The organism is Ectothiorhodospiraceae bacterium BW-2 (assembly GCA_008375315.1).
Classification (GTDB): domain Bacteria; phylum Pseudomonadota; class Gammaproteobacteria; order Thiohalomonadales; family Thiohalomonadaceae; genus BW-2.
On record CP032507.1, the window covers coordinates 3,277,745 to 3,335,415 of the forward strand.

45 protein-coding genes and 1 other RNA gene (2 of these 46 running past the window's edge) are annotated in these 57,671 nt (G+C 53.6%); 19 read left to right on the forward strand and 27 right to left on the reverse strand.

All coding sequences use genetic code 11. The features are described 5' to 3' along the window. The 9 genes in view from D5085_15515 to D5085_15555 are tightly spaced (at most 44 nt apart) and all read right to left on the reverse strand, a layout consistent with a single transcriptional unit that may run on beyond the window. Window positions 1–608, reverse strand: partial view of an MFS transporter gene (locus D5085_15515; protein QEP44411.1) — the 5' end (the start) only. Its footprint begins 712 nt before the window's first position; the window shows 608 of its 1,320 coding nt (coding positions 1–608); the start codon lies at window positions 606–608; its stop codon lies off the left edge, out of view. A gap of 31 nt (window positions 609–639) precedes the next feature. Beyond that, on the reverse strand, window positions 640–1,077 hold the full coding sequence (locus tag D5085_15520) for a CBS domain-containing protein (GenBank protein ID QEP44412.1): 438 nt from the start codon (window positions 1,075–1,077) through the stop codon (window positions 640–642). 44 nt (window positions 1,078–1,121) lie between these two features. Then, the gene (locus tag D5085_15525) at window positions 1,122–2,315 is read right to left on the reverse strand and encodes a hybrid sensor histidine kinase/response regulator (GenBank protein ID QEP44413.1); all 1,194 of its coding nucleotides are present in this window, start codon (window positions 2,313–2,315) and stop codon (window positions 1,122–1,124) included. Beyond that, a complete protein-coding gene (locus D5085_15530; GenBank protein ID QEP44414.1) occupies window positions 2,308–6,420 on the reverse strand; it encodes a response regulator in 4,113 nt (1,370 codons plus the stop codon). Before D5085_15530 ends, D5085_15525 begins: the two co-directional genes overlap by 8 nt. Beyond that, window positions 6,398–7,438, reverse strand: a complete 1,041-nt coding sequence (locus D5085_15535) for a two-component system response regulator (protein QEP44415.1) — start codon at window positions 7,436–7,438, stop codon at window positions 6,398–6,400. The genes D5085_15530 and D5085_15535 overlap by 23 nt, the downstream gene beginning before the upstream one ends. Next, on the reverse strand, window positions 7,438–9,939 hold the full coding sequence (locus tag D5085_15540; protein QEP44416.1) for a response regulator: 2,502 nt from the start codon (window positions 9,937–9,939) through the stop codon (window positions 7,438–7,440). The genes D5085_15535 and D5085_15540 overlap by 1 nt, the downstream gene beginning before the upstream one ends. A gap of 10 nt (window positions 9,940–9,949) precedes the next feature. Next, window positions 9,950–10,792 carry a phosphate/phosphite/phosphonate ABC transporter substrate-binding protein gene (phnD, locus tag D5085_15545; protein ID QEP44417.1) on the reverse strand — a complete coding sequence of 281 codons (843 nt, stop codon included), beginning with the start codon at window positions 10,790–10,792 and terminating at the stop codon, window positions 9,950–9,952. A gap of 13 nt (window positions 10,793–10,805) precedes the next feature. After that, the gene (locus D5085_15550) at window positions 10,806–12,563 is read right to left on the reverse strand and encodes a lysophospholipid acyltransferase family protein (protein QEP44418.1); all 1,758 of its coding nucleotides are present in this window, start codon (window positions 12,561–12,563) and stop codon (window positions 10,806–10,808) included. After that, window positions 12,553–14,532 carry a methyl-accepting chemotaxis protein gene (locus D5085_15555; GenBank protein QEP44419.1) on the reverse strand — a complete coding sequence of 660 codons (1,980 nt, stop codon included), beginning with the start codon at window positions 14,530–14,532 and terminating at the stop codon, window positions 12,553–12,555. The genes D5085_15550 and D5085_15555 overlap by 11 nt, the downstream gene beginning before the upstream one ends. A gap of 276 nt (window positions 14,533–14,808) precedes the next feature. Between D5085_15555 and D5085_15560 the strand changes: the two genes are divergently transcribed. Both D5085_15560 and D5085_15565 read left to right on the forward strand, forming a co-directional pair. Further along, a complete protein-coding gene (locus D5085_15560) occupies window positions 14,809–15,072 on the forward strand; it encodes a DUF2116 family Zn-ribbon domain-containing protein (protein QEP44420.1) in 264 nt (87 codons plus the stop codon). Between the two features lie 28 nt (window positions 15,073–15,100). Beyond that, a complete protein-coding gene (locus tag D5085_15565; GenBank protein ID QEP44421.1) occupies window positions 15,101–16,795 on the forward strand; it encodes a glycosyl hydrolase family 67 in 1,695 nt (564 codons plus the stop codon). Between the two features lie 49 nt (window positions 16,796–16,844). Here D5085_15565 and D5085_15570 read toward each other — a convergent pair whose 3' ends face one another. From D5085_15570 to D5085_15605, 8 genes are all read right to left on the reverse strand, one after another. Next, window positions 16,845–17,090, reverse strand: a complete 246-nt coding sequence (locus D5085_15570; GenBank protein QEP44422.1) for a YfhL family 4Fe-4S dicluster ferredoxin — start codon at window positions 17,088–17,090, stop codon at window positions 16,845–16,847. A gap of 52 nt (window positions 17,091–17,142) precedes the next feature. Further along, complete coding sequence (locus D5085_15575) at window positions 17,143–17,625, reverse strand: pantetheine-phosphate adenylyltransferase (GenBank protein QEP44423.1); 483 nt, start codon at window positions 17,623–17,625, stop codon at window positions 17,143–17,145. A 12-nt stretch (window positions 17,626–17,637) separates the two neighbouring features. After that, the gene (locus D5085_15580; GenBank protein QEP44424.1) at window positions 17,638–18,687 is read right to left on the reverse strand and encodes an LPS O-antigen length regulator; all 1,050 of its coding nucleotides are present in this window, start codon (window positions 18,685–18,687) and stop codon (window positions 17,638–17,640) included. 2 nt (window positions 18,688–18,689) lie between these two features. Next, entirely contained in the window at window positions 18,690–21,764 is a 3,075-nt protein-coding gene (locus tag D5085_15585; protein ID QEP44425.1) for a hypothetical protein, read from the reverse strand. Between the two features lie 69 nt (window positions 21,765–21,833). Further along, window positions 21,834–22,844 carry a metalloprotease gene (locus D5085_15590; protein QEP44426.1) on the reverse strand — a complete coding sequence of 337 codons (1,011 nt, stop codon included), beginning with the start codon at window positions 22,842–22,844 and terminating at the stop codon, window positions 21,834–21,836. Window positions 22,845–22,848: 4 nt separating this feature from the next. Next, on the reverse strand, window positions 22,849–23,277 hold the full coding sequence (locus D5085_15595) for a hypothetical protein (protein ID QEP44427.1): 429 nt from the start codon (window positions 23,275–23,277) through the stop codon (window positions 22,849–22,851). 40 nt (window positions 23,278–23,317) lie between these two features. Then, window positions 23,318–23,662: RNase P RNA component class A (rnpB, locus tag D5085_15600), an RNA gene on the reverse strand. Between the two features lie 23 nt (window positions 23,663–23,685). Continuing rightward, entirely contained in the window at window positions 23,686–25,311 is a 1,626-nt protein-coding gene (locus D5085_15605) for a methyl-accepting chemotaxis protein (protein QEP44428.1), read from the reverse strand. 113 nt (window positions 25,312–25,424) lie between these two features. Here D5085_15605 and D5085_15610 point away from each other — a divergent pair, with 113 nt between their 5' ends. Beyond that, window positions 25,425–26,348 (forward strand): hypothetical protein, encoded by a 924-nt coding sequence (locus D5085_15610; protein ID QEP44429.1) that lies wholly within the window; start codon window positions 25,425–25,427, stop codon window positions 26,346–26,348. After that, window positions 26,329–26,523: a hypothetical protein gene (locus tag D5085_15615; protein ID QEP44430.1), complete on the forward strand. Its 195-nt coding sequence runs from the start codon at window positions 26,329–26,331 to the stop codon at window positions 26,521–26,523. Before D5085_15610 ends, D5085_15615 begins: the two co-directional genes overlap by 20 nt. A 36-nt stretch (window positions 26,524–26,559) precedes the next feature. Here the strand turns inward: D5085_15615 and D5085_15620 are convergent, their stop codons facing one another. Continuing rightward, window positions 26,560–26,886, reverse strand: coding sequence for a hypothetical protein (locus tag D5085_15620; protein ID QEP44431.1), 327 nt, complete (start codon window positions 26,884–26,886; stop codon window positions 26,560–26,562). Between the two features lie 298 nt (window positions 26,887–27,184). Here D5085_15620 and D5085_15625 point away from each other — a divergent pair, with 298 nt between their 5' ends. The 10 genes from D5085_15625 to D5085_15670 are packed head-to-tail and all read left to right on the forward strand — an operon-like array spanning window position 27,185 to window position 41,733. Further along, the gene (locus D5085_15625) at window positions 27,185–27,604 is read left to right on the forward strand and encodes an RNA-binding protein (protein ID QEP45189.1); all 420 of its coding nucleotides are present in this window, start codon (window positions 27,185–27,187) and stop codon (window positions 27,602–27,604) included. 14 nt (window positions 27,605–27,618) lie between these two features. Beyond that, window positions 27,619–28,257, forward strand: coding sequence for a lysogenization regulator HflD (gene hflD / locus D5085_15630; GenBank protein ID QEP44432.1), 639 nt, complete (start codon window positions 27,619–27,621; stop codon window positions 28,255–28,257). Between the two features lie 24 nt (window positions 28,258–28,281). After that, window positions 28,282–29,289, forward strand: a complete 1,008-nt coding sequence (gene glk / locus D5085_15635) for a glucokinase (GenBank protein QEP44433.1) — start codon at window positions 28,282–28,284, stop codon at window positions 29,287–29,289. Between the two features lie 59 nt (window positions 29,290–29,348). Further along, the gene (gene glgC, locus D5085_15640; protein ID QEP45190.1) at window positions 29,349–30,629 is read left to right on the forward strand and encodes a glucose-1-phosphate adenylyltransferase; all 1,281 of its coding nucleotides are present in this window, start codon (window positions 29,349–29,351) and stop codon (window positions 30,627–30,629) included. Between the two features lie 5 nt (window positions 30,630–30,634). Then, window positions 30,635–32,344 carry a glycoside hydrolase gene (locus D5085_15645; protein QEP44434.1) on the forward strand — a complete coding sequence of 570 codons (1,710 nt, stop codon included), beginning with the start codon at window positions 30,635–30,637 and terminating at the stop codon, window positions 32,342–32,344. A gap of 15 nt (window positions 32,345–32,359) precedes the next feature. Continuing rightward, the gene (gene malQ, locus D5085_15650; protein QEP44435.1) at window positions 32,360–33,727 is read left to right on the forward strand and encodes a 4-alpha-glucanotransferase; all 1,368 of its coding nucleotides are present in this window, start codon (window positions 32,360–32,362) and stop codon (window positions 33,725–33,727) included. Window positions 33,728–33,735: 8 nt separating this feature from the next. Beyond that, on the forward strand, window positions 33,736–35,907 hold the full coding sequence (glgB, locus tag D5085_15655) for a 1,4-alpha-glucan branching protein GlgB (protein ID QEP44436.1): 2,172 nt from the start codon (window positions 33,736–33,738) through the stop codon (window positions 35,905–35,907). Window positions 35,908–35,909: 2 nt separating this feature from the next. Next, window positions 35,910–37,382, forward strand: a complete 1,473-nt coding sequence (glgA, locus tag D5085_15660) for a glycogen synthase GlgA (GenBank protein QEP44437.1) — start codon at window positions 35,910–35,912, stop codon at window positions 37,380–37,382. 33 nt (window positions 37,383–37,415) lie between these two features. Next, complete coding sequence (locus D5085_15665; GenBank protein ID QEP44438.1) at window positions 37,416–39,908, forward strand: glycogen/starch/alpha-glucan phosphorylase; 2,493 nt, start codon at window positions 37,416–37,418, stop codon at window positions 39,906–39,908. Between the two features lie 28 nt (window positions 39,909–39,936). Beyond that, on the forward strand, window positions 39,937–41,733 hold the full coding sequence (locus tag D5085_15670; GenBank protein QEP44439.1) for a DHH family phosphoesterase: 1,797 nt from the start codon (window positions 39,937–39,939) through the stop codon (window positions 41,731–41,733). 10 nt (window positions 41,734–41,743) lie between these two features. Here the strand turns inward: D5085_15670 and parE are convergent, their stop codons facing one another. Together parE and grxD are read right to left on the reverse strand one after the other, a co-directional pair. Further along, window positions 41,744–43,639 (reverse strand): DNA topoisomerase IV subunit B, encoded by a 1,896-nt coding sequence (gene parE, locus D5085_15675; protein QEP44440.1) that lies wholly within the window; start codon window positions 43,637–43,639, stop codon window positions 41,744–41,746. 89 nt (window positions 43,640–43,728) lie between these two features. Beyond that, a complete protein-coding gene (gene grxD / locus D5085_15680) occupies window positions 43,729–44,070 on the reverse strand; it encodes a Grx4 family monothiol glutaredoxin (protein QEP44441.1) in 342 nt (113 codons plus the stop codon). A 166-nt stretch (window positions 44,071–44,236) separates the two neighbouring features. Between grxD and D5085_15685 the strand changes: the two genes are divergently transcribed. Then, window positions 44,237–45,532, forward strand: a complete 1,296-nt coding sequence (locus D5085_15685; protein ID QEP44442.1) for an OmpA family protein — start codon at window positions 44,237–44,239, stop codon at window positions 45,530–45,532. A gap of 41 nt (window positions 45,533–45,573) precedes the next feature. Here the strand turns inward: D5085_15685 and purD are convergent, their stop codons facing one another. The 6 genes from purD to D5085_15715 are packed head-to-tail and all read right to left on the reverse strand — an operon-like array spanning window position 45,574 to window position 52,546. Then, window positions 45,574–46,845 carry a phosphoribosylamine--glycine ligase gene (gene purD / locus D5085_15690; GenBank protein ID QEP44443.1) on the reverse strand — a complete coding sequence of 424 codons (1,272 nt, stop codon included), beginning with the start codon at window positions 46,843–46,845 and terminating at the stop codon, window positions 45,574–45,576. A gap of 36 nt (window positions 46,846–46,881) precedes the next feature. Beyond that, the gene (locus D5085_15695; protein QEP44444.1) at window positions 46,882–48,957 is read right to left on the reverse strand and encodes a phosphodiesterase; all 2,076 of its coding nucleotides are present in this window, start codon (window positions 48,955–48,957) and stop codon (window positions 46,882–46,884) included. Window positions 48,958–48,968: 11 nt separating this feature from the next. Next, on the reverse strand, window positions 48,969–49,391 hold the full coding sequence (locus D5085_15700; GenBank protein ID QEP44445.1) for a cobalamin biosynthesis protein CbiX: 423 nt from the start codon (window positions 49,389–49,391) through the stop codon (window positions 48,969–48,971). Beyond that, on the reverse strand, window positions 49,375–49,932 hold the full coding sequence (rsmD, locus tag D5085_15705; GenBank protein QEP44446.1) for a 16S rRNA (guanine(966)-N(2))-methyltransferase RsmD: 558 nt from the start codon (window positions 49,930–49,932) through the stop codon (window positions 49,375–49,377). Before rsmD ends, D5085_15700 begins: the two co-directional genes overlap by 17 nt. 15 nt (window positions 49,933–49,947) lie before the next feature. Next, entirely contained in the window at window positions 49,948–51,273 is a 1,326-nt protein-coding gene (locus D5085_15710) for an insulinase family protein (protein ID QEP44447.1), read from the reverse strand. A gap of 1 nt (window position 51,274) precedes the next feature. Further along, complete coding sequence (locus tag D5085_15715) at window positions 51,275–52,546, reverse strand: insulinase family protein (protein QEP45191.1); 1,272 nt, start codon at window positions 52,544–52,546, stop codon at window positions 51,275–51,277. Window positions 52,547–52,783: 237 nt separating this feature from the next. On the opposite strand from D5085_15715, the gene ftsY reads away from it, so the two are divergent. Next, entirely contained in the window at window positions 52,784–53,782 is a 999-nt protein-coding gene (ftsY, locus tag D5085_15720; protein ID QEP44448.1) for a signal recognition particle-docking protein FtsY, read from the forward strand. Between the two features lie 38 nt (window positions 53,783–53,820). On the opposite strand, the gene D5085_15725 is transcribed toward ftsY, so the two are convergent. Next, window positions 53,821–54,096 (reverse strand): heavy-metal-associated domain-containing protein, encoded by a 276-nt coding sequence (locus D5085_15725; GenBank protein QEP44449.1) that lies wholly within the window; start codon window positions 54,094–54,096, stop codon window positions 53,821–53,823. Between the two features lie 162 nt (window positions 54,097–54,258). Between D5085_15725 and D5085_15730 the strand changes: the two genes are divergently transcribed. The 3 genes from D5085_15730 to D5085_15740 form a co-directional block, all read left to right on the forward strand. Next, on the forward strand, window positions 54,259–54,864 hold the full coding sequence (locus tag D5085_15730) for a hypothetical protein (GenBank protein QEP44450.1): 606 nt from the start codon (window positions 54,259–54,261) through the stop codon (window positions 54,862–54,864). Window positions 54,865–55,046: 182 nt separating this feature from the next. Further along, window positions 55,047–56,774 (forward strand): EAL domain-containing protein, encoded by a 1,728-nt coding sequence (locus tag D5085_15735; protein ID QEP44451.1) that lies wholly within the window; start codon window positions 55,047–55,049, stop codon window positions 56,772–56,774. Further along, window positions 56,775–57,671: the 5' portion of a hypothetical protein gene (locus D5085_15740; protein QEP44452.1), read on the forward strand. The gene runs 1,479 nt beyond the window's last position; only the first 897 of its 2,376 coding nucleotides appear in the window; it begins with the start codon at window positions 56,775–56,777; its stop codon lies off the right edge, out of view.

Consider the following 57,671-nt stretch of genomic DNA (forward strand, 5'->3'; position numbering starts at 1 on the left):
TGGTAACCGGCCGGTCTCCAGCCGTGGGGCGGCATCTTCATCCAGAGGCTACCTAGCAGCACCAACGAGGTAAACAGTACCCCATAGATAATAAAAGTATTAGCCAACCCGACCAGCTCGATTAAATGGCCCCAGTTACCGGCCAATTTGACCCACGCCATCGCCCCAAAGCCGAAACCGGCGACCGCCAACCCAGTAATTAGCCCTTTATGGTCGGGAAACCAGTTCATTCCCACCGCAATCGGCACCACATAGCCTAGCCCGATCCCGATCCCACCAATTAGGCCGACCCCAAAAGCGACCTGCCAAAACCCCTCAGCACCACTCACTCCCGCTAACAGATAGCCCGCGCCAAGGGTAACGGCTGCCACCTTCGCCAGTTTCGCCGGCCCCCACACATTGAGTTTACGCCCGGCAAAGAGCATCGACAGCGAGAACGAGGCTAACCCCACCGCAAAGACAATTTGGGTATCGAGTTTACTCCAGCCACTCTCTAGCAGCGCCGGCGTAAAGACCGACCAAGCATAGATAGCCCCGAGACAGAGCTGAATTAAGATGGCTCCGAATACCACCAACCAACGGTTCATGATCACAGTTTTTTCAGACATACCGACTCCCTTTCCAGACTAACTTTCCAGACTAATGAATCCCATCACGCTCAAGTAGCAGACGCAATGAGAGTTTGACAAAATCCATTGAGGTGACAACGCCGACCACACTCCCCTCCTCCAATACGGGTAGGCAGGCGTGTTTGTGATCCACAAAGAAGCGCCCCGCCTCGATTAGAGTCATCTCTGTCGTCGCGGCTAGCGTAATCGGCTGCATAATCTCCGTCACCGCCGTACGACTCTCTTGTAGATCAAGCTGCTCTAAACCGTAGCGATTGATCAGCTTCAGTGCATGGTTAAGCACCGCCCTATGGGTCAAAATACCCACTATCTGCCCGCCACTATCGACCACCGGCAGATGGCGAATGTCATGCCGCCGCATCCGCTCTCTCGCCTGATGCATATCTGCGCTCTGCTCAATCGTTATCGGATTGGAGGTCATTATATCGGCCACCGTATTCATACTCATCTTCCCTCTCTGATAATCAATATCGATAAAACGGCGATTATCCCCTATTTAACAGCTACCGGCCAAAAGAGTCTGAATTGTGCCCCGTCACCCAAGCTCGATAGCAGCTCAATATGCCCCCCATGTTCATGGACGATGTGATTCACCATCGCCAACCCCATTCCGCTCCCCCCCTCTTTAAAGCGGCTGCTAAAGAAGGGTTGAAAAATTTTGCCCCGCATCTCCTCCGCGATACCGGGACCACTATCGGCTATCTCTAACAGCAGATAGTCGCCGTCAATCGCCTCGTCACAGATCACACAGCGGCTCTCGCCCCCCTGCCAGCGCGTCAATCGAATCCAGATAGTCCCCCTACCGGCCATCGCATTGCGGGCATTAATCACCAAATTCATCACCACCTGCTGTAGCTGCACTCGGCTAAAGTGGCCGTAGGGGAGATCGGGCGCGACCTCAAGCTGGAACTCTACCGATTTTTCGACAATCACCTGCAACAGAGCAAACTGCTCATTGAGTAGCGCTGCCATATCGATAGACTCCCGATCAGAGGAGTGGTCGCGGCCATAGTGGAGCATCCGTTTGACCACCTCGGCCTTATGGTGCAGTAGCAGTTGAATCTTCTGATTATAGTTAGCGACCTTGGCGGCGCTGCACGGCTCACCGCTAGTTAGGTGCTTCTCTATTAACCGAGAGAGGGCTAGAGTACCGTGAATTGCATTTTTAAAGTCGTGCGCCATGCCATGGACAAACTCCCCCACAGAGGCGTTTTGGTTGGCAATGCAGAGCTGTTGGTGGAGTTGGCGGATCTCCTCAACCCGCGCCTCTACCTGCTGCTGTAGCGAGTGGGTGTAGAGCTGGAGCTGAAGATGGGTTGCCACTCGGCTTAACAGCTCCCGCTGGCGAATCGGTTTGGTAATGTAGTCCACCGCTCCAGACTCAAAAGCGGTCACCACACTCTCCTCATCGGTACGGGCGGTCAAGAAGATCACCGGTAGCTGCTCCCAGCGCGACTCCCCCTTAATTTGGCGGCAAAACTCTACCCCACTGACTATCGGCATATTGTAGTCGAGCAGAACGAGTGAAAAGGGTTGTCGCAGTAGCTGCAACCGTCCACTTTCAGCACTGGTGGCGTAGGCGACTCGATACCCCTCGTCGCGCAGTATATGGCCAACTAATTGGATATTGTGTGGGTTATCGTCGATAACCAAAATCGAGTAGTTGTGAGTCATTGTGCTATCCATCCTCAGCGGGCTCCGACTGTAGCCGCTGTAACTGCTGCTGTAGCTGGCCAAACTCTCGCTGCAACCGTTCGATATCAAAGAGCGTAATCGCCTGCTCCACCCGATAGAGTAGCGGTTCGATGACCGCAATCTCCCCTTCGGCACGGAAAAAGACCCCTAAATCGTGGCAAAACTGCTCCGCTTCGTCCATAAATCCACTCTCCATCACCTGTTGTAGTCGAGGCAGAAAGGTTGTCACTAACTGCGTTTTTGCGTCAGTCGAGAGTCGCTGCCGCTCCTGTCCATGATCATCGTCTAATGGCAGCTCCCTCTCGGGCTCAGCGCGGCTATCACTGTCGCTATCGAATAGAGCGTGTTGATGGGGTAGATGGTGGCTCATACTCTCAATCAGATCGGTAAACTGTAGCGGTTTGTGCAGACACTCGGCAAAGTAGATGCGATAGCTCTGTAGCTCATCTTCAGTCACCGAGGCCGTGACCGCAATCACCGGAATCACGGCGGTCGCGGCATCGGCCTGCAGGTGCCGCACAGCGGTGACTCCATCCATCTGTGGCATACGAATATCCATTAAGATGAGATCGGGGTGGTGCTGCCGCGCCTTCTCTAGCGCCTCCTTGCCATTCTCCGCCTCAAGTAGGGTAAAGGGGTAGGCGGAGAGGTATTCGCAAATGAGCTGCCGGTTAAAGGGGATATCATCGGCTATCAAAATGGTTGCCGCCTCAAAGCGGTACTCGGTGTGGGTGTGGGAGAGCGTCTCTAGGTTCGCGTCGGGGCAGATCGGAATGTCGGGCAGGGTGAGGGTAAAGCAGCTCCCCTCCCCGACTCGGCTCACCACGCTAATATCCCCCCCCATCTGCCGCGCTAATTGACGACTGATCGCTAACCCCAACCCGGTTCCGCCATACTTTTTGGTCGATTGCATCTGCTGCTGCTCAAAGGCGGAGAAGAGGCGAGGTAGAAAGTCAGCGTCAATGCCGATACCGGTATCGCAGATCTCACACTGAAGCGCCATTCGCAGCGAATCGGCATCGGCATCGAGCCGAAACGAGACCTTGAGGGTCACCGATCCCTGCTCAGTAAATTTAATCCCGTTATTGATGATATTAATTAAAATCTGCCGTATGCGGTGCTCATCGGCATAGATCACCTGCGGCAGTGCGTCGGGTAGCTCCATCACCAGTGTGAGCCCCTTATCCTGACACTGTAAACTAAATATCTGCTCTAAACTACGAAACAGCTTAGGTAGCGAAAAGATCTCCGGGTTAATTTTTAACTTACCCGCCTCAATTTTCGAGAGATCTAAAATGTCATTAATAATATGCAGCAGACTGCGGGAGCTAACCTGAATCGACTCCAAAAAGGAGCACTGTTTAGAGTTCAAGTCGGTCGCCAAAAGAAGATCGGCAAAGCCGATAATCGCATTCATAGGGGTACGAATCTCATGGCTCATATTGGCTAGAAATTCCGATTTGCTTTGGCTCGCCTTTAGCGCATTTTCGCGCTCCTTAAGGGCCACCTGGCGCGAGTGATCGAGCTGCCGCTCAACCAGTTTACGATGGGTAATCTCCCGCACCAATTTGCGATTCCAGTAGAGAATGGTGAGCAGAATCAGACTAAATAACAAGACGAGCTGGATAAATAGCGTATAGTCAACCGGATGTTTAAGCTCGATTCCGATCCAACGGTTATAGATTTGGCTGCGCAGCTCCGCCGGCATCTGTTTAATCGCCTTATTTAGAATCGACACTAGCTCCGGCCTATCTTGTCTGACGCCAATACTGAGCTCAAACTCCTCATCGGCCTTACCCATAACACGCAGATTGGTTAACCCCTCCTCCTGAATCACCTGATTGACTGTCGGCAACTCCTGAATAAAGTAGTCGATCTCCCCTTTAGAGAGCGCACGCATTCCCTCTCTGACGGTGACAAATCTAAACGGCGTTACCATCGGATAGCGCTGCTGTAGTAGCTCATCCACATAGTAGCCGTTGACCACACCGACCCGCTCCCCGACCAAAGCGCCGATATCGCTCACAAAACGGCTCCTCTCGTGGCCGACGATAATAATCGGAAAACGGATAAAGGGATCGGTAAAGAGCATCTTCTCTCTGCGCTTAGGGGTATTAACCAACGCGCTTAATAGATCGAGCTCCTTACGAGCCAATTTATCGAGCAGGTAGTGCCACTGCTTTGCAGTCGATATCTGGAAATCGAGTTTTAACTCTTTATTAAAGTAGTTGTAGTAGTCGGCAATCATACCGCGATAGGTCTTGCCATCGAACTGCTCAAACGGCGGCCAATCACTATCGATCCCCAGCTTTAGCAACGGATGAGACTGTAGAAACTGCCACTCCTGCTCGGTTAGCAGCTTGCCAGTATCGCTTAACTCATTCAACGACTCGCTGTAAAGACGCCATTTTTCGATAATAAAGTTGCGCTCCCTAGCAGATATCGCTCGCAGGGTCTTATTGAGAATCGACTGCACTAGCGCCGCGTCAGGGTAGTCTTTAAAGATGCCGATATGGAGTCTGTTCTCCTGCTCTGCACTAAAACCGAGCTTGATATGGTTAAAGTGGTAGCGGCGGATAATATTGTTATAGGTGACATACCCTATCGCGGCATCGACCTCCCCGTTTTGCACCATACGCAGCTGTTCAATCGGATTATCGGCATAGATCACCTCAACTCCCGCTTCGGCGCGAATATAGTTCTCGGCGGCGTGGTGCTGCTTGACTACCGCCACCTTTCTTTTGACCAAGTCGGTACGAGATCGACAGGGGTGGGCTACTCTATCGGAGCAAAAGAGCAGCATCGATGCGGCAAAAAGGGGATCGGTTAGCAGAAAATGGGCCTGCGCAAACGGGCTATCGAGCAGAGTACTGTTGCCGATGAGGGTGGGAGAGATCACCTGTGCTTGTGAATAGTTAGCGGGTGCCAACTCGATCGGTTTTAATCGAATCGGGTAGCTCAAAATCTCGGCCATCAACTTAATGATGTCGGGATAGATACCGGTGAGGACACCGTTTTGATGGCGAATAAAGAGCGGCTCCTGATCGCCCAAATCGAGTAGGGCAAGCTCAATCCTCCCCTGCTTCTCTAACCAGTAGTGCTCCTCCATCGAGAGGGTCAGACCAGAGGGCTGTGGCGGAATATTTTGCTGGTCAAAGACGACAGTGTGCAGATTTTTAACCTCGTCAAGATAGCCAAAGCGGACAAAATCGTTGGCTAGTTTGGCGATTTTACCCCGACTGATTTTGCCAAGAGGCACTCTGTCGGCCATAATTAACTGGCGGGTCATCTGCGCCTCATAGTGCAGATGGTCGAGCGAGAGCGGTGACTGGTAGCGCTCTTTAATAATATTAATCGTCTGTTCAGGATGCTCTAACGCATAGTGCCAGCCTCGAATTGAGGCATCGCGAAAACGGCGGGCTCGATCAGGGTAGTTCTCCGCTTCACTACCGGAGGCAAACAGCATATCGCCATAGGAGTCAATGCCATAGGCCATCGGATCGATAATATTGACCTCAATCCCACGACTGCGATAGTAGTAGGGTTGATCGGTCAAATAGGCGGCAATGGCATCCATCTTACCCGAGAGGAGATCGTTCGGATCGTAACTCATATCGAGCTGCTCGTAGTCAGAAACGCCCTCATTTTGCAGCATGGAGTGGAGAAGATAGCCATCTTCATCAAAGTTAAAACCGAGGGTACGGTGCTGAAAATGTTGCGGTTCGCTAATGCCGGAAGAGGCGAGCGTCAGCAATACTAGCGGGTTATTTTGAAATATCGCCGCTAGCGCCACCAGCTCTCTCCCCTTCATACGAGCTAACAGACCGGAGGCGTTTAGGGTTGCGTACTGAACCCGATTTTGCGCCAATAGCTCAACAATCGAGTCGTTGTGCACATCAGGGAGGTAGTCGCGAATCTCAACCTCTAGCCCGACATCGCGATAGAACCCCTGCTCTTGTGCCATATAGTAGCCGGCAAACTGAAACTGGTGCTGCCACTGTAGCTGCAATACCACCGACTCTAGCGCCGACAGCGGCCTAGTCAGTAGCAGTAGCCCTAACAGCGTAAAGAGGTTAAGTCTCATACATAAACGCATCACGAAACTGCTCGCGAATGGCTAAAAAGCGATCTAGGTGGGTAAAAAAGAGGCTCACTAGCTGAGGCTGAAACTGCTGCCCCGACTCCTCTTGTAAGAGGGTGAAGATCTTCTCATCCGGCCAAGCCCGCTTATAGCAGCGATCACTCCCTAAGGCATCGAAGACATCGGCTAAGGCGACAATGCGGCCATAGAGGTGGATATCCTCCCCCGCCAATCCGTTAGGGTACCCTTTGCCGTTCCACTTCTCATGGTGCTGTAGCGCAATCGTGGCCGCCGCCTCCATCACTGGCCGATGGGAGGCCTGTAACATCTCATACCCTAAGCGGGCGTGGGTCATCATAATCTGCCACTCCTCTGGTGTTAGCCGCCCCGGCTTATGTAGTACCGCATCGGGAATCCCCACCTTACCAATATCGTGCATTGGGGAGGCGTCGCGCAGTAGAGCACACTCTGCTTGTGATAACCCTAATAGCTCCCCCATCAGTGCCGAGTACTCCGCGACCCGTTTGACATGGTTGCCGGTCTCTTTTGAACGGGTCTCGGCAATCGCCCCCATGGTAAAGACGACTTCGCGCTGAGTCTGTTCAACCTCCGAGGTTAACGCCTCTACCCGCCGCTCTAAATGGTGCCGATAGTCGTTTAGTTGCAGGTGGGTGCGAATGCGAGCTAACAGCTCAACTTTACTAAAGGGTTTGGTAACATAGTCAACCCCGCCGGCGGCAAACCCCTGCTCGACACTCTCGGCATCGTTACGGGCGGTTAGGAAGATCACCGGAATATCGGCCAGTTCAGCCTGTTGCCGCATCTGACGACAGGCGGTTAAGCCATCCATGTTGGGCATCATGACATCCATAAGCACCATATCTTGCCGCCGCTCCTGCAGCACCTTTAGTGCCCTTACGCCATCGGTCGCATAGGCGATGCGATACCGCTCTTCACGCAGGATGGAGGCTAGGAGCTGAATATTTTTAGGGTTATCATCGACAATAAGAATCGAAAAAATTTCGCTGTCCATTACATGACCTCATCAATATCATAGTTATCTGGTTTTTGATACCGATTCCACTCATCTATTCGAGCGAGATATGACTCAATTTTTTCGATATCAAACAGTTCAACAGCCTCTAATAGCTCGGTCATTAGCGCCGATAATGCTTTAGAACATTGATGGGACGGTAGCTGCAATACAGTGTGGGCAAAGCGGTTAATCTGCTCTAAATCGCCACACTCTCGCGCTTTGGTATAGTCTATCTCAAGCTTTGGCGGCAACTGCAACGATCCTACTAACTCATCCTCTCGGTTTTTGGGCAACGGTTGCGCTAGAGGCCGATTCTCACCCTCTGCCTCCTCCGATAGCGGTAAAAACTGCGCGAGGATGGCTATCATCTCATCGACTCGACACGGTTTGGGGAGAAAACCATCAAATTCGGCCCGATCTAGCTGCTGTTTTTCGTTCTCAGTCACTGAGGCGGTATAGGCGATAATCGGCAGAGAGTGCCAGTGGGGAACGGCTCGTATCTGCCGTGTCAAGGTAACGCCATCGACATCGGGCATCGAAATATCCATTAAAATCAGATTGAAAGTCGTCTGCTGTAACTGCCGCAGTGCCGCCTCTGCCCCGTCAGCTTCGAACACCTCGACCTGTGAGTCGCTCAGCGCCGCCGCCACCATTTGACGATTCTGTTCGATATCATCAACGACTAGTAGCTTAGAGGGGAGAAAGTGCGCCGCTGTGACAAGCCTCTCTGTAGTTAGTGGCCCCTCATCCACCACCGGCTGTGCAACGACCACATGAGGTAGCGCGAGTGTAAATTTTGAGCCGCTACCGAGTACGCTGGTGAGGGTTAAGCTCCCCCCCATTAGCTCAACTAGACGGCGACTAATCGCCAGCCCTAGACCGGTACCGCCATACTGGGCGTGGCTCTGGCCACTCTGTTGGGTAAAGTTCTGAAAGATCGCCTCCTGCTCCTGCTCCTTGACTCCGATACCACTATCGATCACTGCAATAGAGAGATCGATACACCGCTCCTGTGCTGGAGTGGCGGGCGAGGCTGCCGACACGACTAACTCTATCCCCCCCTGTTCGGTAAATTTAATCGCATTGCCTACCAAATTAAACAGCACCTGGCGCAGTCGTGCCTGATCTAGATAGAGATGTTCGGGAAAACTATCTAAGATGGAGACCCTAAAGTAGAGCCCCTTCTCTAGGACTTTAAAAGAGAAGAGCTGCTCTAGTTCGGCTAACAGAGCGGTTAATGAGCAGTGGTGCAGCTCGATATCGAACCTGCCGGCCTCAATTTTGGACAGATCGAGGATATCGTTAATCAGCTTAAGTAGATTAGCGGCTGCCTGGTGGACAGTCTCGGCGTAGTGGCGTTGGCGTGCATTGAGTTCAGTCCGTTTTAGAAGATCGGAGAAGCCTAAAATCGCATTCATCGGGGTACGGATCTCATGGCTCATGGAGGCGAGAAAGTTGCTCTTCGCTACACTCGCCTGCTGCGCCTGCTGCTTTGAGACAATAAGCGCCTGCTGCGTCCTATCTAACTGGTTTAATGCCGCGATGACCGAGTCGATAACCCCCCTTAGCTCATTGTTGGCGGTCGGTATCGCCCTTAACTCAACGATGAGGGGCTCTAGCGGGTGGTCGGTTCTCTCGGCAAAGGCATTTAATACTCCGCTTGCCTGCTGTAGGGGGTAGAGTAGTCGGTAGAGAAATAGCGCTAGTAACGGCGGCAGCAGTACGATTAACCAGCTTAGGGTCGCAATTAAGGCATCAATAAACTGTTTGAGTAGCTCCATGTGTGCATTCTCAAATGAGACCACGATATCGAGCGAAGCCTCACTAGCCGGCAGCAGCGAAATGTGGCTAGTAACGCGTAGCTGATTCGGTTGGAGATCGAGTTCGGTATCGCCCTCTAACAGACGCCAACTGACGCCGCTCTCTAACGACTCGCTCACTTCACTGTTTAACCAACTTCCCATATCACGCACCACAATGATATAACCCAACCTCTCTACTTCGTAACGATAGACCGGTACCATAGCGACCATCTGTACGCTACCGCCCTCATCCTTCCAAAACCCTGCCCGACTCTCAGCGTGCAGTAGCTGACCTAACGGCTGCTGCTGTAGTGAGTCTCCAAACTGAAACTCATTATGACCACGGGCAATGACCACCCCGTCGATAGAGGTAAACAGCATCCGATCCACCAATTTAGAGTCGATAATCAACTTACCCCACTGATAGAGGAGATCGGCATCTTTATTGACAAAGGCGCGTTGAATCTCGCGACTTAGACTGAGCAGAGCGGCGATTTTGTGCAGTTCACTGCTGTGCCGCTGCAGTAGCTGCTGAATCGCCCCCCCCTGCTGGTTTAGCTGCCGCCTGACCTCAAGATGGTACTGCTGTTCAACCTCACTTAGCTGATACTGTAATAACAGCGCAGCCGCTAGCAGCGGAACAGAGAGCCAAACCAGAACCTGAAGGTAGAGCCTGTTTCCTAGCCGAGGTAGCATCACGGCAGTATTACGGTGTCACAAGATTGCGCACCGCCCGTATCGAATCGTAAAAAGCGTCTCCCCGAGCCTGAAACCCCCGAATGAGCGAGCTCTGTTGGAGAAAGGTGGGGTTAGCGGCCGCCTCCTCTAAAATAGAGACGAGCTGCCGCTGCTGCTCTAAATTGAGTGAGGGGCCAGCGGCAACCGCATCTTCTGGAATGGGTAGCGATTTTTTAACAATGTGGAACCTCTTGCCATATTTAGCCTCAGCCTGCGACAGCTCCAATAGATTAGCTCCGCCCACATCAATAGCACCGTTTGCTAGGGCATCATAGATCTTATAGTGCTTCTTTAACAAAAATAGCTGAAAATCCGCCTCGGCACTCAACCCCTCAGCCGCTAACAGATGACGCGGAAATAGAAAACCGGAGGTCGAGTCTGGATCGGTCAATCCCAACTTGCTACCCTTTAACTGCTGTAGTGGTAGTGCCGAATCCTCCTGCCGTACAATTAGGGCGCTATGATAGTAGGCATCGGGCTGCATCACAGTCACTAGATAACGCACCTGCCTCTGACCATAGTTCGAGACCGCATCGACATAGCCGTTGGGGCCAAAAATGGCGATATCGATCGCTCCTGCGGCTAGACGCTCAGCGAGATCGGCGTAGTCTCGGGAGATATAGAGCTTTACCGGTCGCTGTAGCTGTTCTTGTAAGAGAGACAGGGTCGGCTGGTACATCTGTTGCAATACCGCCTCCGCCCGCCAAGGCACAACGCCCACCCGAAACTCAACCTCGCTCTCAGAGGCGGCAAAGACCGACAGCGACATAAGCGCCAAACACCCCAGCCACCCTCGTAATCGTAACAACATCAACCTCTCCTATTTAACCAACATAGCGCTTGCGTTTTTTCGGTAACACCTTCTCTATCTCAACCCAAATGAGACTATCGACACAGTCACCAAAGTTAGCATCAAGGTTAAAATCGACAAAACTGCACCCCCCAGGTTCGCACAGCTCTGAGTACTGTTTGTAGAGTGTCGGCACCTTCACCCCGTAGTGGGTCAGTAACTGATTTAACTGCTTAAAGTTGGTGGTATAGTTGGCTTGATAGAGCTGCTCTGCCTGCTGTTTAATGTCAGGGTGAATCGTGTAGGGGGTTCTGGCTGTCGCTAACTCATGCTGCCCCCCAAACTGATGCTGATAGAAGGCAAGAATCGCCTGTCGCGCCTCATCCGGGTAGGATTGACTTAAACTGACCGGGCCAAATAGGTAGCGAATGTCAGGGTGAGCCTTTAGATAGGCCCCAATGCCATACCAGAGGTAGTCCAGCCCCCGTAACCCCCAGTAGCGCGGCTGGATAAAGCTGCGCCCTAACTCTATCGCATGGGGTAGCTTCGGCACGATCTCAGGCTGCAACTCAAACAGGGTATGGCTGTAGAACCCCTCTAGACTATGGTGCTGTAGCAGCGTCCGCCCCTCACCTAATCGGTAGGCACCGACAATCTCTAGATCGTTCTCATCCCATAAAACAATATGGCGGTAGAGGCTATCGTAGTAGTCCATATCGAGCGCTTTACCCGTCCCCTCCTCGACTGAGCGAAAGGTGAGCTCCCGCAGCCGTGCAATCTCCTGCATAACGGTCGAATCAAAGTGATAGTCGAACAGATAGATCTTTTTGCCATCGGCCGTCTCACCGAGCAGCGTCGATTGGTGCAACTCTTTTTTGAGCGCCTGCCGATTAACCGGATGCTCAATCGTCTCAAAGGTAGTTAAGAGCGGTTTTTTACCCTTTTTAGGTAGCCGTAGCAGATGTTTACGAAACTGTTTTGCCAATTTAGCTAGATCGGATTTTGGCTCGACAATAGCCGCTGCAATCGGCTTTCCCACAAAGAAGGTGATCTCCTGATTCTTCTTATTAAACATCTCATTCACCAACCACAGCGTCCCTAACGGCTTATAGAGCGCCGATAGACTATAAAAGAGCAGTGAATTTTTAGCATCGATATAGACCGGCAGAATCGGTGCGCCACTCTTTTGGGCGAGTCTTAAAAAACCACTCTTCCACTTACCATCTCTAACGCCATTAGGTCGAATACGGGAGACCTCACCGGCTGGAAAGATAATCACCGCCTCATCCTGCTGTAGCGATTGCAGCATCGCTTTATAGGCCGCCTTACCCGCCCCTTTACCCATGTTATCAACCGGTAAAAAGAGCTGCTGTAACGGTTCAACCGAGGCTAAGAGCTCATTGGCCACGATACGCACATCACTCCTAACTGAACGGACTAACTTTAACAGACTCAAGCCATCGAGCGAGCCGATGGGGTGGTTGGCGATAATAATCACCCGCCCCTCAGAGGGGATCCGCTTTAGAGATCGATCGCTCACCCGATAGCTAAACTCAAAGTGCTCTAAAATCTGATTTAAAAAGGCAAAGCCGCGTAGGTGGCGATTTTTATCGATAAACTGATTAATCTCTTGCTGATGCAGCAGCAGCTCCATCAATCGCACTAAGTAGTCGCCCCCCGGCCTCTCTCTAATCGCCGGATAGCGTCTGCCGATAATGTCAGCGATATTCAGGTTACCCGGCAGGCTATATTGGGAGTTAGGTAGTGTCGAATCGCTCTGACTAGGCAGCATAGAGATTAGCTCCATTACGGCTACTATTGTTAGCATGAAAAAGTTCGTTATCGCCCCCGTTACTACCTAAGCCGAGCGATGCGGTAATCATGGCGATATTTTGTACCACTTCGGCATGAATATCGCGCACCATCGTCTCAGTATTACAGGCGTGCTGATCGAGACTGGTGAGAGCCTGATCAAAAGAGCTAATATGCTCTAACTGCTCTTTCACATAGTGATTGCCCTCAAAAGCGACCATCTTAGAGTTACTGCTGTGCCCCTTAACCGAGTTAGTGGTATCGACTAGTGTGCGGGCTACCTCCTCCTGCTGCTGAGTCGCCTGCTCAATCTGCACCACATCTTGAGTTAGATGCTGCGATGAGCTGCGCAGGTGCTGCAAGATAGAGTCGATCTCCTCTAAAAAGCCGTGAGTTCGATTTGAGAGCTCTCGCACCTCAGTAGCCACCACGGCAAACCCCCGCCCCTGATCGCCAGCACGAGCCGCCTCAATACTCGCGTTAATCGCTAACAGGTTGGTCTGATCGACTACATTCATCATTACATCGGTAATTGAGGTGACCCGTCCAACATCGTTACTTAACTCATTGAGTGACTCTACCAGTTTTCGTGTCGCCTCGTAGGTGGCGTTACTCGCATCGATCATCGACTGTACCTGCTGACTACTCATCTCCATCGACTGTTCGGTCTGGTGGGCGTGCTCGGCAACCTGATTAGAGGAGTTATCGACCATGTTAGCCACATGGCGTAGCTGCTCCATTAGCTGCCGCGACTGACTGACATTCTCCCGCGTTTGGGTGGTGTAGTTATTAATCGTCTCGATATTGCCTACCAAATTTTGCAACGCTGTTGAGACTCGCTGTAGGTGATCGCTCTTTTGCTGCGTCTCCTGTTCCATATTGGCTAAGAGCCGATTAAAAAAACGCGTCACCTCTCCCATCTCGCTATCGGGCTGTTTAACTTCAATTTTTTCAATATTACCGGTCTCTAGCAGCATATTTAGCGAGTGGCGCAGCCGTCGTACCGGCTTTAGCACATAGCGCCCTTGGGCGATACGAATCGCCACCACGATCACTAGGACGGCAATCAATACCGCGATAAAGTAGCGTCGCACATCACTATCGATCTGCTGCTGCCACTGCTGCATCTGCTCTTCGCCGGTTTTAATTCGCTGCTCCAGATTACCTACTAAGTTATCGATACTGTTGCGCGCCATTGATACCTCAGTTAATAGCGCCTGTGTCCGCTGAAACTCCTGCGGATAGCGGCTCAATAGGTAGGCCAACTCCTCCCTTATTGGCACCAGTCGCTCTACCTTTTCGCTCTCTTGTTGATCACTCTCTAGCCCCATTAAGGCGCTAAAATCGTCACTCTCACTGCTGCTCTCCTCATAGATCCCAACAGGAGGCAGGTTATTGAGTGACTGGCTCAGCTCAACGAGTTGACTGATGACAAACTCGACCCCATCGCTCGCAGCCCCCGGTGCCTTCGACTCCTCTCGCGCTAGCGATAATCGCTCTAGCTCCATCGCCATACAGGCGCTAATTTGCAACAGCTCTTGGCCCCGAGCCGCATCGATAGTTAGCGCCTCAACACCGTAGTCATAGAGATTACCGATAAAGCCTAACATCTCCCGTTCGGCCTGAATCAGCAGCCCTTGAGATGAACCAGAGAGCTTGCCCGCCCCCCGATAATCGACCAGTAACCCCTGAATTAGCTGCGCTAATGGCTCCTGAATCGATTGTGCTAACGGCGAGGGGAGAGTCTCGACCTGCTCGGCGGCAAGTCTCTTTAAATAGGCCTCCGCTGCGCTCAGCTTAAGAGCATCGCCACTATTGAGATAGTCATTGATATAGCGCCTAGCATCAATTGAGACGCTCTCTTTCAATTGCAAATAGCGCTGTAGGCCATGATAAGGCTCCACCATGCGGTTGAGTCCCTGATAGAGGATCACCCCCATCAACAACATAATCGCCGCTAACGAGTAGGTTGAAATATGGGTAATTGTCGATATTCTCACTATAACATCACCTGCGGATAAGGATAAGAGTTTAGAGCTTCCACCGGCTACTCTACCCGATAGAGATGACAAGAAAGTTAACTCACAATGAAATTATTAGGTGATACTGATGAACAGCAAATCGCTCCCCTTGCTGTAACCAAATTGCTATGTAGTCGTCATAAAATGATCACTCATCCCCCCTACAATAGCCCAAGTTGTTACCACCTCTACAGGAGAGTCTCTATGTACGCTACGGCTATATTTAACGGCAGCACTGATTCGGGATCTGATCCAGCTGATTTAGGATCGCGACAGACAGAGATAGATCTACAGGTCGCCATGTTAAACCACCGCTATCGCGCCAACCGTCTTAGACTGACACCAAAATCGAGCTGCTACTTTTGTGATGAGTCGCTACCCCACCCACAAGCGCTCTTCTGTGATGCCGACTGCCGCGAAGATTACGAAAAGCTACAGCGCCAAAAACGGATATCTGGGCTGATTTAGCGTTAGTCCACAACCACCGCCTACTGTTATGGAGCTATATATCATTGATGCCATTAGCCCCTTCTTTGCTACCCACGCCTCCACCACTATCAATTGGTCTAAAATCCCCTTTAATCGCATTGAGACCGATGGGCGGTTGAAAAAGCGCGACTACAAGGCGATTAAGGAGCGCTTTAAGCGCTATATCGACCAGATAAGTCAAATCGGCTATAACGCCATCTCAATTGACGATCTCTCCCACATGGTGGTCATGAACTACTACTCCCCAACGCTAAAAAAGAAGATCGCCAAATATCAGCGGCGGTTTCGCAAGCTGCTCCAAGGCGTGGCAGAGCACAATCTTGCTATCTATATCACCACGGATGTGATGTTCTATAACGATGATATTCGACAACAGATGGCACAGCAGCACAGCTCGGCTACCGAGCTACTTGCGGGAATACTCACGGCGCTATTTGAGCAGATGCCGCTCGTTAACGGGGTCATTTTGCGCCTAGGTGAGGCCGATGGCGTCGATGTCCGTGGCGACTTCTGCTCTGAGCTGACTATCCAGACCCCCCAAGAGGCCAACCAGCTACTTAAGAGGGTGCTGCCGCTGTTTGAAGCGGAGCAAAAGCGGCTCATCTTCCGTACCTGGACTGTCGGTGCCAGAGAGATCGGGGATATGAACTGGAATCCAACCACCTACCATAAGGTCTTTGCCGACATTGAGAGTCAGGCACTCACCATCTCAATGAAGCCGGGTGAGGGGGACTTTTTTCGCTACCTTGAGCTTAATCGCCACTTTCTTACCGATAGGCGCCACTCAAAGCTACTTGAGCTACAGACCCGCCGCGAATATGAGGGGTTCGGCTCCCTACCCAACTTTGTCGGCTGGGAGCATGAGAGACTGGCTCGACAGCTACGCCTCAACTGCCCGACTCTCATCGGCATTCATGTCTGGTGCCAGACCGGAGGCTGGTCAGCTCGCAAGCATCTCGCCTATCTCGATAACTCCTCATGGTTTACCGAGCTTAACACCCTCGTCACCCTGCGAATCTTTAAACAGCAGCAGTCACCCGAGGAGGTGATCGCCGAGCTGATGAGTCCGAACAAGCGCACCCAGTTACTAGAGTTTCTCCGTTTAGCAGAGGAGCTTATCGACCAGCTACTCTATATAGAGCCCTTTGCCATCCAGACACTCTACCTCCACCGAGTGCGCATCCCGCCCCTACTCTACCTCTTCTGGGATTCGGTCACCCTGACCACGCCGCTACAGGAGCTATTTCGGCGCTACCTCCCCGATCCAGAACGGGCGCTACAGCAGGCAGAGCTCGCCTTTGCCAATATCGAGCGCATGGAGAGTTTGAACAGAAAATTGAAACTCCCCTATGATCAAGCCTTCTATCGCGATACCTGCGAGCTACTGCTGCGCTGTCGCTACTATCTGCTACAGCAGCCAGGGGCCGCAGAGGAGCTACAGCAGCAGTTACACACCTATCGAAGTCGCTATCCGGACGGATTAAAAGTGGTCATTCACCAAGATTCGGCACTCACAAGGGGCGTTATTCGGCAGCTACTACCGCTCTTTATCCGCCACCAACCCCACTATCGTCGGTTAGACAAGCTATTATTTAACCGCTTCACCGCGCCAATCTACCCCCTTTTACTACGCAAAGTGGCAGCCGATCTGCCCGATTTTGCCGATAAACAGGCGATGCCGCTGCATGAGTTATTAGTATAGTCGTATGGGGGGCCGCAGGGGATCCCCCTGCGGAGCTTTACATTTGGCTCTACCCATGCAATTTGTGATACTTCTCCATCAACTGCTCCGGCGTCTCCTCCATCTCGGGATTAAGGGGGATACAGTCAACCGGACAGACCTCAACGCACTGCGGTTCGTCATAGTGGCCGACACACTCGGTACAGAGGTTAGGATCAATGACATAGATCTCATCGCCCTGAGAGATAGCCCCATTCGGGCACTCTGGTTCACAAACATCGCAATTGATGCACTCATCGGTAATCATTAACGCCATGAGGTCACTCCTGAGGGTTGTTATTGGCAAGAAGGATGAAAACGGCACTATTTTAGCCTAAACGCTGCCTAAGTGCATTAGTGACAATGGGGGGAACAAATGAATCGACAACCCCTCCGAGGGCTGCAATCTCCTTAACTAGCGATGATGAGATCATCCCTACCTCCTCAGCTGTCGCCATAAATAGCGTCTCTAGCGAAGGATCGAGGCGACGATTCATCCCCGCTAGCTGAAACTCGTAGTCGAAGTCGGAGACCGCCCGCAAACCGCGAATCACTACCGTTGCGCCGCATTGACGCGCAAAATCGACCAAGAGAGTGTTAAAGGGCTCCACCTCAACTCGGTTAAGCGGCTCGGTCACCTGAGTTAATAGCGCAAGCCGCTCATCTAGGGTAAATAGCGGCGCTTTACCTCGGCTTGCAGCTACCGCCACAACGACTCTATCAAACAGGCCGGCGGAGCGCTGAATAATATCGAGATGGCCATTGGTGACCGGATCAAAACTGCCCGGATAGATAGCGGTTAGGGAGGGCATGGCTAGAGATGCTTAACTGCTTTCGGCGTCGGTGAGAGCCTCTTTGGGTTTGGCTCTTATATTGCGTACCGCATTACGAATAAAGAGGATAAAGAGGGCCGCCATGCCACCTAGCATCGTCCCTAAGACCACGATTAATGATCGTTTAGGTTTGCTCTTTTTCTCCGGAATCACCGCCGGATCGATCACCTGAAAGGCAAAGTTATCGGAAGCTGAGGCGAGCGTTAGGTTCTTAATGTGGCCGCGCATGAGACTAAATAGCATCTGTCGCGACTCCTCAATCGTCGTGCGAGCGAGCTCCTGCTCTAGATAGCTAATATTCTCCCGCGCTCGGGTCATCGTCTCTTCACGCAGCACCTCTCGCAGCTTATCGATTAGGCCATTTGCCCAGACAGCAGTCAGACGCGGATCTTCCCCCTCAACCGCCACTCGAATGAGGCCACTCTTCTTATCTTCATTCACCTGCACCCATTTAGCAAAGATCTCGTAGCTCTGCTGTAGGGTCGGCTCCCCCTCAGCTAGGCTCTCGCTACCGACATTAACCGGCTTAACGCTCTCCTCTCCCATAAGCGCTACTTTCAGTGCCACAATCCCCTGGCCGATAACTCCTGGCTCTTTCACTAACCACTGCTGCTGCTCACTATCCCAGTGTTCGGGAAAGAGGTGTGGCTTTAACTGGTTATCCTCAATAAATTGCACCATAAACTGCCGTGTCTGCAGTACATTGGTCGCATGGGCGCTACCGCCACTACCGCCTAAATCGACGCCGGCTAGGGAGGCGAGCCCCCCAAATTGGCCGGCTAGGGCGGCGAGCCCCCCCCCCTTCTCCTCCTCTACCGGCTCTAGCACCACCTCAGCGCGATAGATATTGGGCAGCTTAATAGCTACTGTGGCAGCGACTATCGTCGCTAGTAGAGTAATAAAGATAATGAACCACTTACCACGCCAAATCACCAGCCACAGCTCATAGAGCGAGATCTCATCCTCATCCGTTGCCACCATATAGGGGGGGGGATAGGGGTAAGGGGGCGGGGTTAGCGCATAGGGAGTCCTCTCTTCCATGGTTAAAAGACTCCAATGGTAGTGAGTGCCGCCGCAGAGACGGCGACATCGGCGAGAATTTGGGAGACATCCTTAGCGATGGCTAACAGAGGCACCCGTTCGACATCAAGCGGCACCACAATCGTATCGCCAACTAGCACAGGGGGATTGGACCAAAAGCCGGCTGTCGATTCAATCGTGCCATCGGCCCGAATAATATAGATGCGTGACTCATCGGCACGATAGGTGGTGCCGCCACTTTTTTGAATATAGTAGCGATAGTCGTGATCGGGGTGGTGGATATGAGAGGTGGCATACTGTATCTCGCCGATCACCGAGACCTCCTGCGGCCGCTTAGGCACAATCAGCCGATCACCATCTTTAAGTCGAATATCCTCCACCTCGCCACTGAGGACACTTTCGAGATTGATAACCACCCGCCCCATCGCCTTCACCGAGCGCAGCTTTAGTAGCAGATCCTGCAAAATCGAGTAGCCCTCCATATTCATGCCACTACCGCCACTGCTCCTCTGCTGGGCGGCGAAGGCGACATCGAGCTCCATGCGCTGTACCATCTGCTCTAGCCGTAGCTGCTCCTTCTCTTTCACCTGTTCGCGCGAGAAGAAGCTCCCCCCCAAAAAGGCCCTATCGCTCAATCCGCCAGCCCGCTCGATTAGTTGCGTCAGGGTCTCTCCCTCCCTAACCACATAGCTCCCCGGAAAGCGGAACTCACCCTCAAGCGAAACAACAGTCTGCTCGAACCACTCTGGCATACGCTTAATTTGCAGTACATCGTAACTTTTAACGACAATCGGCCCCTCGCTACCGCTAGCAAATAGCTGCGCCAGATCGATAGACTGCTGTTCAACTTGGCGCTGTTGGTTATCGACTATCGAATAGCGGGTCAAATCAGCCGCCAACGGGTAGGCCGATTCGGTCAACCCCCCCGCTGCATGAATCATATCCATTAAATCTGCCCCGTCAACTAAGGGGTAACGACCAGGATATTTTACCAGACCATGGATGGTAAAGTGGGGGAGCGCCGCGCTAGGTGGCAGCTTCTCCTGCAACCATAGCAGAATTAGCTCGATATGGTGCCAGCGATCCATCGCCCGCTCCATGGCGCTATCCTGTCGTCGCTCGGCTAGGTCGAGTGAAGGGGGGGCTGCGGCGATACTCTGCTGCTGATTTAAGTCGGCAATCACCTGTAGGCGCCTATCGACCAGCTCTGTAGGCTCCCGTTGCAACAGGGTCGGCTGCTGTGAGAACTTCTCGAGCTCAGACTCCGCCTGCGCCTCCCTCTGCTGCGCTCTGCTGCGGCTTATCGCGCCGCTCTGCTGCTGCGCCACCACCCGCTCCTCTGCCGTTTTAGACTCTCTTCCATCCCACAACTGCTGCTGTGCAGCTAGCTGCCGTTGATAGTACTCCTCTCCCTGAAACGGCGAGTGGTAGAAGATATTGAGTCTATCCTCCGGCTGTAGCACCACATCGGCCGCAGAGCCGGGGCTATTTAACGCCTCCAGAATATTGACCATTATCACACGGCGCTCTTTTCGGTTATCCGATTCGCGCTGAATCAGCGCGTACTCGACATCGGCTTCGGGATTGAGCTGCATCGCCGCCCGCACTAGATAGCTGACCCGCATCTGTGCCTCAAACGGATAGTCGCCCTGATGGGTCACTGCGCCAACCACTGAGACCACCTGCTGTCGCTCCAGACCGCGTCGCTGCTGCTTAATTTGCTCAATCACCGAGTAGAGCTGCTGCCGCCGCTGCTCATCTTGGGCCAGAATAATCACCTCATCGCGGGCTTTTAACAGTAGATCATCGGGGGAGCCGGGCTGTAGAATCGCTTCACGAGGGGAGAAGGAGAGCACCTGAATCGTCCTCTCGCGGCTATTCTCCCGCTTAATTAAACCATAAGTGAGATCTGCCGCAGGTTTTAAATCGTCCAACGAACCGAACAGATCGCTAATTCGCACCCCCTGATACCACTGCGATACCCCTGGGCGCTCTACCATGCCTGAACTCAACACCGCCCCATCTAACTGATCGAGTACCGAGACTAGCTGAACTAGATCGCCATGATGCAACCGCTGCTGACGATCGCGCTGTCGGGTCAGATCGAGGCTGAGAATCTCAATGCGCCCCTGCTTACCGACCCTCTCGATACGGGAGCGATTCGGGTAGGCGTTAGCGGTGTACCCCCCGGCCATCTCGACTAGCCCAGCAACCGTCGTCTGACCAGAGAGCTCATAGATGGCGGGACGAACCACCTCGCCGCTGATGGCGACACTCTCTCCTATCGGTGGGATAAAGATCACATCCCCCGCCTGTACCTGTCTATCGTCAGAACTATCGCCCCGCATAAAGAGATCGTAGAGATCTAGCGTTGCCACCCTCTCACCGGCCCGTTTTAGTTCGATATTGCGCAGCGAACCGATCTCCGTCACCCCGCCGGCTAGGTAGAGGATATGGGAGAGGGTTGATAACGCGCTCACGGTATAGGAGCCAGGCCGATACGCCTCTCCCAACACAAAGACGCGAATAGAGCGCAGCTCGCCCAAATTGACAGCCACATTCACGCCGACAAATCGCTGCTGCACGGTGCGCTCAATTTTAGCTCTTAGCTCACTAAAGCTAAGTCCCGCCACTCGCAGCGGCCCAACGGAGGGAATAGCGACCGAACCGTCACGGCCAACCGTTAGCTGATAGCGCTCGTTTTGGGAACCAAATAGCTCTATTTCGATATTATCGCTAGGACCGATACGGTAGTCGGCCGGAATCGGAATATCGCTCGCTGGGGCAAAGGTGTTGGGAGCATCGGCAAAAAAGTCGTAGCCGTACCGTTTTAACTCCTTTTTTCCCACCTCAGCGGGGGCGGTACTCTTTTTCTCTCGCATAACCGGAAATCGTTCCACCTCCTGTCCAGAGCCAGTAGCTGTCCCCTGCTGCTCCATCTGCTGCATCACCATCTGCTGCTGTTGCGGCGAAAGATTTTGAAACATCTGTCGCTGCTGTGGCGTCATCGCTATCGCCATTAGGGGCAGCAGCAGGCCCATTGTTGACAAGAGTCGTCGCGTTAATTTAATCATCATGAAGTTGTAACCGGTCGCTTTAAGGTTGTAAAGGCAGGGGGCGATTCTAGCCTATTTAGCCGCTAATGGCTATGTTGAACTACAGTTATCCGTGAGCGGAAACAGCCGCTCCAGCCCTCCTCCTAGCTTTAACCAGCAGCGCTCAATCACTCCAGTCGCCTCGCTATCGGCTCCGACATAGCAGTCGATCTCCCTAATAGAGCCAAACCGCTCTAGCTGCTGCTGCACTATCTGCTTAATTAGGGCGCTATCGAGCCCCTCACCGGCCTGATCTAGCTCAATATGGTGATACTCTTCAAACTGATCTTCCCACGCTCGGCAGTAGTTCTCCAGATAGTGGGGACGGTGCAGGGTCGCAATGCGATAGAGGAGCACCGGCTGGGGTAGATCGAGTTTTAGCGCCTGTTCAATCGGCCCTTTAATCGCAGCAAAACCGTGGTCAATCGCGATGAAAAGCAGCGGTCGCTGCTGCTGTTCAACCAGAGTAATCGTCCCTAACGGCCCGACTAAATTCACCTTCAATCTTTTTGCTGCCGCGATATCGGCCATGGCAGCAATGAAACTGTTGTTTATATAGCAGGGGAGGTGGAACTGCAAAATCATACCGTTGCAGGGGCAGCTAGCGATTGGGCTAACATAGCTCTCACCACTATCGAGACTCAGCTCGACCGCTTGACCTGCCATAAACTGTAGCGTCTGACTGCGCGGGGTTCGTAGCTGTAGAATCAAAAACTGCTCCTCTATCTGTTCGAGACGATAGACCCGAGTTGCGATCTGCTGCTTTGGAATAGAGGCGGGATGGTTAAGCTCCTGTAGCTCCAATACCAGATTGCTCGCCGCTGTGTGGCGACAGAGCAGCAGGTCACCCTGCGCCTGCTGCTGTAGGTTAAGGCGAAAATCGGCACCGCCATGGGCGACGACCTCCCCCTCAATTCGGCGGGCAATACACTCACCACAACTGCCGCTAGAGCAGTGGTAGTTAACATGAATTCCGGCCCTAAGCGCCGCCTCTAGTAGCGGCTCATTAGCCTCAGCTTCAAAAATATGGCCACTAGGGCGAAGCTCAATTCGGTATCCCATCGCGCTACCCCATCCGTTGCCCTAGCCACCGATTTAGCTCCTGTAACATCTGTCGCTGTTCGGGAGTTGCGTTTAGCTGCCACTGCCCTAACTGCTGCAGTAGCTCCTTTAGCAGCGTCTGCATCTGTCGCGCCTGTTCGCGACTAATGGAGAGTTCAGTCTCTTTCTGCTTCAGCCGCACCTCCAGCTCGCCCGCCTCAGGGGCAACGGTATCTCTTACCCGTCGTCCAAAAGCGGTCGCTCGAATCAGTTTGGCCCGCTCATTCGCCCCGCTCTCTTGTGTTAGTTGTAGCCCTGGGTAGCAGGCAGATAACTCATCATAATCGACCATGCCGTTTTGGGATGAGAGGTGACCTTGGCGAATCATCTGTTGCAGTTCACACCGTTTGATGCCAAGTAGCCGTGCGGCCCTAGCAATCGCAAATTGCGCCATATTCCCCCTCCTGATCCGTCTCTTTCTCGATCCAAAATTTAGGTGAAGTCAGCCATAAGCCGGGTTCTGTCGAGGACAACCATTCATCTAGGAGCCGTGTCACCACGACCCTCGTGCGATCTACCCGAGGACAGTGCGGGCCACACTATCGCCCTCTATTTGATCTTGCTCCGGATGGGGTTTACCCTGCCACTACGATTACTCATAGCGCGGTGCGCTCTTACCGCACCTTTTCACCCTTACCGCCTAAACTATCAGGCGGCGGTCTGTTTTCTGCGGCACTTTCCGTCGGCTCACGCCGCCCAGGCGTTACCTGGCATCCTACCCTGTGGAGCCCGGACTTTCCTCCCTGTTGTTAAGGCAGAGCGGTTGTCTGGCTGACTTCATCTGGCTATTATAACGCCTAACTTAGGTTCTGTAACGCTCCGCCATCTGCAATAGCTGTTGTGAAATCGCGGCTAGCCGTTCGCTGTGGTTTCGATTCTCGTTCGCTTTTGCCGCAGTCTGGTCGGCCGCAGAGGCGATGGTGACGACATTGGCATCGATCTCCTGAGAGACACTCATCTGCTGCTCTGAGGCGCTGGCGATTTGGGCATTCATGTCGTTAATGGTCATCGCAGCGGCGGTAATTTCATGCAGTGCTTCGCCGGCTAAATTGGCCTTCTCGACTCCGATTTCGCTCTGCCGACGCCCATCGGCCATCGCCTGCACCGCATTTTCCGCCCCCTCCTGTAGTCGAGTGATCATAGCTTGGATCTCCTGGGTGGACTCTTGAGTGCGCTGTGCTAGGTTTCTCACCTCATCGGCCACTACGGCAAAGCCTCGTCCCTGTTCACCGGCCCGCGCCGCTTCGATAGCTGCGTTGAGGGCAAGCAGATTGGTCTGTTCGGCAATACCGCCGATAACATCGAGCACCGAGCCGATATTTTCACTCCCCTGTTTAAGCTCGGCGATCACTTTTGAGCTCTGCTCCACCTCACTAGCTAACGCTGTAATCGCCCCAATCGCCCCCTGCACCACCGCATCCCCCTCCATCGTGAGCTGCTTCACTCGATTGGCCGCATCGGAGGCATCCTGGGCGTTACGCGCTATCTCAGCGACGGTGGCAGTCATCTCATTCATCGCTACCGCGACCTGATCGGTCTGGCTATGCTGCTGCTGCATCAACATCGCATTCTCTTTGGCAATGTTCGCCATAGAGCCGGAGGTCGATTCGAGTTCGGTGGAGACCCGTTTCACCTCCGCCACAAAGTCACGCATAGAGGTCAGTAGCAGGTTGAGATCACCCCCGAGCTGACCAAATTCGCTCTTATCGTGTAGCTGAGACATTTGGGTCAAATCACCACTCTCTCTGACATGGGTCATTAGCCGAACCAGATCGGCCATGGAGTGCAGAATGCCGCGCTGAATCAACCACGATAGTAGCGACATCAAGCCAACAATTATCGCCAAACCGGCCGCAATTATCCACGCCTCTTTTATGAAAATCTCTTTAACATCATCAATATAGATACCACTACCGACCACCCAGCCCCATGGCTTAAACCCTTTGACATAGGAGATTTTATCGACCGGCTCTTCCCCTCGATCACGGCGCCAGCGATAGTTGACATAGCCGCTACCCTGTTGGCGCACCACTTTGACAAACTCTCGAAACAGATAGGTTCCGGTTGCGGTCTGCTGCTCCCCCACACTGCGTCCCTCTAGGGAGGGCTCTTCCGGATGCATCACCATTGTAAGATCCATATCGTTAATCCAAAAATAGCCATCCTCGTCATAACGCATCGCACGCAGAGAGTCCTGAGCTAACTGCTGCGCCTGCTGTTGGCTCAACTCTCCCGCCATTTGGCGCTGATGGTAGGACTCCAATAGCGAATAGGCCACCTCAACTAAGTTGCGAGTCATCTGCTCACGATCGGTCATTAGGTTGTGCCAATTGAACATCGCTAGTAGTGCCGATAACATGAAGATGCCGATAAAGGCAGTCACCGATAGTAGCAGTAATCTCGCTCGCAAAATCAAGTTATTAAACATTTATGTCACACTCCTACGGGTCTTTAAGGTGGCAATCACAACAGCGGTCAATATACCCCAAAGCGCCACCAGTTGCAGCCCTTATCGTTAACTGCTAGAAGCGGTGGCAGGAGATGCGCTATACTGCCGCTCAATTAACCAAGCTGAACCCTAAAAGGTCGATCGTTATGGCTAAAAAGTCTCCCCAACGCTACTCCGATGCGTTTAAACAGCGAGCTGTCGCTCAAGTCAACTCGGGGCAGAGCGTCCCTGCTGTTGCCAAATCGCTAAATGTCAATAGAAGCACCCTCTACACTTGGGTTCGAGCTGCCGCAGCAGCCGAGGTAGAGAGTGGTAATAGCAATGACAATGACAATGACAATGACAATGACAATAACAAAAGTGATAGTGGCACCGTAGCCGTAGCCGAAACGGTACCGGTGACAGAGCTAACTACGGTAACAGTCGCGGCGGCTAAACCACCGCAGGAGAGGCGACACGCCCCCCACTCCATCGCAGCGGCCTACTTTCGGGTAGTCTTGCTAGTGATTGTCGGCCTAGGACTAGGTGCGATGCTCGCCCGCTATAACGATGCCCGTGATGATGGCCCTTTAGCCACGATTCAGCGCCAACTAGAAGGTGCGATTGCGACGATTCAGCAGCAGCGCCCCGCGCCGGCCGATGAGGCAGTGGTTCACGAACGTGAGGGCGAAACGGCGACAGCGACTAGTGTCGAGAACAGCACCGCCGAGAGGGAGCCACCCCCACCCCCCCCTCTACCACCGACTCCCCTCCCACAGAGAACCGCTACGCCCCCTATCCCCTGCCGCCACCACCCGCATACTGGCCAAGATACAACTACCCTCCAAACTATGGCCAACCTCAACGCTAAGCCGAGTTCGCCGCCAGTAACTGACGCAGTTGCGTCACCTCTACAGGGCGCGGCAGCGCTACGATGCGAGGGAAACGCTGCTGTAGTGAACATAGCTTATCGCTATCGTAAGGGTGGTAGATTAACACGATATTTACCCGACTATTTTGCGCCACCGCCGCAATAATCGACTCCATCTGGCTCAATCGATCTCGAAATTCGGGCAGGTAGTTAAACTCACCGACAATCGCATCGGGCTGCTGCTTGCGAATATGGGCCACCATTTTGCGTGCCGAGGTGAAGGGGGTAACCTGATACCCGAGTTCAGTAAAGAGCGGCTCAAAATTGCCATAACCGCCTAGTTCAATAAATTGCAATAGCCGCACCACCTGCTCTCCCTACTCACTAAGAACAAAGCGGGTCTGTTCAAACTCCCCCTCGGGGCCGATATGAATCTCACTCACCCCCGGCAGGCGACTAGCTAGATAGGCAGCCATTAGCTGACTAACCGCATCACGCCCCGTCTCAAGGGCTGTCAGCAGCCGCTCAGCCACAATTTGACAGCGCTGCTCTGCGTTTGGCTCTGGTAACCATTGGCGTCCTAACTGCCAGCCACTGGCCATATCGCGCTCCAGTTTGGTAAAGTAATCTTCGGCCTCAGCGATGAGCTGGGAGTCGATCTTAACTTGGTATTGTTGCTCATCGGCATAGAGAGTCATTTGCATCATCTGTATCCTTTAGTAAAATGTCGCCTCACCGAACCTCAAGATATAGCGATGATACCGGTTCGGCGTTAATTTAACGGTACCAATAAAATCGCTCGATACCTCTCCGGAAGACCGGAAATCTGTGTTTAATCAACACTTTTATTTACAATAACAGGAGTTCTCTACCCCTATGTTTCGCATGCCTAACTCAAAACAGATAGCCTTGGCTATCACCAGCGCCATTATCGCCGCTATTGTCGCCTATCTCATTGGATGGCTACTCAGCATGGCGTCCACACAAATCTTTGTCAATGGTATGGCACTAGGTGCCCTGCTCTCTACGCTGATTCTCAGCTCGTTAAGCCTCCCCCCCTCTATCGCCTCAGTGGCGCGCTTTACGGCGACAGAAAATCAGGAACCTTTTGAAAACAAAACCATCTTTGTCGGTAACCTTGCCTTTAAAGCCAATTCAGAACAGCTACGAGCCCTCTTTGCCCGCTATGGTGAGGTGGTGACAGTCAGAATTATGACCGATCGATTAACACGCCGTCCTCGCGGGTTTGCCTTTGTCGAAATGGAGGGCCGCGGCGCGATGAAGGCGATAGAGGCGCTCGATGGGCACGAGTTTTTAGGACGCGAATTACGGGTCAATGAGGGACATAACCGCCGTCCTCGCAGCGACGATAGTTACGATGGGGGGGAAGAAGATAGCAACCCAAGTTCACAGCGCGTCTAAATTCTGACACTCCCATGGCAAAACATACCCTACAGGAGCGCATTATCGCCCTTGGTGGCCTCCATCTGGCTCTGGAGCAGGTCGATAGGCTGGCCCACCGAGGTGATGTCGATCCCGACTCTCTCCGGACGGTTATCCGCAGCCTCTTTATCATCACGCCTGAGCGGACGATCGATGTCTATGGCTCGCTGGAGGCGCTACAGCTCGGTCTGCAGAGCCTCTGCCGCCACTGGGATAATAGCTCACCGCAACGCAATGTGCAGATGATGCGCTATCTGATTACCCTAGCCACGCTAGAGCGCTCACTAAAGCGCTCAGACGAGACCCTGCAACAGCTAGGCGACGATATCGAAGCGGTACGGCGACAGGTCGAGCACTTTCACCCCACCCATCCGGCCGTCATTGGCCATTTAGCCGATATCTACCGCCAACATATCAGCCCATTAACCCCGCCGGTGATGGTAATTGGCAAAGAGGAGTACCTACAGCAGGCAGGGATCAGCGAGCAAGTTCGCGCCCTGCTACTAGCCGCACTGCGAGCAACGATTCTCTGGCGTCAATGTGGCGGCAGTCGCTGGCAGCTACTGTTTCGCCGCTCTGCCTACCTACATCAAGCACGGCAGATGCTCACCGCCACCCCACCCACCCCTTAAGATACTTGAGATACCACTAACCCAATGACCCCTATCGCTCTCGCTGCCGATATAGGCGGCACCCATACCCGACTAGCGCTCTTCTCTCCCCATGATCGAAATGATCGAAGCGCTGCGATGACGATAGTGCGCCAAAGCGAGCTATTAAACAGCGACTACCCCTCATTAGAGGCGGCCATTACCGCCTTTTTACCCATCCTTGAACAGCGAGAGGCGATCCACCATAGTGCGCTAGCCCTCGCCGCTCCGATTAACAGCGAGACGGTGAGAGTTACCCTCACCAACCTATCGTGGGTCGTCGAGCGAGAGCGCCTGCAGCAGCTACTGCCGCACAGTGAAAACCACCTCATTAACGACTTTGAGGCCCAAGCGTTAGGCACTCTCTCTTTAACCGCTAGTGAACACAAAGCCCTCCTGCCTAACCAGCCGGCACCGGCTGCCGAGGGGGTTCGGGTCGTTATCGGCCCGGGGACTGGTCTCGGTCAGGCTTATGTTTACCACGATCACCAACAGCAGCATATCTTTGCTACCGAAGGGGGCCATACCGATTTTGCCCCACTCGATAATGAACAGCTAGCGCTATGGCAGTTTCTACAACCCCACTATGGCCACCTCTCCTACGAACGGCTACTCAGTGGCGAGGGGTTACAAAATATCTACCGCTTCTATACCGGTACCCCGATGGGTGTTACTGTGGCAACACCGGCAGAGATCAGCGCTCTAGCGGCGCGGCCCCTTATCGAAGCTCAACGCGCTGTCCAATTATTTTGTAAAATTTATGGAGCATTTGCCGGAAATGTGGCACTCTCTTTCAGACCGGCAGGCGGTATCTGGCTAACTGGCGGCATGAGCGACAAACTGGCCGACTGGATAGATCAGCCAGCTTTTAGTCAAAGCTATCTTGCCAAAGGTCGCATGGAGGCGGTTGTCGCAGCTATACCGCTTAGGCGCGTTCTTTCACAACAGATCGGCCTACGGGGCGCAATGCACTGGCTCGTTCAACACCTCTCCTACCGCACATCACTGTTATAGATTTTTTAGATAGGTTCAATATGCATACTACAGATTACAGCCGCGAACACTCCAAACAGATTAAGTACTACTCCCAACCCAAAATAGCCACCGAGATCACCCGCAAGACGCTAGTACTGATTCTGGCAGGGGGTGAGGGATCTCGTTTAATGGGATTAACCAAATGGCGCGCTAAACCGGCAGTCCCCTTTGGCGGAAAATATCGCATTATCGACTTTGCCCTCTCCAACTGCATCAACTCAGGTCTGCGCCGCATCGGGGTACTAACACAATACAAATCACATTCACTCATCCGCCACCTACAGCGGGCATGGGGCTTTTTACGCGCCGAAATTGGCGAGTTTGTCGAAATTTTGCCGGCCCAGATGCGGATCAATAAAGACTGGTACCGAGGAACGGCCGATGCCATCTACCAAAATATCGACATTATGCACCGCCACTCGCCCGACCATGTGATTATTCTCGGTGGCGACCACATCTATACCATGGACTACTCCAAAATGTTAATGGAGCATGTCCGCTCCGGAGCCGATCTAACGGTCGGCTGTATCGAAGTCCCCCGCGAGGAGGCGACCGACTTTGGGGTGATGTCGGTCGATGAGAGCTACCGCATTACCCAATTTACCGAAAAACCGACCGATCCCGAACCGATGCCGGGTAAGCCCGACAAGGCACTCGCCTCAATGGGGATCTACATCTTCTCCACCAATTACCTCTACTCTAAGCTAATTAACGATGCTGGAGATAACAGCTCTAGCCACGACTTCGGTCGGGATATCATTCCCGGCGCCATTAAAGACTCCATTGCTATCGCCTACCCCTTTATCGACGAAACCACCGGCGAAGCGGCCTACTGGCGCGATGTCGGTACGGTTGACTCCTACTGGAAGGCCAATATGGAGCTGTGTGCGATCGAACCGGAACTCAACCTCTACTCCCGCGACTGGCCGGTATGGACCTATCAGACTCAGCATCCGCCAGCCAAATTTATCTTCGATGATGAGGGGCGACGGGGCGAGGCGATCGACTCGCTCGTCTCCGGCGGCTGCATTATCTCCGGTGCCCGAGTCAAACGCTCGGTCATCTTCTTTGCTAGCCGAATCGAGAGCTACTCCTTTGTTAAAGATAGCGTCATTCTGCCGAAGGTCACTATCGGCAGAAACTGTCGCATCTTTAACGCCGTGATCGACAAGGGGACCTATATTCCCGATGGCACAATCATCGGCGAAGATCGCGAAGAGGATGCAAAACGCTACCATATTACCGAAGAGGGGATTGTTCTGGTCACACCGCAAATGCTAGGACAACATCTATTTACGAATGACAAATTAGGTGACTAACAACCATGGCAAAAAAGGTCAACTTCGTTCTCTGCTGGCACATGCATCAGCCCTACTATCGTGAGGGGCTGAATGGGGACTACTTCCTCCCTTGGGTCTATCTGCACGGTATCAAGGATTATGACGAAATGGCCGCCCACCTAGAGCGCCATCCGGCAATGCACGCTGTAGTCAACTTTGCACCCGTGCTGTTAGAGCAGCTCGATGACTATGTGGTACAGCTAGAACAGTTTCTTGACAGCGACAAACCGATGCGCGATCCGCTGCTCAACTGGCTCAGCGGGGTCGAGCCGATTCCAAGCGACCACGGCCTACGCAGCCAGATTATTACCGATTGCCAAAAGGCGCACGCCCCCCGCATGATCGCCCCCTACCCCCCCTATCAGCAGCTAATTAATCTAAGCCATGTCGATCGCGGCAAACATGAGTGGGAGATGCTGCTTAACTATCTCGATGAGCAGTTCTTCCTCGATCTGCTCACATGGTACCACTTAGCTTGGTTCAGTTACTGGCGCAAACAGCTACCGCCATTAACCCAGCTACTGGCCAAAGGGCGCAATTTTGACAAACAAGATCGACGCCAACTGCTGGAGCTGATTCACCAATCGCTCTCTAGTCTCATTCCGCGTTACAAGGCACTGGCCGAGTCGGGGCAGATTGAGTTGTCGGTCACCCCCTACGGCCACCCCATCGTGCCGCTACTCAACGACTTTCACAATATGCGCGACACACAGCCGAACGACCCTGCCCCCATGGCCGATAGTTACCCCGGTGGCAGCGAGCGCTCCTTGCGCCACCTACAGAAGGGAATTGAGGTGTTTGAACACTACTTTGGCCACCGCCCTAACGGTATCTGGCTCTCAGAGGGGGCGGTCAGTCGCGATGCCATTGAGCTGCTAGATAGGCTCAATATCGGCTGGACAGCCACCGGCGAGTCGGTCTGGGGCAATAGCTATGAACAGTCGGCCTGCGAGCTGACCGATATCGGCTGTCGCAAGTCGCTCTTTCGCCCCTACACCCTCGCCGAGAGCCAGACTCGCCTCTATTTTCGCGATGATGGCCTCTCTGATCTTATCGGCTTTGAGTATAGTAAATGGGATACTGAAGATGCCATTAGTAACCTCATTCACAACTTAGAGAATATCGCTAAAGGGCTAGATGAAGAGGCCGAATCGCATGTGGTGTCGGTGATTTTAGATGGCGAAAACGCCTGGGAGTACTATCGTGATAACGGCTACCACTTTATCAATAAGCTCTATCATCAACTCTGCCACCACCCACAATTAAACCCCACCACCTACGCTGCGATCAGCGAAAAGGTTCACCCAATTCAACTAAAAAGACTCTGCGCCGGCAGCTGGGTCTATGGCACCTTCTCGACTTGGATTGGCTCCGATGCCAAAAACCACGCTTGGGATCTACTAGTCGAGGCCAAAAAAGCCTACGATTCGATGATAAAAAGCAGCAAACTCACCGCCAAACAGAAACGAGTTGCCGAACAGCAGCTCTCTATCTGTGAAGGCTCCGACTGGTTTTGGTGGTTTGGTGACTACAATAATGCCCAAAGCGTGAGCGACTTTGATCGGCTCTACCGTAAACAGCTCAAACTTCTCTACGAACTGCTGCAACTCAACCCGCCGCCGAGCCTCAACATCCCCATCTCTCAGGGGAGTCAACAGGCAGAGCATAGCGGTACGATGCGGCGCAACCGCTAAATGATAGGAGCCCCTATGTCCCCATCCGCTCCCTTAACTCGCCGTCGAGCCGGTGTACTCCTCCACCCCACCTCCCTCCCCTCGGGGACATTGGCCGACACTCAGCGCTGGCTCGACTTTATGGCCGCTGCCCACCTAGGGGTCTGGCAGATGCTACCGCTCGGTATTCCGCAACACGGCCTCTCCCCCTATCAGTGCCTCTCTGCCTTTGCGGTTAACCCTAAGCTCTACCCCGCTATCGCCCCCCTACCGCAGGGGGAGCCACTACCAGAAGAGTTTCACACCTTCTGCCAACGGCACCACTACTGGCTCGATGACTACGCCCTGTTCGCCCTAACCAAACAGCAGCGCCAGCAGCAGCCGTGGTACCAGTGGCCCCCCGAGCTGCGTGATCGCGAACCCGCTACCCTACACCTGCTCACCGAGCGCCATCAGGATGCCCTGATCCGGCTAAAATGGGAGCAGTTTCAGCTCCATCAGCAGTGGCAACAGCTGCGTGCCGAAGCGCAGCAGCGCGATATTCTACTCTTTGGCGATATGCCGATCTTTGTTGCCCACGACAGTGTCGATGTCTGGGCTCATCGCGATGAGTTTCTACTCGATAGAGACGGGATGCCGAGCGTAGTCACCGGCGTCCCCCCCGACTACTTCTCTGTCACCGGTCAGCGCTGGGGTAACCCCCACTTTAACTGGGAGGCGATGCGTGATAACCGCTTTCACTGGTGGCGGCAACGGATCCATACCCAACTCGACTGGTTCGATATCGTCCGTATCGACCACTTTCGGGGGCTGGAGGCGGTCTGGGTGATCGATGCTAACTGTGATACTGCCATTGATGGCTACTGGCAGCCAGTACCTGGCGATGAGATGCTACAGCAGATACTGAACGATCTAGGCGATAATCCCCCCCTAGTGGCCGAAGATCTAGGGGTCATTACTGATAAAGTTCGCGCCCTGAAAGAGCAGTTTCAGCTACCGGGAATGTCGGTACTACAGTTCAGTTTTGATGCGTTTGAGGATAATCCCCATAAACCGCCTAACATTCCTGTCAATGCCACCGCCTACACCGGCACCCACGATAACGATACGACCCGAGGCTGGTTTGATACCCTTGATGGGGCAACCCAGAACCACATTCGGGAGAACTTGGCGATGAGCGACGGGGACGATATTGTCACCGCCCTCATCACCACCACTCTCAATACCGCCGCCACGCTAGCTATCGTGCCGATGCAGGACTGGCTTGGACTCGGCTCCGAGGCACGAATGAACACCCCCGGCACCACCGAGAATAACTGGCGTTGGCACCTGCATGATAGTCAGCTTACCCCCGAGCTGAGCCAATGGATTGCAACACAGATTGAGAAGAGCCACAGAGGATAGGTAACCCCATGCATACTGACGATATTCAGCGCCTGCAACACGGCACCCACCACGACCCCTTCGCGATTTTGGGCAAACACCCCCATCGCAATGGCATCGCCTATCGCGCCTTTATGCCCGAGGCGGAGCGGGTCATTTTAGAGGATGTCGGGCCGATGAAACGGATTGAGCATAGCGATCTGTTTGAGATCGTCATCCCCTCTCGACAAGCACGCCAAATCCCCCTCCACTACCAGCTCCACTGGCAGCCGAAGGGGGAGAAGGCCTCTGTTCGTCATACCACCCTCTCCCCCTACAGCTTTGCGCCTCAATTAGGCGAGATGGATCTCTACCTCTTCGGTGAAGGTAAACATCGCAAATTGTGGCAAGTCATGGGGAGCCACCTAACCACGATTGATGAGATAGCTGGAGTCCTCTTTAGCGTCTGGGCACCAGGGGTGATCCGCGTCAGTGTGGTAGGCGATTTTAATAACTGGAACGGTCTGCGCCACCCGATGCGCAACCGTGGCAGCTCTGGGGTATGGGAGCTATTTATTCCCGGGCTCCACGCCGAAGATGCCTACAAATATGAGATTCGCACCACCGCTGGCCAACTGCTGCTAAAGACCGATCCCTTTGCCCAACGCTTAGGGGTTCGTCCCGAGACCACCACCTTAGTGACCCCCGAACCGGCCTACCGTTGGCAAGATCAGAGATGGCTCACTCAGCGCTCACAGTGGGAGTGGCAACATAGCCCGATAGCGATCTACGAAATCCACCCTAGCTCTTGGAAGCGCCACAACGATGGCTCTTTCTACAGCTATCGCGAACTGGCCGATAGCCTCATTCCCTATGTCAGTCAGCTCGGCTATACCCATATCGAGCTGTTACCAATTATGGAGCACCCGCTAGATGAGTCGTGGGGCTATCAGGTGTCGGGCTACTATGCGGCCACCTCCCGTTTTGGCTCCCCCGATGATCTGCGCTACTTCATCGATCAGTGCCATCAGGCCGATATCGGCGTGCTGCTAGATTGGGTTCCGGCCCACTTTCCGCGTGATGAGTGGGCGCTAGCCCGCTTTACCGGCGAGGCGACCTATGAGTATGGCGACCCACATAAGGGCGAACATCAGGACTGGGGCACGCTCATCTTCAACTACGGCCGTCACGAGGTACGCAACTTTCTGATTGCCAATGCGCTCTTCTGGATTGATCAGTTCCATATCGACGGCCTACGAGTCGATGCCGTCGCCTCCATGCTCTATCTCGACTACTCTCGCGATGAGGGGCAGTGGACACCTAACCGTTTCGGAGGGCGAGAACATCTGGAGGCGATCGACTTTCTGCGCGAAATGAACGAACTGGTTCATGAGATCTACCCCGGTGTCATTACCATCGCCGAAGAGTCAACCGCTTGGCCGATGGTCTCTCGTCCAACCTATATGGGGGGGCTCGGCTTCTCTATTAAATGGAATATGGGCTGGATGCACGACACCTTAAGCTACTTTCAAGAAGATCCCATCTATCGCAAATATCACCATGATCGCCTCACCTTCAGCCAGCTCTACGCTTGGAGCGAAAACTTTATCCTCCCCTTTTCGCACGATGAGGTAGTCCACCTAAAGAGGAGCATGCTCGATAAGATGCCGGGCGATCTATGGCAACGATTTGCCAACCTACGCCTCCTCTACAGCTATCAATATATGCATCCGGGCAAAAAGCTGCTCTTTATGGGGGGGGAGCTAGGGCAGTGGGTCGAGTGGGATGCGAAGCAGCAGCTACAGTGGGAGCTGTTAAACTACCCCACCCATCGTGGCGTGCAGCAGCTCATTCAGGACTTAAACCGCCTCTACCGTGACCATCCGGCGCTCTACCACTTCGACTTCGATTTTCAGGGGTTTGACTGGATCGACTGCCACGATAGCGAACAGTCGGTCATCAGCTTCTTCCGCTCAGCACCGACCGAAAAGCTGGTCTGTGTCGTCAACTTCACCCCAGTACCACGAGACCACTATCGCATCGGCGTTCCAGCCTGTGGCCACTATGCCGAAATCTTTAATAGCGACTCGGCCCACTACGGCGGCTCCAATTTGGGTAATCAGGGGGATATTGAGGCAACAGAGACCCCCTGGATGGGTATGCCCCACTCGATAGAGCTGACGATACCGCCACTAGCGGCACTCATCCTCAAAGGGCGTTGACCATGAATATTCTATTTGCCGCGAGCGAAGCCTATCCACTGATTAAAACCGGGGGCTTGGCTGATGTTCTCTACGGACTACCACTGGCCCTACAGCAGTTAGGGCACGATGTGCGACTGGTGCTCCCCGCCTATCGTGAGGTGCTGCACCAATGCGATCAGCTTAAAATTGTCGGTTGGATGGATCTCGATAGCCCCGATGGGCGTCTGAGTGTACGCATCTTCGAGGCCAAAACGGAACGGTTTAACCTGCCACTCTTTTTAGTCGATATTCCAGCGCTGTTTGATCGCCCAGGTAACCCCTACCTTAACCCGATGGGTGAGAACTGGCCCGATAACGGCAAACGCTTTGCCATTTTTAGTAGAGCAGTGGCCGAGCTAGCTCTGAACCACGCCCACCTAAGCTGGTGTGCCGATATTGTACATGCCCACGACTGGCAGACCGGACTTATCCCCGCCTATCTATCGCAGCGCCCCTACTCTCCCCCTTCGGTATTTACTATCCATAACCTCTCCTATGCCGGTATCTTCTCCCGTCTTGAGTACGATACGCTGCAACTGCCGTGGGAGTGGTGGCATCCGGACGGGGTCGAATTTTATGGCAACTTCTCCATGCTCAAAGCGGGGATTGTCTTTGCTAACCGAGTGACGACCGTCAGCCCAAGTTATGCTCGCGAGGTGACATCTTCCCACCACGGCTACGGCTTTGAGGGGCTGTTTCGCGCCATCGACCACAAATTTAGCGGCATTTTAAACGGCATCGATAGCTCGGTATGGAACCCGGAGGGCGATCCATACCTCACCACCCGCTACTCGCTAAACCACCACTATCTAGCCGGCAAGCGAGCGAATAAAGAGGAGCTACTGCACCTATTTAACCTCACTGTCGATGAGGAGCGGATGCGCTCACCACTGTTTGGCTTTATCGGCCGCATGGTCTCACAAAAGGGGATTGATCTCATCGCCACCGCGATTCCCCGTATTTTAGGCCACCATAAAGCGACCTTTATTCTACTCGGCACCGGCGAGCACCACTATCAGGCCGAACTACAGGCGCTCGCGAACCTCTATCCCGGTCAAGTCGCACTCCACTTCGGCTACTCCGAAGAGCTCGCCCACCGTATTGAGGCGGGCTGTGACGCCTTTCTAATGCCCTCCCGTTTTGAGCCTTGTGGTCTAAATCAGCTCTACAGCCTCGCCTATGGCACCCCGCCGATTGTCCACGCCGTCGGCGGACTAGCCGACTCGATCGTCGATGCCACCTTAGATCACCTAACCACCAAGACCGCCAACGGCTTCTGCTTCTATCAGCCGACCACCGACTCGCTGCTCGGCGCTATCTACCGAGCGATAGATATCTACCAAAATCATCCCGCTCAGTGGCGACAGCTAATACGCACCGGCATGGCGCACCAGTTCGATTGGCACCATAGCGCGTTACACTATCAAGCGCTCTATGAGTTGATTAAATTATAGACCCCCCTCTATTTTCAACTACAGGATACTTCCATGAAAGAAACCTCAACCACTGATGTCTGTCTGCTACCCAATATTCCCGACATTAATAACGATCCCTTGGCGCTCTCGCAAGATTTTCAGCGCTACCTAATGCACCACCTAGGCCGTTTTCAGGGCTGCAACCCCTACTTTCTCTACTACGCCCTCTCGCTCGCCATTCGGGATCGGGTGATGGAGAACTGGCGCGAAACATGGTTACGAGACTCCCGACCTAATACCCGCCGCGCCTACTATCTATCGTTAGAGTTTCTGATTGGCCGCTCACTAGCTAACCACCTGCTCAATCTCGATCTAAAACAGCCGACTGAGGTGGCGATGCAGCAGTTCTCGCTGGCGATGGAAGATCTTATCGAACAGGAGCATGACGCCGGTCTCGGTAACGGTGGTCTAGGACGGCTAGCCGCCTGCTTTATGGATAGCTGTGCTACTTTAAACCTACCGGTGCTCGGATACGGTATCCGTTATGAGTACGGCATGTTCCGCCAACATATCGAAAATGGCTATCAGGTCGAAAACCCCGATCACTGGCTAGTCGATGGCAACCCATGGGAGCTAGAGCGGCACGAATATGCCCAAACCGTCCACTTCGGCGGCTACACCGAACACTTTATCTGCCCCGATGGACGCCACCGCAGCCGCTGGATTAGCTCCGAACAGGTGTTGGCCATCCCCTACGATGTTCCGGTATCGGGCTACAACAACGGTCGCGTTAACACTCTGCGGCTATGGAAATCGACCGCCACCAACGAGTTCAACCTAGATGAGTTTAATGCTGGCGACTACGCCGAATCGGTGGCTACCAAAAATACCGCCGAACACATCTCAATGGTACTCTATCCGAACGATAGTAACGAAAACGGCAAGGAGCTGCGTCTAAAGCAGCAGTACTTCCTCGCCTCGGCCAGTTTACAAGATATTTTAGAGCGCTGGATCGATCTACACGGGGTCGATTTTAGCCAATTTGCCGCCCAAAATGTCTTTCAAATGAACGATACCCACCCCACCATTGCCGTTGCCGAGCTGATGCGACTATTAATGGATGACTATAGGCTAAGCTGGGATAGCGCATGGAAAATCACCACCCAAACCATGGCCTATACCAACCACACCCTACTCCCAGAGGCGCTAGAGCGCTGGCCGGTCCCCCTATTTGAGCGCCTCCTGCCGCGCCTATTGGAGATTATTTACGATATTAACGCCCGTTTTATGGATATCGTCTCCTGTCGCTGGCCTGGCGATACGGCTCGACTACGGCGGATGTCGATTATTGAGGAGGGGCCGGTTAAGCAGATTCGTATGGCCTACCTCGCCATCGTTAGCAGCTTTTCCGTCAACGGCGTTGCCGCACTCCACTCTAATCTGCTGCAACAGGGGCTATTTGCCGACTTCTACGCCCTATGGCCGGAAAAGTTTAACAACAAAACCAACGGGGTCACCCCTAGGCGCTGGATCGCCCACGCCAACCCCGCCATGAGCCGCCTGATTAGCCAAAAGATCGGTCATAGCTGGATTGGTGATCTCAGCCAAATTGAGCAGCTCAAACCCTTCGCTAAAGGCAAAAAGAACCAACCTTTTCATAAAGCGTGGGCTAAAGCTAAGCTGGAGAATAAAGAGCGCCTCGCCGCCATCGTAGAGCGGGAGTGTGGTATCCGTTTCGATACCGAATCGATGTTTGATGTACAGGTCAAACGCATTCATGAGTATAAACGCCAACTGCTCAATATCCTGCATGTTATCCACCTCTACCGCCGCCTTAAGAGCGGTGATTGCCACAACTGGACTAACCGCGCGGTACTGATTGGTGGCAAGGCTGCTCCCGGCTATATGATGGCCAAGCAGATTATTAAGTTAATCAATAATGTTGCCCATGTGGTGAACCACGACTCCGACATTGGCAACAGACTGAAAGTCGCCTTCTTCCCCAACTACAGCGTCTCGGCGATGGAGATTATCGCCCCCGGTACCGATCTCTCCGAGCAGATATCAACGGCAGGCAAAGAGGCCTCCGGCACCGGCAATATGAAGTTCATGATGAACGGGGCGTTAACCATCGGCACCTACGATGGGGCCAATATCGAAATTTTAGAGGCTGTCGGGGCGGAGAACTTCTTCCTCTTTGGGCTTAAAGCGGACGAAGTCTCAGATCTGCGCCAACACTACCGGCCCCAAAGCTATATCGATAATGACACCCATCTGCAAGCGGTGATGCAGCTATTAACCTCCGGCCACTTTAACCGCCATGAACCCGGCCTATTCGATGATATTATTCGTGCCCTGCTCAACCCACACGATCCTTGGCTGACCTTGGCCGACTTCAGCAGCTATGTCACTGCCCAACAGCAGGCGGCTGAGGCGTATCAGGATCAGAGTCGCTGGATTAAGATGAGTATTCTCAATAGCGCCAGTAGCGGCTTCTTCTCCACAGATCGAACCATTAGTCACTATAACAACGATATCTGGAAACTGACCCCGATCACCGCCTAGCTTCACGATACGATATACGATAACAGAGGTGACCCCACTGCCGCTGCAGATCCACAATGGCCGCTGGCTAAGCCACCTGAGGCGGCGTGCGGTTACCGAAGAGGAGCTTGCCGCCTTTACCAGCGGCGAGGTAAAACTCTCGCCCACCGCTGCCCGAATCGCCGCTAGCCGCACGCGGGGCAGCGCTGCCGTTTCGACGCTATTTGCCACCGCAGCCGATCTAACCCATCCCGATCAGCTCCCCGATGCCCTACTAGCCGCCCAGCGCATGGTTAGGGCGTTAGCTGATCGCGAAATCATCGCCTTAGTCTCCGACTCCGACACCGATGGTCTCACCAGTCACGCCCTGTCGCGACTGATCCTAGAGCAGCAGTTCAACACAGCGCCAGCACAGCTAATCTCAGAGATCGGCCATAAAATCAATGATGGTTACGGATTGTCAGATAACCTCTGCCAGCGACTACTACAGCGCACTCCCCGACCCACTTTAGTCATCACCATGGATTGCGGTTCAAGCGATGAGGCTCGCATTGCGCAGTTAAAAGAGGCCGGTATCGATGTCATCGTCACCGACCACCATGAACTACCGCAAGCGAGCCCCCCCCCTTCCGCCTTGGCCACCCTCTCCCCAATTAGAGCCGACAGCGGCTATGGCGATCCGACCATTGCCGGCTGTATGGTTGCTTGGCTCTTCTGGTGTCAAGTTCGAGTGGCGCTCATTGAATCGAACCGACTACCCGCATCAGCCCCGAAGCTAAGCCGCTATCTCGACTTTGTCGCCTTAGGTACCGTTGCCGACTGTGTTACCCTAGCCCACAGCCACAATAATCGCGCCGTGGTAAAGCTGGGATTAGAGATCATTAATCGCTCTAACCATCCAGCCTGGCAAATTGTACGGCAGGAGGCCGGCAGTCATGGCACGATTAACGCCTCAGCTCTAGCCTTTGATGTCGCCCCACGCATTAACGGTGCCTCACGCATGGCAACCCCTTGGCCGGCACTCAAATTTCTGCTAACCCCCAACCACAGTGAGGCAGAACAGCTCTGGCTTGAGATCAGTGGTTACAACCAGCAGCGCAAACAGGTACAGCAGCAGATGGTACAGCAGGCGATGGCCCAGATCCGCCTAATCGACTTCAGGTACCAATATGGCCTAGCCCTCTACCTAGCAGAGGGCCACCCCGGTGTTCAGGGGATTGTTGCTAGCCGCCTCCTAGAGCGCAGCGGTATGCCGGTCGCCTGTATGACCCCCCACCGCCACGACGAACAGCTACTCTCCGGCTCAATGCGCAGTCTCGACACTGTTCACGCCCGCAAGGTACTACAGCACTGTTTTGACACCATCCCCGACTGCGGTCCTGGGTATGGGGGCCACGCCGCCGCCGGTGGTTTCACCCTCTATCGAGACAAGCTGCCACAATTTATCCACCACTTCTGCGCCGCAATCGAGCAGCAGCATCCTCAACCGTTTGAACCTGTGATCTATAGTGATGGAGAGCTCGCGACCGAGCTGCTCTCCCTAGATCTGGTAACAGAGTTAGAGCGACTCGAACCGTTCGGACGCCAATTTCCAGCGGCCGCCTTTGAGGCGATCTTTACTATTGAGCGGCTCTTTCACATGGGAAAAAATGGTGAACACCTGCGTCTGGAGCTCACCGCCTGCCACCACAGATTTAACGCTGTCTGGTTTTTTGCACTCGATCCGCTCGGCAATACCCCAGTGGTGCAGGGCCAAAGCTACCGCTTTCTCTTTACCCCGATAAGAAACGACTACCGAGGGATGGAGGCGCTACAGCTAAGGGTTACTGGCATCATTACCGTTTAACCGCTCCCTTCTATCCTGTCAGTTGGGCTAAATCCCCCTTGCTGCCTAGCCAGTGGCGTCGGTCGGCTGAACGCTTTTTAGCCAACAGCATATCCATTAAATGGTTATCCGCCTCCCCGTCACTATCACTGAGTTGCATCTGTACTAAGCGTCGAGTATCGGGGTTAAGCGCGGTCTCTCGTAGCTGCTTAGGGTTCATCTCCCCTAACCCTTTAAAACGGGTAACTTGTGCTTTTCCGCGCCGCTTCTCCTGCTCAATGCGCTGTAAAATGGCGTCCCGCTCTCTGTTATCGAGCGCATAGAGGGTCTCTTTGCCAATATCGATACGGTAGAGTGGCGGCATGGCGATATAGAGATGGCCAGCGGCGATTAACGGTCGATAGTGGCGTAAAAAGAGGGCCGACAATAGGGTGGCGATGTGGGCTCCATCGGAGTCGGCATCGGCCAAAATACAGATTTTGCCGTAACGCAGTTTGCTAAGATCACCAGAGCCTGGATCAACGCCAATCGCGACCGAAATATCGTGCACCTCCTGCGACGCAAGCACTTCGGTTGAATCGACCTCCCAAGTGTTTAGAATCTTGCCTCGTAGAGGCATAATCGCCTGAAACTCCTTATCTCTAGCCTGCTTAGCGGAGCCTCCGGCCGAATCCCCCTCCACCAGAAATAGCTCGGTACGAGAGCTATCGGTCGTACTACAATCGGCCAGTTTACCCGGTAGCGCCGGCCCTTGGGTGATCTTTTTCCGCTCCACCTTACGACCAGCACGAAGCCTTTTTTGAGCCGAATTGATCGCCAGCTCAGCGAGCTGTTCGCCTAACTCATGGTGCTGGTTGAGCCATAATGAGAAGCTATCTTTCACCACGGCCGAGACAAAGCCGGCACACTCCCGCGATGATAAGCGCTCTTTGGTTTGACCAGAGAACTGCGGATCGGCCAGTTTGACCGACAGAATATAGCTAACCCGCTCCCAGACATCTTCTGGTGCCAATTTGACTCCACGCGGCAATAGGTTACGAAAGTCACAAAACTCCCGCATCGCCTCGGTCAACCCGCTTCGTAAACCGTTAACATGGGTCCCCCCTTGAGAGGTCGGGACGAGATTGACATAGCTCTCGCTGATCCCCTCCCCTTCAGGAACCCACACCAGTGCCCACTCGGCTGCCTGCTGGCTATCCTCATGTTTGCCGATAAACGGCTCCGCTGGCACCCTCTCGGCCCCCTGCAAGCTAGAGCTAAGGTAGTCGGCTAACCCCTCTTCGTAACACCACTCCTGCTCAATATCGTTCACCTCGTCCACCAAGCGAATCGTTAACCCCGGACAGAGCACCGCTTTAGCGCGCAGCAGATGGGTTAAACGGGTGCGGGAGAGGGTCGGAGAGTCGAAGAATGTCTCATCCGGTTGAAAGCGCACTATCGTTCCTGTCACTCGCTTGGCAACTTTACCGATAATCTCCAGATCGCTCACCTTGTTGCCATTAGCAAAGCGCATGGCGTATTCATTGCCATCCCGCCGCACCCTCACTTCGAGCAATTTAGAGAGTGCATTGACCACCGACACCCCGACACCGTGTAAGCCGCCAGAGAATTGATAGTTTTTATGGGAGAATTTACCGCCAGCATGGAGTTTAGTTAAAATCACCTCAACCCCAGGAACCCCCTGCTGTGGGTGGATATCGACCGGCATTCCACGACCATCATCACTGACCTCTACCGAGCCATCTTTTAACAGAGTGACCTCAATGCGGCTGCAGAAACCGGCCATCGCCTCGTCGATCGAGTTATCGACAACCTCCTGAACCAAGTGGTTAGGGCGTTCGGTTTGGGTGTACATCCCAGGCCGTTTGCGTACCGGTTCTAGTCCGCTTAAAACCTCAATCGATTCCGCTGTGTAGTTATGACTCATTAGCTAGCTGCACCTGTTCATGGCTCCGGCAATAAAAAAGGCCCGCAATATAGCAGGCCTTGGGGGAGAGTCCAAATCGGTTACAAAGATTATTGGCTATCCGAGGCAGTTTTTGCGCCAGATGCCTGCTGTAGTAGCGGCTTTAACTCCCCTTTTTGGTACATCTCCATCAAAATATCGTGGCCGCCGATGAGCTCGCCGCTGACATAGATCTGCGGAAAAGTCGGCCAGTCGGCGTAGCGGGGCAGGTTCTGAAAAATATCAGCATCCGCCAAGACATTGACATGGGCAAACTCGACCTCACAGCTCTGCATCACCTGAACGGCGCGGCTAGAGAAGCCGCACATCGGCATCTGCGGCGTCCCCTTCATGTAGATAACAATCGGGTTGCCCTTTACCTGTTCATCAATGCGCTGTAGTACATCGTCCATTCATTCACCTCAAAATTTCAGTTAAATCTTTACCAAAAAAGTCGGAAAGGATATGGTTATCATAGCTACCGATATCAATAGCTGCTAAAAATACGGTTTAAATTTTATTTTCCTGTTACCATTAAGCCACTTTTAAACCCTCTCTATTCGTTTTAAGGAGTATTGTATGCAGAAACGATGCCTTGCCCTTGCAGTCTCGTTAGCGCTCGTAACGACCCTTCCACTGAGCCAATCCATGGCCGAAGAGCGCGGCCAACGCGATGCGCTTAGCCTTTTAGGGGGGGCAACCGACTTTGATAGTGATACCGGATTTGATACCGGCATGATGCTCCGCTACGGCTATCAATACCTCTTTACCTCCAATATCGGTCTGGAGCTAAGTGGCCAGGTAGGAAAGAGCGAAGTTGAGACAAGTGGTGATGATGTTAAACATAAGCAGTGGCAGCTCGATGGCCTCTACCACTTCGATCAGGGGCAGAGCCTAGTCCCCTACCTTGCCGCCGGCGTAGGTCAGCTTATTATCGATACCGACTCGACCCAAAATGATGTCGATCATTTACTCAATGTAGGCGGTGGTTTTAACTACTATTTTAACGATAACCTAAGCTGGCGCTCCGATTTACGGCTACTGGCGGTGAGAGATCAAGATAGTGCGGCGCAAAATACCCAAGATTTGCAACTCGCTACCGGGATAAACTACCTGTTCGATGATCGCCGTAAATCGACCGATAGCGATAGTGATGGCGTCTCTGACTACAGCGATCAGTGCCCAGATACCCCGGCAGGTGCTGCTGTCGATGGCCAAGGGTGCCTGCTCGATAGTGACCGCGATGGCGTGGCTGACTACCTAGATCAGTGCTCAACCACCCCGGCTAATGTGGCCGTCGATGAGCAGGGGTGTATGTTAGATAGCGATGGAGATCGAGTGGCCGATGCTAACGATCAGTGCCCGTCAACGATGGCTGGCATCGCGGTCGATCGTTACGGCTGTCCTCTCGACAGTGATCGCGATGGGGTCATTGATGCCAATGATCGCTGCCCGAATACCGGCGCAGGTGTTATCGTCGATAGTCACGGCTGTGTTCAGCTTGAAGAGAAGGTCGTATCGGTTCGATTAAGTGTACAGTTTGCCACCAATAGCAGCGAGATCGATCAGCGCTACCACGCCGAGCTACAGCAGGTGGCCGATTTTATTAGCCAGTATGTCAAGGTCGAAGATTTTGAACGCATTATGATCGAAGGGCACACCGATAGCCGTGGTAGCGAGAGCTACAATCGTAAACTATCGCAACTCAGAGCCGATGCCGTGCGCAACCACCTGATAGGGTTAGGTGTTAACCCGATTGTGATTAGCGCTAAAGGGTTTGGGGAGTCCACACCGATTGGCGATAACAGCACCGATGCAGGACGGCAGCAGAATCGGCGCGTGGTGATGAGTGTCTCTCGGACAATAAAGCAGTAGCTCTAAACTTACCCCCCTCCCCCTCTTTAGCACGGGGGGGGTTAGAGTGCTCGGTGCCCTATATCGCGGCGATACCATACCCCGGTAAAAGAGACCGACTCGGCTAGACGGTAGCACGCCTCGTTCGCCTCCGCTAGCGTCTCGCCTAAGGCAGCGGCACCTAATACCCGCCCACCGTTACTCACGATCTCCCCCTGCTGTAGGGCGGTACCGGCATGGAACAGCTTGGTAGTTACGCCATTATCCCCCCCTAAACCACGAATCGGATCACCCTTGCGATAAGCGCCCGGATACCCCGCTGCCGCAAGCACCACCACCATTGCCGATCGAGGATCCCACTCAATCGACTGCTCTGCCAACCGCCCCTCCAACGCAGCCAGACAGAGCTTAGCTAAATTCGATTTTAGCCTTAACAGCAGCGGCTGGGTCTCAGGATCACCTAGGCGGCAGTTATACTCTAATACCTTAGGGATGCCGTCAGCACCAATCATCAATCCAGCATAGAGAAAGCCCTTATAGTGGCACTTATCAGCCTCTAACCCGCGCACCGTCGGATAGATCACCTGCTCCATAATCCGCTGCTCTAACGCTGGAGTCACGATAGGCGCCGGCGAGTAGGCTCCCATACCGCCAGTATTAGGGCCGGCATCGCCCTCATAGGCCGCTTTATGATCTTGCGAGCTCGCCATCGGCAGCACCGTCGTGCCATCGACCATACAGATAAAACTCACCTCCTCCCCGCTCAAAAACTCTTCGATAACCACCCGACTTCCCGCCTCCCCAAACTGGTTATCGGCTAGCATCTGCTCGACTGCCGCCTTCGCTTCGGCCACACTCTGCGCCACAATGACCCCTTTACCGGCGGCCAAGCCATCGGCTTTAACGACGATAGGAGCCCCCTGCTGTTCGATATAGCGCTGCGCCTCAGCCACATCGGTAAAGGTCGCATAGGCAGCAGTCGGGATCTGGTGACGAAGCATAAACTCTTTGGCGTATGCCTTTGAACCCTCTAGCTGCGCTGCCACTTTGGAGGGGCCAAAACAGGGAAATCCTGCCGCAGAAAAGGCATCAACAACCCCAGACACTAGCGCGACTTCTGGCCCCACTACCGTTAAATCGATACCCGTTTTAGTCGCAAACTCAAGTAGTGCGGCGATATCGCTGATCTCTATCGCCACACTCTCCAATCTCTCCTCCATCGCAATACCGGCATTGCCCGGTGCGACATAGACCCTCTCGACCCCCTCTGCCTGCGCCAATTTCCAGCTCAGCGCATGTTCACGCCCGCCACTACCTAGCACCAAGACTCTCATATCATCTCCTTGAGTTCTGTTATTAACTATGACCGCTCAACCAACGCCCGCATCAACCCGAACAAGCTGCAATAGATCATCGAACGGCATCGGTTTAGCAAAATAGAAACCTTGAAACTGATAACAGGCCATCTGCTGCAGTAGCTGTAGCTGCTCCTTGCTCTCGACCCCCTCAGCGATCACCTCCATATTCATCGATCGCGCCATCTGAATAATCATATTCACAATAACGCGCGAGGTGTCAGTGCAGTTCATCTCTTTAACAAACGATTGGTCAATTTTTAGCTGATCAATCGGCATATTCGCTAAATAGGCTAATGAGGAGTAACCGGTGCCAAAGTCGTCTAGCGCAATCTTCACCCCTAAGCGGCGAATTTGAGTTAACTGCTGTCGCACCACCATCGGATCGTTAATCATTGAGGTCTCGGTTAACTCCAGTTTGAGCCACTTTGGCGCAAGATGGTAGTTATTGAGCTGCTGCTGTAACTGATCGACAAAGTCGGGTTGAGCTAACTGCATGGCACTGACATTCATCGAAATAGCCTTAAAACTGCTCAAAGTGCAGCCGTGTAACAGTTGCACGCTATCGCGCACTGTTCGTTGCAGTACCCAGTTACCGATATCGAGAATAAGATTCGACTTTTCGGCCAGTGGAATAAACTCCGCTGGCGAGACAAACTCCCCGTCACGATGCCAGCGCAGTAGCGCCTCGGCCCCTATCAGCTGCTGTTGCTGGTTATACTGCGGCTGGTAGTAGAGCTCTAGCTCGTCACGACTAACCGCATATCGTAGCGCAATGTCGAGCTGATGGCTCTTGTAGGCCGCCTTCTGAATATCGCGAGAGAAGAGCTGAAACGAATTAGCGCCGCTAATCTGCCAAGCGCTCTCAGCTGCCAACCACCCTTGGTGCAGAATCTCCTCCGGCAGCGTGCGCGACTGAGGTAGAGTAGTAACACCCACCGTCGCACGGGGGAAAAAGTGTTCGCCGCTGTTACCAAATCCGGCCTGCAGCTCCTCGAACAGACTCTCAACCACCCGAATGGCATGGTGATAGATGGAGTGATTCGGCGCTATTTCGGCCAGTAACACAAAGTTACCGCTACCTAAATAGCCGCTCTCTAGTGGGGTTGAGTGTAGCTGATGCAGCAGTTTAGCCACTTCAATCAGGAAATTTTCCATCTCCACCCGACCGATATTGACCTGTAGCTCATTAAACTGCAATAGATGGATATAAAATAGCAGCGCCCTCTTATGCTGCCGCTGTAGCAGCCCCTGCTGCCGATGCAGCTTCTCCAGAAAGAAGCGCTGGTTAGGCAGATTGGTAATCTCATCGAAACGGCTATGGTAGTTTAGCTGCTCCTCAGCCTCACGAATATCGCTCAAATCGGTAAAGGTCGCCACATAGTGGGTCAACTTCCCCTGCAGATCCCTAACCGCAGTAATGCGCAGATATTCGGGATAGATCTCACCACTTTTGCGCCGATTCCAAATCTCGCCACTCCAGCTCCCCTGAGCTAACAGACTCTGCCATAGCTGCTGATAGAACTGCTTATCGTGCTGCCCCGATTTCAGTAGTGAAGTCGATTGGCCGACCACCTCACTATTCAGATAGCCGGTAATACGGCTAAAGGCCCCATTGACGCGCAAAAATCGCGCCTCAGGTGAGATAATCGCAATCGCCTCATGAGTCTCAAAAGCGACAGCGGCGATCTGTAGCTCCCTGCGGCTCTGTTCGATTTCGGTCATATCGATGCCGGTTGCCACCACATAGGCCACCTCCCCATCGCTATCGAGTAGGGCGCTATTTGACCACTCTAACACCACCTCATGACCATCTTTACAGAGCCAAGGGTTAATATGGTGGCTAGGGAAGTTGCCTGCCATGAGGGAGTGGAAGACCTGAATCACCTGCTGCCGCGCCCGCTGGGGGATCACCCACTCCCATACCGGCTGGCCGACGATCTCCTCCCTCGTAAAACCGGTGACCCTCTCGGCGGCCCGATTAAAACAGACGATACGCCCCTCACTATCGATGACAGTGACCACGGCCGCGACGGTCTCCAATAGCTCGGAGGCAAACCTCTGGCTCTGTAACAGACAGCGATTTATCACTCGTTTAGCAACTAAGGTGCAGACTGTAGGGCAGAGGCGATTAGCTGCGGCAGAGCAGCATTGGCCCCTAAATGGGTGGCGACGCGAAGAGTCACCTGAGGATACTTGGCGATAATGGGTGCCATCTCCGCTGGAATATCTTGCACCACATGGCGGCCTGCGGCCAGAAAATAGGGGAAAATCTGAATCTCGGTCGCCCCGCGCTGAATCAGAGACTCTAACCCCTCGGCAATTGAAGGCTTGGCTAACTCCAGAAAAGCGGCATCGACTAACGGTACGCTCTCCCCTAATAGCTCGGCAATATGGGTAGTTAACGCACGCACCTCATCATTAGAGGCGGCGCGACGGCTACCGTGAGCCGCGAGTAAGATAGCTTGCATAGAACTCTCCTGTCTTATCTCATTGTCTAAAAAGGCTCTACTCAGCCAGACCATACCAGACCTGACCGGCCCGTTGCTGTTTCAGTAGTTGCAGTCCACAACGGGCCATATCGGCCTCCTGCTGCGGCGCGTCACTCTCAAAGTAGAGCACCCCCTTCGGGGTCAATAGCCGCTGCTGCTGTAACAGCGTTAGGGCTTGTGGCAACAGACCAGAGCCAAAGGGCGGATCGATAAAAATAATATCGAACGGCTGCTGACAAGCAGAGAGATAGGCTAGCGCGTCACTCTGCACCACCCTCGCCTGCTCGCTAGCTTGTAACAGAGCAAGGTTACGCTGCAACTGCTCGACCACCGCCGCACTGCGATCGACAAACAGACTCTCTACCGCACCACGAGAGAGCGCCTCTAACCCCAAAGCACCACTACCGGCAAAGAGATCGAGACAGCGCGATGAGGCGATAGAGCCCTGCAACCAGTTAAACAGCGTCTCTCGCACCCTATCGGTGGTCGGGCGCAGCCCTGGCAGCGCCAGTACCGGCAACTTTCGGCTACGCCACTTGCCGCCGATAATGCGTAGCTGATGGCTCCTTGCCATAGTCGCTAGTTTGACTTAGGGGCGCTGCGTCGACTGGGCATCGTTAAACTCTTGCCCCGCCCCAACAGAGACGATTAGCGCCGCTCTACCCTTTAGGCGCCGTTGCCAGGCGTCACGAATCTGCTCTAGTGTCACCGCCTCGATCTGTGCGGTAAAGGTGTCAAGATAGTTAATCGGAAAGCGGTAGAAGGCCATGACGGCGACATAGCTGAGAATATCGCTATTAGAATCGATCTTAAGCGGAAAACTGCCACTGATATTCTTTTTCGCGGCAGTGAGCTCCGCCTCAGTCGGCCCCTGCTCAATAAACTCATTTAGCGTCTGCGCTAGCACCTCTAGTGCATAGGCTCGTTGGCTATTTTTAGTCTGCAACCCCATCACAAACACCCCACCGAGCTCTAGTGGGCTAAAGTAGCTATAGGCGCTGTAGGAGAGGCCCCGCTGCTCCCGAATCTCATCGCTAATGCGCGATACGAGCCCCCCGCCGCCCAAAATATGGTTACCGACATAGAGGGCAAACTTATCCTTATCACCGCGAGCATACCCCTCCATGCCCCACATTAGGTGGCTTTGGCTACTCTCATGGGCAATATGGTGCTGTTGTGAGACTGTGAGCGGTTTGACCACAGGCAGCTTCGATACCGGCTCCCCCGGCGGCAGGGCTGCCGCTAGGCGATTAGCGTAGCGTTTAGCCTCGGCGGTCGATAGCGCCCCGACAATGACCATCAGACCGTGGCTGACACTATAGTGGTGCCGATAGAAGTCGAGTAGCTGCGGTTGCTGTAACGCCTTCACCGAGCTGGCCTCGCCCACAACGGGCGTGGCGTAAGGGTGGTCGGCGTAAACATGGCGGTAGAAGGCATCAGATAGAATCGAGGCGGGGTTCTGCTGCCCCATCTCGATACTGGTTAATATCTGCTGGCGCACCCGCTCTAGCGCCTCTGGAGGGAAGTTGGCACCTTGTAACAGCGCCGCCATCTGGCTAACGGCCTGGGATACAATGTTCTCCTCTGCTAACGAACGCAGCGATACGGTCGCCATATCGCGACTAGCGTTAAAGCCGGTGATTGCCCCTAACGACTCAAACTGCTGCGCCACCTCATCGGCACTCCACTTCGCCGTCCCCTCCTCGATCATAGCGCTGACAAAATTAGCGATACCGCTGAGGGTAGCGTCACGACGACTGCCGGCATCGAACACTAGCTCTATATCGACCATCGGCACCGACATAGCCGGTACAAACCAGACCGGCAGGCCATTATCGGTCTGCCAAGTCTCGATTTGGGGGGTAGCGTTCGCGATAAGAGGCAGTAACAGTAGCATTGATAATAGTCGTCTCATCTCAACTCTCCTGCTCTGGCAGCAGCCAAGCGACAGTGAGCCGACTATCGATCAAGTACTCCTGCGCCACCTGCTGCAACTGTTGAGGGGTAAGCGCTTGTAGCTGTTCGATATAGCTATCGGCGAGCTGCCAATTGAGCCCAACCGTCTCTAACATCCCGATCTGCATCGCCTGATAAAAGAGCGAATCCTGCTCATAGACTTTAGAGGCGATGAGTTGCGTCTTAATTCGCTCTAGCTCTTCAGGCTTGACCAGCTGCTGCTGTAGCTCGGCCACTTGGCGTTTTAGCGCCTGCTCTATTTTAGCCGGAGTGACCCCGTCAACCGGTACCCCCTCTAGCAGAAAGAGTGAGTCGTGACGGGCGTAGAGATCATAACCGGCACCGGCTGAGGCGGCCAGCGCCTCCCCCCTCACCAGATCGCGACTTAAACGGGCGCTATCGCCACCATCGAGCACATAGGCTAAAAGCTCTAGGGCGTAGCTCTTCCACGGCGCATCGCTAGTGCGCAGAACGGGCACTTGATAGCCCATCAGCACCAGCGGCACTTTAGCGGCAGCGCGGACGGTCAACCTACGCTCGCCATACTGAGGGGGCTCCTGTCGCTGTTTAACCGCCGTGAGTTGGCTGGGGGGAAGATTACCGAAATGGCGTTTAGCCAGCGCAAACACCGCCTCAGGCTCCACATCGCCAGCCACGACTAACGTCGCGTTATTGGGGGCGTACCAGCGCTGGTACCACTGCTGTAGATCGTCTAGCGTTAGCTGTTCCAGATCGCTCATCCAACCGATAATCGGTTGCCCATAGGGGTTATTGTTAAAGGCGGTAGCCATAAACTGCTCATAGGTGAGCGCCGTCGGTTTATCGTCGGTTCTCAGCCGCCGCTCTTCGATCACCACCTCTCGCTCGCGTTTAAAATCGTCCGCCTGCAGCCGCAGATTGCGCATCCTATCGGCCTCCAGCTCAAAGGCGATCTCTAGCCGACTACGCTCTAACTGCTGAAAGTAGGAGGTGTAGTCGCGACCGGTAAAAGCGTTCTCCTTACCGCCATTGTCGGCAATAATGCGCGAAAACTCACTACCGGGAACTTTGTCAGTCCCCTGAAACATCATGTGCTCTAACACATGGGAGATACCGGTCGCGCCGCTCGGCTCATAGCTAGAGCCGATCTTATACCAAATTTGTGATACCACCACCGGCGCACGGCGATCTACTTTGACAACGATCTTCAGGCCGTTATCGAGCTGATATTGGTGCACGGTAGAGGGCGGCATTGGGGCCGCAGACAACGAGACACTAAACCACACTAGCAGTAGCTGGGCGGCTGTAGCGATCGAAATGGCGAATAGAGACATGTCGTGAGGGCTCCTTCATAATCAAATTTGACCAATTTTGCCCTGTTAGTGTGCCATCGGCTACCATTTTTTCAAGCCTTCCCCCCTTAATTGCACAAAGTGGTACGATATGGGCCTAACCTTTGTAACTGCCTCAACCCTATAAGGAGCGAATTTATGTTTGGCTTTGGCAAAAAAAGAGCCGCCGTTAGCGATGATGTAATCCCCACCGAACCGCCGGCAACAGAGAAGAGTCACGGTCTTCTAGGGCGGCTCAAACAGGGGCTCAAAAAGACCGGAGAGATTTTAAACAGCGATGTTCGCGATCTGGTTAAACTGAAGCGGGAGATCGATGATGAGCTGATAGAGGAGCTGGAGACGCAGCTTCTTAGCGCCGATCTCGGCATTGAAGCGACCGCAGAGATTATCGATACCCTATCGCAGCAGGTCTCACGCAAGGAACTGAAAGATGGTGAAGCGCTCTTCAGTGCCATGAAGCAGTCGATGAAGCAGCAGCTACAGCGAGTCGAGGCTCCTCTGGTGATCGACACCCACAAGCGGCCCTATGTCATTCTAGTCGTTGGCGTTAACGGTGCCGGCAAGACCACCACGATCGGCAAATTGGCCAAACACCTGCAGCAGCAGGGCAAGCGGGTACTCTTAGCTGCCGGCGATACCTTTCGCGCCGCCGCCGTAGAGCAGCTTCAGATATGGGGCGAGCGTAACGATATCGAAGTCGTCGCTCAAAAGGGGGGTGCCGACTCCGCCTCGGTCATTTTTGATGCCATAAGCGCCGGCAGAGCTAGAGAGGTCGATGTGGTGATTGCCGACACCGCCGGCAGACTCCATACCCAATCTGGTTTAATGGATGAGCTAACGAAGGTGAGGCGGGTGAGCGGTAAACTCGACGCCACCGCTCCGCATGAGGTACTGTTGGTGCTAGATGCCGGTATTGGCCAAAATGGGGTCAAACAGGCTGAACAGTTTGACCGTGCGGTAGGGGTGACCGGTATTGTCTTAACCAAACTTGATGGCACCGCTAAGGGGGGAGTCATTTTCGCTATCGCTAATAAACTCCGTATTCCGATCCGCTTTATCGGGGTGGGGGAGCAAATTGACGATCTGCGGCCATTTAACGCTGCCGACTTTATCGCTGCGCTGTTTGATGAGTCGTAAATAGCCCCCAGGGCCTCTAGGGGGGGCTAAACGATAAACTACTGGTTAATACGCCCAACCGCACAGCTCACAAACGATTTGGCCTTCGCCCCGACCGAACTTAAACCGTGCAGCGTATCGACTTCGGGATAGCCCATCGCTGCAAGCGCCTCGCAATAGCGCTGGCGATCCTCGTTTTGCCCCTCAATCGCAACGACCCCCTCTTCAATGTTAACAGTCACCCCCTCAACGCCCTCTAGGGCACCCATTTTGGTCACAATGGTATTGGCGCAGCCGCCACACTTAATGTTCTCTACTGCAATGGTTACATTCATCTCTCTCACCTCTTCTGTTTCAGAACGCTAGACTCTAACGGTCTTGTAGAGGCTATGTCAATTAGCACTCAGCGGCAACACAATTTTCATCACGGATTAATTAACCTGTCACATTTTTACGGCACTATGCCGACTAATTTGTACTACACCTAGGAGTCAACCATGCCTAAATCCCCCTTCGCCATTACCCTGTTAACCTCTTCAATTGTGCTATCGTTAGGGGTCGCCCTCTCAGGCTGTAGCGCTACGGCCGAACAGAGCTCGCCTGCCCCTGTGAGCACAAGCAAGCCGATGACGGCCCCAAAGAGCGAAGCGCCGGCCATGATCATGGAGGTCTATGAGATCCACCATGAAGGTCGAATTAATCTCTTCTACGATAAGGCGCTCTACCATGAGTTTGCCCAGTTACATGAGACCCCCTTTCGCCTAACCCGTATCGGTGCTGGCCCTAACGGGGAGACGGTAGTCTTCGGTCTCACGGACAAAGATAAGAAAAAACCAGACAATGTTGACCTAGTCAAGCTGTTTGATGGCAAAATGGCAGCGCCCGCCGACTTTTATGGCGAGATGCGGATGCATGGTCGCATCTATGTATTTGATAACTATGAAGATATGAAGCAAGTCAGGCAGGTTGGTGAGCCGAGCTACTTCTACTCTGAAATCGGCTCCGGCCCTAACGGCGAGACGGTCAAATATGTGCTTAACAGCAGCAACAACAAAAAGCGTCCCGATGCGCTAATTGCCAAATTCAAAGCGCATAACCGCTAGAGCGCCTTACCCTCCTCTCACTCTTACTCTCACTGGCAGCCTCGGGGGCTATCGTTTGTATGTCGATAACCATCAATCTGCCCGCTCCGTTTTGCTCTTCTCCTCTCTCAAACATGACGAGTCGTGCCCGCACCCTAGCTTGGTGCGGGCATTTTTTCACGCTCAATCGACCCTAAGCGATCATGCAACTCCCTAACGAGCTGACGATTCTGTTTCAGCCTATCGTCATGATCCATCAACAGACAATTCTTGGCTATGAGGCTTTTATTCGGGGTCCGGCCAACTCGCCCTATATTAATCCACAACTGCTATTTGAACAGGCACAACACCAAGGACGCGAGGCGGTTATCGATCTGGAGATCTACTGCCACCTTCAGGTCATTAAGCAGTTTGTTAGCCTAGAGTTGCCAGGAAAACTCTTTCTCAACAGTACCCTGTTTCACCACAACCCCCTCTACCACTATACCGCTGCCGATATTGTCGATATCGCCGCCGGTAGCGGCCTTCATCGCGAAAAGTTGGTCGTTGAGCTTAAAGTAAATGGCGATTTTAACGCTAGTGACACCGAACACCAAATTGCGCTCTGTCACCAAAGTGGTATTCAGCTATCGCTCTATCAGCAGGCCTACATTGATAAGTTGACCGCTTATCAGGGCGAGATGCCCGACTATATTAAATTTAATCGCCATCTGATTAACGATATCGCCGCCTCACCCGAGCGACAACAGCTACTACAGCAGAGCATCACCCACTGGGAGGTGCAGGGAGCCCCCCTAATCGCCGAGGGCGTTGAGTCGCGTGACGACTTTCGCTACATCGCCAACAGCGGTATCGCCGCCGCTCAGGGCTACTACTTCAGTCGTCCCTCAGCCTCCCCACCTCGTGCCCTAAAGTTAGAGCTCTTCTGCACTAGCGAGGTCGAAATCAACCGCTCACAAGCGACACTATTAAATGAGACGGTGGCTATTTTAAGCACTCCAACCCCCTCAGTCCCCCCCGATACGCTCCTCAACGAAGTAGAGCAGCTATTCCGTCACCATCAGACGCTCCAATCGATTCCGGTGGTCACCGACACAGGTCAACCGCTAGGGTTAGTGCGGCGCCAGCACCTCTACTCACTCTTTGCGCTACAGTATGGCCGTTCGCTCTACGCTAAAAATCGGGTCACCACACTGATCGATGAGGATACGGTCACGCTCGATGCCCATACCCCCATTACTGAGGCCAGTAGCAAAATTACCGCAGTGATGCAGCAGCAGGTCGAGAGCGATTTTATCATTACGGAACGGGGGCGCTATCTTGGTATCGGCAAGGTGATTGAGCTGCTACGGCGAATTACCGAGCTACAGGTACGCAACGCCCACTATGCTAATCCGTTGACCCTGCTGCCCGGCAATGTCCCGATCTATGAACACTTTGAGGGCTGTGTTCGCGACGGTATGACCTTTGTTGTCGCCTACTGCGATCTCGATCACTTTAAACCGTTTAACGATATCTACGGTTACAGCCAAGGCGATGGCGTCATTCGCAAAGTGGCCGAGATTCTGCTCGAACATAGCGGTTCGGCCACTGACTTTGTCGGCCATGTGGGGGGAGATGATTTTATTATTATCTTTCGTAGTATCGACTGGAAGCGCCGCTGCCATAAAATCTTAGAGCGTTTCGCCGCTAGCGTCGCCGAGTTCTACGCTAGCGATGACTATCAGCGTGGCGGTTTTTACGCCAAAAGTCGCCAAGGAGAGATGACCTTCTACCACCTGCTTAGCCTCTCTATCGGCGCAGTCGAGATCAACCCCCACCCCGAAATGACCCACCACGATATCTCAACGCTAACGACTGAGGCCAAAAAGGGGGCTAAAGCAATAGCGGGTAACTCGCTCTATGTCCGTACCTATACTAAGGCGTCGTAAATGCTTGATCGACTCCTGCGCCTCTACTGGACGGTAAAACGCAAAACTCGCCTAGTACGATTTTTTAACGGGTTAAACTATTTAGGCCGTCCTGGTAAGGTCTTCTTTCCAGTCGAACTCATTGACCAGGGGCTAGAGCTAATTCTGTCGGGGCTAAATAACACCCTCGCCATACAGTGCAATCTCGATTGGGTCTGGCCTTGGTGGGTCGAACAGCAGCAGAATCCGGCCAAGGAGTCGTTTATCCCCACTGGGATCAATCTGGTCACCACCAACTTATCGCAACGCAACTGGTGCTCTATCGGCGTCTATGGTAGCTGCCACGAAAGCATGGTCGATCCGGTCGGGATGTTAACCCTCCACCCCTTTGGCTGGTCGCTGCTCCCCTATCTTCGCCTAGAGCAGCAGCTCTACCTGCCACCGACACTCTCTCAGGCGGTCAGACAGTCGCTGCTGCATGAGGATCTGCCGGTTATTATCACCCACTACCCTATCGACAACTCCCCCTTACAGTGGCAGACCACCCTTCGAGCGCTCGAAATCGACGGCGAGGAGCTCATTGAGATGACCCAACAGTGCCATAATCGCGGTACCACCCCCCTCACCATTACCCTCGGCTTCTCTATTCGCCCCTATAATGCCCTCACGGTGGGTCACATTCATAGCATCGGCTATAAAAAGCGCCTCTGGCGAGTCAATGGCCATGCGGCGGTGCTCTTTTTGAGCGAACCTAATCGCCACTCAGTCTCTGGACGACAGGGGGGCGATCCGATCTACTACCCGACTCCCCAGAGCTATCCGCGCCACGCCTCCCGCTCTGGGATTGCCGCCGGTATCTCGGAGTACGATCTGAGCTTAAATGGCGGCGAGAGAGTTGAGATTACCGCCCTAGGGATG

Coding starts and splice junctions, on each gene's coding strand:
- D5085_15520 (QEP44412.1), bottom strand. CDS start 1,077: ATGAGTATGAATACGGTGGCCGATATAATGACCTCCAATCCGATAACG.
- D5085_15555 (QEP44419.1), bottom strand. CDS start 14,532: ATGTTGTTGATGGGGGTGATCCTCTATCAGGGACTCAACCGCATGGTG.
- D5085_15540 (QEP44416.1), bottom strand. CDS start 9,939: ATGCTACCTCGGCTAGGAAACAGGCTCTACCTTCAGGTTCTGGTTTGG.
- D5085_15620 (QEP44431.1), bottom strand. CDS start 26,886: ATGCAAATGACTCTCTATGCCGATGAGCAACAATACCAAGTTAAGATC.
- D5085_15605 (QEP44428.1), bottom strand. CDS start 25,311: ATGTTTAATAACTTGATTTTGCGAGCGAGATTACTGCTACTATCGGTG.
- D5085_15730 (QEP44450.1), top strand. CDS start 54,259: ATGCCTAAATCCCCCTTCGCCATTACCCTGTTAACCTCTTCAATTGTG.
- D5085_15645 (QEP44434.1), top strand. CDS start 30,635: ATGGCAAAAAAGGTCAACTTCGTTCTCTGCTGGCACATGCATCAGCCC.
- glgA (QEP44437.1), top strand. CDS start 35,910: ATGAATATTCTATTTGCCGCGAGCGAAGCCTATCCACTGATTAAAACC.
- D5085_15570 (QEP44422.1), bottom strand. CDS start 17,090: ATGGCGTTAATGATTACCGATGAGTGCATCAATTGCGATGTTTGTGAA.
- D5085_15595 (QEP44427.1), bottom strand. CDS start 23,277: ATGGCGCAATTTGCGATTGCTAGGGCCGCACGGCTACTTGGCATCAAA.
- D5085_15735 (QEP44451.1), top strand. CDS start 55,047: ATGCAACTCCCTAACGAGCTGACGATTCTGTTTCAGCCTATCGTCATG.
- D5085_15665 (QEP44438.1), top strand. CDS start 37,416: ATGAAAGAAACCTCAACCACTGATGTCTGTCTGCTACCCAATATTCCC.
- D5085_15575 (QEP44423.1), bottom strand. CDS start 17,625: ATGCCCTCCCTAACCGCTATCTATCCGGGCAGTTTTGATCCGGTCACC.
- D5085_15700 (QEP44445.1), bottom strand. CDS start 49,391: ATGGTCTGGCTGAGTAGAGCCTTTTTAGACAATGAGATAAGACAGGAG.
- D5085_15565 (QEP44421.1), top strand. CDS start 15,101: ATGGAGCTATATATCATTGATGCCATTAGCCCCTTCTTTGCTACCCAC.
- D5085_15560 (QEP44420.1), top strand. CDS start 14,809: ATGTACGCTACGGCTATATTTAACGGCAGCACTGATTCGGGATCTGAT.
- D5085_15725 (QEP44449.1), bottom strand. CDS start 54,096: ATGAATGTAACCATTGCAGTAGAGAACATTAAGTGTGGCGGCTGCGCC.
- D5085_15625 (QEP45189.1), top strand. CDS start 27,185: ATGGCACTAGGTGCCCTGCTCTCTACGCTGATTCTCAGCTCGTTAAGC.
- phnD (QEP44417.1), bottom strand. CDS start 10,792: ATGTTGTTACGATTACGAGGGTGGCTGGGGTGTTTGGCGCTTATGTCG.
- purD (QEP44443.1), bottom strand. CDS start 46,845: ATGAGAGTCTTGGTGCTAGGTAGTGGCGGGCGTGAACATGCGCTGAGC.
- D5085_15580 (QEP44424.1), bottom strand. CDS start 18,687: ATGGAAGAGAGGACTCCCTATGCGCTAACCCCGCCCCCTTACCCCTAT.
- D5085_15585 (QEP44425.1), bottom strand. CDS start 21,764: ATGATGATTAAATTAACGCGACGACTCTTGTCAACAATGGGCCTGCTG.
- D5085_15610 (QEP44429.1), top strand. CDS start 25,425: ATGCGCTATACTGCCGCTCAATTAACCAAGCTGAACCCTAAAAGGTCG.
- malQ (QEP44435.1), top strand. CDS start 32,360: ATGTCCCCATCCGCTCCCTTAACTCGCCGTCGAGCCGGTGTACTCCTC.
- parE (QEP44440.1), bottom strand. CDS start 43,639: ATGAGTCATAACTACACAGCGGAATCGATTGAGGTTTTAAGCGGACTA.
- ftsY (QEP44448.1), top strand. CDS start 52,784: ATGTTTGGCTTTGGCAAAAAAAGAGCCGCCGTTAGCGATGATGTAATC.
- rsmD (QEP44446.1), bottom strand. CDS start 49,932: ATGGCAAGGAGCCATCAGCTACGCATTATCGGCGGCAAGTGGCGTAGC.
- D5085_15590 (QEP44426.1), bottom strand. CDS start 22,844: ATGGGATACCGAATTGAGCTTCGCCCTAGTGGCCATATTTTTGAAGCT.
- D5085_15715 (QEP45191.1), bottom strand. CDS start 52,546: ATGCCGCCCTCTACCGTGCACCAATATCAGCTCGATAACGGCCTGAAG.
- D5085_15685 (QEP44442.1), top strand. CDS start 44,237: ATGCAGAAACGATGCCTTGCCCTTGCAGTCTCGTTAGCGCTCGTAACG.
- D5085_15710 (QEP44447.1), bottom strand. CDS start 51,273: ATGAGACGACTATTATCAATGCTACTGTTACTGCCTCTTATCGCGAAC.
- glgB (QEP44436.1), top strand. CDS start 33,736: ATGCATACTGACGATATTCAGCGCCTGCAACACGGCACCCACCACGAC.
- grxD (QEP44441.1), bottom strand. CDS start 44,070: ATGGACGATGTACTACAGCGCATTGATGAACAGGTAAAGGGCAACCCG.
- D5085_15525 (QEP44413.1), bottom strand. CDS start 2,315: ATGGATAGCACAATGACTCACAACTACTCGATTTTGGTTATCGACGAT.
- D5085_15550 (QEP44418.1), bottom strand. CDS start 12,563: ATGCTGCCTAGTCAGAGCGATTCGACACTACCTAACTCCCAATATAGC.
- hflD (QEP44432.1), top strand. CDS start 27,619: ATGGCAAAACATACCCTACAGGAGCGCATTATCGCCCTTGGTGGCCTC.
- D5085_15535 (QEP44415.1), bottom strand. CDS start 7,438: ATGGACAGCGAAATTTTTTCGATTCTTATTGTCGATGATAACCCTAAA.
- glk (QEP44433.1), top strand. CDS start 28,282: ATGACCCCTATCGCTCTCGCTGCCGATATAGGCGGCACCCATACCCGA.
- D5085_15530 (QEP44414.1), bottom strand. CDS start 6,420: ATGCGTTTATGTATGAGACTTAACCTCTTTACGCTGTTAGGGCTACTG.